This window comes from Gracilibacillus sp. HCP3S3_G5_2 (assembly GCF_052063305.1).
Lineage (GTDB): Bacteria > Bacillota > Bacilli > Bacillales > Amphibacillaceae > Gracilibacillus.
The window spans coordinates 115,344-173,014 of the sequence record NZ_JBQHXU010000010.1; the positions used below are offsets into that span (position 1 = coordinate 115,344).

Here is a 57,671-nt window from a genome sequence, read left to right on the forward strand (position 1 = left end):
TTTTTTCTATCACTTGTCGAATAAAAGGAATTACATAGTAATCTAATCCAAGTTTACCTGCATTAAAACCAGCAGCTAACAAAAATGCGGTTAATAAAATCATTTGTGGATTAGTGCTTACTGTTCCACTGAATACAAAGGCAAAATTCATTACAATGCCCATTAATGCGGCAAAATTGGTGAAAATTCCCAGGATAAGTGCTAATCCTACTAGCAACTCGCCCCACATTACTAAAAAACTAAATACATTTGCTCCCGGAATTGCCACATTTTCAAGAAATGCTGCCCACCAACCTTGTACTGCTGGATGATCACCACTTGCTTTGGCAACTGCTCCATGTAAATAACCAGATGCATCAAACCCTCCTGTTATTTTACCCCAACCAGATGTCAACCAAGTATATCCTAAATAAATACGAATAATAGCTAGAAAACCTGCGACATACCGATTTGTTCTTAAAAATTCTACAAACATCATTATTCACTCCTTTTTATTTGCTCAATAATTCACAATTAATTTTAGCTATATTTGATCTTTATTACACTTATATCATATCATTATTTCTAACTATTTCAACAATATTGTTCAACACTTCACATTTTATTCAATTATTTGTGTCTATTTTGTGACATACCCCCCTTTTTCGGTTATGCTAATAATACATGCTTTCCATTTCAAAGGATAAACTAAACCTTATGGATAGAAAAGAAATGAGGTGCAAAAGAATGAAATATCGCAGACTCGGAAAAACCAATTTAGATGTTTCTGTTGTAGGTATCGGTACTTGGCAATTTGGCGGTGAATGGGGGAAAAACTTTACTCAGGTAGAAGTGGATCAAATTCTCGAACAAGCTAAACAAGAAGGCATCAATTTAATTGATACTGCTGAATGCTATGGTGATCATCTATCCGAACAATTTATTGGAGATTATTTAAGCCGAGAAAATCGTGAGGCTTGGGTATTGGCAACGAAATTCGGCCACCATTTCCATCGGAATTTTGAACGTACACGTCACTGGTCAGCTGATGAAGTGCTCCAACAATTAGATGAGTCCTTGAAATCGTTAAAAACAGATTATATCGATGTATATCAAGCACATTCTTGTACAGATGAAGAATTTAACAATGATGACTTATGGACAATGCTGGATAAACAAAAACAAGCAGGTAAGATTCGTCACTTGGCAATTTCATTAGCCGGTAATGAAGAAAGCTATCAGACGGATAAAGCAAGTGAAGTGGGGGCTGAAGCAATTCAAGTAGTATATAACCGCCTTGAACGTGCTCCCGAAGAAAAAATATATCCTTCAGCCATTAAACAAGAGCTAGGTGTGATGGCTAGAGTTCCTTTAGCTAGCGGTTATTTAAGTGGAAAATATAAACCAGGCTCGACGTTTCAAGCTAATGATGTACGTTCAAGGCACGAACGTGAAAAAACGGATCGAATGCTAAGGTTGGTAGAAGAAATTGCTCGATATGAAGTTCCTGATGGAATTAATATGGCAACCTGGTCACTTGCCTGGTGTCTACAACACGATGCAGTAACAACAGTTATTCCGGGCTGCAAAAATCCGGATCAAGTGATTTCTAACGCGCGAGCTGCTAATTTAGATCTTGTTTCGACTGATCATCCACAGGCGAGACCATTTTGATTCTTAAAACCAACAGCTTCCATTTGTGAAGTTTGTTGGTTCTATCCTATGTTATTCTTCTGCTATATACATCTACTTCTGCCGCCTCTTACCTGAATATTCCATCTAAATTATTTCTAATGAACTAACCTATACCAATAATATGGTAAGCGCTCATGCAATGTTATAATATCTAATCCTTTCATCATTCCCCCAATACAACTAATTACAGCTATCCTTTGAAGGTACGATTCTAAAAAAAGAGGAGCGCATCTCAAGTAAGATACACTCCTTCTTTTGTCTCTATCTATTTTATACATGCTTTGCAAAACTTTGCTTTACTTCTTGCACGACGTCATTCCCATCCCGATCCCACAAAGATTGATTAATGATCTCTACCTCAATCGGGCCATTGTAACCTGCTGCTTCTACTGCCTTTCTCATTCTATTAATTTCGATCACACCATCACCCATCATGAACCTGCCTTTAAACATATCATCCATCGGTACGTTCCAATCAGACACATGAAATCCTAATATTCTTCCTTTTGCCCGTTCGATTTCTATATAGAGGTTTGGATCCCACCAAACATGGTAAACATCGACAATGACCCCTACTTCACTTGGATCATATTTTTCGGCGATCGTTGATGCTTGCTCCATTGTATTAATCACCGATCTGTCAGCTGCAAACATGGGATGTAATGGTTCAATGGCTAGCTTCACACCATAATCTTTTGCAAAGGGAACAAGCTGATCAATTCCTTCTGCAACCTGTGCTCTTGCTGTATCAATATCCTTATCAGCACTTGGACCACAAACCAATACTAAAGTATCTGTACCTAATTCAGCTGCTTCTTCTACTGCCCGCTTATTATCATCGATTCTTTCTGCTCTTTCTTTTGCAGTAGCTGCTGGAAACATGCCTCCACGGCAAACACTAGATACTTGTAAACCCGCATCCTGGATTAGCTGCTTTGATTTTTTTAAGCCGATTTCCGCTATTTTGTGACGCCAAACCGAGATCCATGGCACATCATGACGGACACAACCTTCTACGGCTTCCTGAAGATTCCATTGCTCGGTTGTGATTTGATTTAAACTAAGACGACTCATTAATTGCTCATCTGTCATCGTGTACCCTCCTGCTTCACGCCAGCCAACTCTAATGTCAGCCGCATTCTTTCTGTTGCTAATTCTGGATTTCGGAACAACCCTGCTTTATCGGCCATCACAAATAGATCAGACAAATGTACGATTGAGCGTGCACTTTCTTTTCCACCAATCATGCGGAAATGATCCTGATGTCCGTTAAGGTATGCCATAAAGACAACACCTGTTTTATAGGAAAAGGTTGGCGTTTGAAAAATATGGCGTGATAATGGTACGGTTTTTTCCAATAATTGATCGTATTTTTCCAGATCACCTGCGTCCAAAGCGTGCATCGCTCCTGCTGCTGCAGGGGCAATCGCATCAAAGATTCCTAACAAGGCATGACTGTATCCTTGTTCATCCCCTTTAATTAACGCTGGATAGTTAAAATCATCACCAGTATACATTCTGACACTGTCAGGTAGCAGACGACGCATTTTTATTTCCTTTTGATCGTCCAAAAGGGAAATTTTAATACCATCCACTTTTGTTTCATTGTCTCTAATGATTTGCAGACATATTTCCATTGCTTCATCTAAATCTTCATGTCCCCAGTAGCCTTTTAATGCCGGATCAAACATATCACCAAGCCAGTGTAATATAACAGGCTGAGAAACATTTTGTAAGATTTTATTATAAACTCGCTGGTAATCCTCTGGCCCTTTTGCACAGGCAGCAAGTGCTCGACTTGCCATTAGAATTATTTTCCCGCCTTCACCTTCAACAAAAGAGATCTGTTCTTCATATGCTCTTTCAACGTCTTCTAATGTCACAGATGGAGTAGCTTCTAAATGATCTGTTCCTACCCCGCTTGCCATATTGCCACCAACAGATTTTGCTTCTTTAATCGAGCGTGAAATTAATTCCTTTGCACCTTCCCAGCTTAATCCCATTCCACGTTGTGCGGTATCCATCGCTTCAGCTACTGACAATCCGAGTGACCATAAATAATGACGATATTCCATCGTTTTATCCCAATCAATTTGAGAATCAAGTGTAGGATCAGTATCCGCTAATGGATCGGCTACCACATGGGCAGCCGAGAATGCAATCCTTTTTTCAAAAGGTTTGTCGGTCGGTATATCAAAGGGTGTATAATTACTAGCTTCATGGGTATATAGTTGACGGTCCTTATTCGGCAAAATGAGCTTCTTCATTTTGTGTACCTCCTTACAATTTAATTTCCGGTACCTCTACCCAGCGTCTTTCTTCCCATGATTGTAAACCAAGGTCTGAAAGCTGCGTTCCTTTCGCTCCTTCAAGAAGATCCCAAGGGAATTCCTCATCCGCAAAAACGTGCTTTAAGAATAACTCCCATTGTACTTTGAATCCATTGTCATAAACTTCATTTGTCGGTACTTCCTGCCATTGCGACTGGAAATCAAATGGATTTTCAATATCTGGATTCCAGGTTGGTTTTGGTGTATTCACACGATGCTGTACTTTACAATCACGAAGTCCTGCAACCGCACTCCCTTCGGTACCATCAACTTGAATCGTTAATAAGTCATCACGGTTTACTCTCACTGCCCAAGATGAATTCGCCTGTACAATGACACCATTATCTAACTCAAACGTTCCATACGCCGCATCATCTGCTGTTGCCTTATATCTTTCACCATTTTCATCGACACGCTCTGGAATATGAGTAGCACCTAAACATGATACTGCCTTTACATTGCCAAAAAGATTATCAATGACATAACGCCAGTGAGCAAACATATCGACAATTATACCGCCACCATCTTCTTTTCGATAATTCCAGGATGGACGTTGTGCTTCTTGCCAATCTCCTTCAAATACCCAGTAACCAAATTCCATTCTTACCGATAACATTTTTCCGAAGAAACCGGAGTCGATTAGGCGCTTTAATTTTAAGAGACCAGGTAAAAAAAGTTTATCTTGGACTACCCCATTTTTTACTCCCGCTTCTTTTGCTAATCTCGCTAATTCGATGGACCCTTCCAAATTAGTAGCAGTTGGTTTCTCGCAATAGATATGCTTTCCCGCTGCGATTGCTTGCTTAATGCTATCAGCACGTCTAACTGTTGTTTGGGAGTCAAAATAGATCTGATTATAGTCATCTGCGAGCGCTGCTTCTAAGTCCGTTGAATAGCGTTCAATGCCATGCACTTCTGCCAACGCTTTCAATTTCTTTTCATTTCTTCCTACTAAAATTGGGTCAGGCATTAATGTATCTTCATTTTTTAACAACACGCCACCTTGTTCTCTAATTGCTTTGATAGAACGAATTAAGTGTTGGTTCGTTCCCATTCTTCCTGTTACCCCATTCATAATAATTCCGATTTTATGTTCTGCCATTATTTTTTCCCCTTTCAGTTGCTATGTTGTGTATAGTTTAGCGTAATATAAAAAATTCGTCTTATTAATCTAAGAACGAATTTCTTAAAATCGGAAATGATTTGGAAGATTACTAGCATTTATAGTCGAATACTGGGGGCTTCTCTGGTTAATTTACTGGCGACTTCCCATGGTTTACTGGCAACTCCCGCTAGTTTACTGGCAACTCCCGCTAGTTTTCTGGCAACTTTCCATGGTTTACTGGCTACCCCACTTTTGATAATTTTGTTGTGTAGTGCGGTATTTATTTGGAGAAAGCGAGGTATTATTTTTAAACGAACGATAAAAAGTAGATATCGACTCAAAACCTACCTCGAAACAGATAGAAGCAATATCTTTATCCGTTTCTGCTAGCATCTTTTTAGCCAGCCCTACGCGCACCTCTGTTAAGTATTGCATCGGTGTCGTTTTGTATGTATCTTTGAAAATCGTATTCATATGTCTCGTACTCATTCCCAGTCGTGATGCTAAGTCTTCTGCATGGACCCCCTCGAAGTAATGAGAATCAATATACTCCTTTAATCGCTCGGCTCTTAATGAGTTTGCATCGACTTGTTCATTACTTTTCTCCCCTCGTGCGATTAATAGGAGTAACTGTGATAAATAAGTTCGTAACGCCATCTCTTGATGAAGGGTTTGATGGGCCTGTTCATACAACATGGTACGTAACAGCTGACGAATTTCACTACTATTAAATGAATTTAACCCGATAAATTTAGATTCATATAATGTTTGTTCAAATAATGCTTGATTCGTACTATCTATAATTCTGCTGTCAAAGGCAAGTACTAAGACTGTTAATTTATGATCAGAAAAAATAGCATGCGATGTTAGCGGTGTAATAAAAGTTACATGGTCCTGCTCAAGTAGATACTCAGCTCCATCCAAGATGATTTTACCTGTTCCTTCAAGGACATATAGAAGCTGATAAATTTGATGATGATGCTCTTCGATACGTTCTCCTGCATGATGTTTGCTTTCATATAGCTGTATACCGAATGGTTCAATCCGAATATCCTTTAACATGAAACTTCCTCCACTTTTCAGATTATTTGGTTTATTTTTCAGTAATTTTTATTCATTCACTGCGAAAATCGGGAAGTTATGATATATTGCTATTATATAGTAAGAATTTTAAAAAAAGCAAAAAAGCGAGGAGATTTTCCCATGGGTAACGAAGTTTCCATTGTGTTAGTTGGAATTGGAGGGTACGGTAACATATACGTAAAAAACCTTTTTCAAGGTAATTATGAAAACGTATTCGTGAAAGGAGTAGTGGATGTTGCACCAGAACGTTCTGATTTCTACCAGGAAATAAAAGATCGTCATATACCAGTCTATGATTCTTTAGATCAGTTCTACCAAGAGCATCAAGCAGATCTGGCTATTATTTCGACGCCTATTCATTTACATAAAGCACAAGCATGTCTTGCAATGGAAAAAGGAAGCCATGTACTTTGTGAAAAGCCGGCAACAGCTAATCGAGAACATTTACAGGAAATGATTGAAACAAGAGACCGTAAGAATAAAAAATTAGCGATCGGCTTCAACTGGTCATTCACTGATTCTGTGCAATCTTTAAAGCAGGATATTTTAGCTGGTCAATTTGGCCGACCACTAAGAATGAAAAGCCTTGTTCTCTGGCCGAGAAATGCTGATTATTTCAACAGATCTGGATGGGCAGGGAAAAAATACAGTTCGGATGGACAAATGATTTTTGATAGTGTAGCAAATAATGCTACTGCTCATTTTCTCCATCACCTGCTTTATTTATCTGGTGATTCGGTTGAAACAAGTGCAGAAATTGATCAGATTTCTGCTGAATTATATAAGGCAAATCCAATTGAAACATTTGATACCTGTGCGATTCATTTACAGACAAAAAATAAGGTAGAGATGATGTTTCTTGCTTCACATGCTGTTGCAAAAGAACATCGTCCAAAATACACATTAGAATTTGAAGAGGCGACAATCACCTACCATCCTGAAGGGGAGCGTAGTGAAATTGTGGCAAAATGGCATGATGGTAGAGAAAAATCCTATGAGGATCCGGAAAATAATCATATAGCAAAACTGGGTGTGATGATTGAAGCAGTACGTGATCAGAATAGAAGTATTTTATGCGGACCTGAAGCTGCCAGTGCACATGTCCATGCAATATACGGAATACATCAGTCTGTACAGGACATTCCAAAATTCCCTAAGCATTGGATTGCTTATGATGAAGATAGAAAATTGACTACTGTTCAAGGGTTAAGTGAGACGTTAAAACAATGCTACCAACAGTTTTGTCTACCAAACGATTTAGGTGTCGAATGGAGCCAATCAGGAAAGATCGTCAAATTATAGTTAGATGGATAAAAAAAGTCTAAGGAACTCTTGAAAAAATGATGTGAAAATTGAAACTTATCAAGGTGTTAGCGTCCGTTATCCGCACTTAGCTTCCTTGATTAACTTGAAGCTTAAGTCAGGTTTGACGGACGATTAGCACCATGATCAAACTATGCAGCCACTATAGATACGTAGCAGTGTAATACACTCTGACTACAAATTTTCGATCTTCATCTTCTCCAAGCTGTCCATTATCTCTTCTAAAGATTTCCCGATATTTGATTCAACAGCTGCAACATATGCACCTTCTACAAGCGGGACCCCCTCAGCTATACGTAAATGAGGAGTGTCTGCCAATTCTATCGCCATTTCCGCGTTCATTCTTGCACTACCTAAATCGTAAAAGATAATAGCCCCGCTGTTACCTGCAGCTTGCTCGATGGCTTTTTGCATTTTTTCTATACTTGTGCCAATTTCATTGTCAAGAGTACCACAAGCAAGTGAAAGCGGTACATTGTCAATAACTTGGTCAATTAATTTCTTGATCCCTTCACCAATTTGAAAGCTATGAGACACAATAATAATTCCTACCTTTTGTGACATACTTATTCCTCCAAATCAAGTATTTCTGTTAATGCTTCAAAAATATAAAATGACGACATAGAACCGGGATCAACATGGCCCTTAGAACGGTCCTTAAGATAGGATGCACGTCCTTTGGTTGCGGTCAATTCTCGTGTGTCTTCAATCGTAGCCTGACAAACTTCCAGTAGTCCATGCCATTCTGAAACGTCTTCTTCTTCTAAAAAATCCGCCACTTGCTTCCATACATCATACATCGTTTTTTCACCAAAATCTGCTTTACCACGAGATTGGAGACCATCTACTGCATCATTTATCGCCTGCTTAAAAACCTCTTCATTTACTTCTTTTCCTTGCATTGCGATGGACATTTTCAAAAATGCAGTTCCATATAATGGCCCTGATGCTCCACCAACTTTTGCCATTAATGTCATAGCTGCACTTTTAAGCACGTCTGCAACCGAATCATAGGTGGTATGATTGATTTTCGCTACCACTTCATGGAATCCACGCGCCATATTAATACCGTGATCACCATCTCCAATCGCTTGGTCAAGTTCTGTTAACTGATCTTTATGATCAAACATTCTTTTTTGGATTTCTTTCATCCATTCTTTTGTTTTATCAACTGTTAATATAATCATATCATTCTCCTTTTAGACTTGAAATGCAATTGTCTTAACATCTTTTACTAAAAGCTCCTTTAATTCATCATCCAATTTTAACAAGGTTATGGAGAAACCTGCCATTTCCAAAGATGTCATATATTCTCCTACCCAAGTTTTATACAGCTTAATCCCTTTTTCATCCAGTATTTGAGTGACCTTTCTATTCACAATATGTAATTCCATTTCTGGTGTAGATCCGAGGCCATTTACCATTACCGCAACTTCTTGCTTCTCATCCATCTCTGACAGGATTTTATTAACGAGAATGGTTGTAATGGCGTCTGCTTCTTGCAATGGTATCCGTTCGATACCTGGCTCTCCATGAATACCAATTCCTATTTCCATCTCGTTATCTGCTAAAGTGAAGCTAGGCTTCCCAGCTGCAGGAACAGTACATGATGATAAAGCGACACCCATTGATCGTACATTTGCAATTGTTTTTTCAGCAACGGCTTTTACTTCTTCCAATGATGCCCCAGTATCAGCCTTTGCTCCTGCAATCTTATGAACAAAAACAGTACCAGCTATTCCTCTTCGCCCAATAGTGAATGTACTGTCTTCAACTGCCACATCATCATTGACTATCACCTTATCAACTTTTATCCCTTCCATCTCTGCCATTTCTTGTGCCATTTCAAAATTCATTACGTCACCTGTATAATTTTTGATAATTAGGAGAACTCCATTACCACTGTCAACAGCCTTAATCGCTTCTACAATTTGATCGGGAGTGGGTGATGTAAATACTTCCCCTGCTACAGCCGCATCCAACATACCTTTGCCTACATATCCTGCGTGTGCCGGTTCGTGTCCACTTCCACCACCACTTATGATAGCTACTTTATCCTGAATTGGTGCATCACGTCTTGTAACGACAGTCGTTCCTGGAAGCCTTTTCAAAACATCCCGATATGCAGCTACTAATCCGTCTAACATTTCATCCACTACATGATTGGCATTGTTTATTACTTTTTTCATCCTGCTATCACCTCAATCATATTTATTTTCATACTACCGAATATCAGTTCATTTTTCCACTTTTATTGTACATACTTATCGTTCTTTTTTCCCCTTATGTAGCATACACTTATAGAAAAATGTATTGGTTTTATACGATTTCAAGTGAGTTTTCTCTCAGGCGGGGGTTAGGGACGATTAGTACGATGAAAAAAATGAGCCCAGTTGTATGTAAAACTGAGCCCATAGTTTGATTGAAAATTTAATGGTTGTCAGTCGTTGGATGGACAGCTTCATAAAGTAATTGTTCAAGCTCTTGCGTATACACTTCTTTTGTTTGATCAGACCAACCAAATACTTGCTGCATCTCGTTAATAACTGCTTCCATTTCTTTTTTAACCCAATTAATATTAAAGAATAGAGCTCCTGTTCTGCGAATAAAAAAGTCAACCGGTTTACATGTCGCTTCATGTTCAATACCGTAGTAAAGCATGGCAGCCGTTACAGGTGATAAACCATTTTCTTTCTCCAGTGCTTGCTGATAGTAATCATAAACAATCGGGATATTAGAGCCGTAACGCTGTACGAGAATGTCTGCCACTTCTTCCGTTAAACCTAACTCTACCCCTTTTGTAACTTGTTCTTTCTTATATTCTTTAAATCCTTTCGAGCCACCAACATCACCACCAGATATTGGTAAATGCTTTGTGTCACTTGGATAAAAGACTTTATTCTCTGCCTTGACCATCTTGTCACGTATCACATTCACTACATGTTCGGCCATTTTACGGTATCCTGTCAATTTACCACCGGCAATCGAAATAAGTCCTGAATCTGATTCAAAAATTTCGTCCTTTCGGGAAATTTCTGAAGGGTCCTTACCCTCTTCATGGATTAACGGCCGTAAGCCAGCCCAGCTCGACTCGACATCATCTGCTGAAAGCTTCTGACTAGGAAACATAAAATTAATCGCTTCTAGCACATAATCACGATCCGATTCCGTCATTGTTGGGTGTGCGATATCTCCATGATAGACAGTATCTGTTGTACCTACATATGTTTTACCCTCTCGTGGAATCGCAAAGACCATTCGACCATCAGGTGTATCAAAATAGATCGCTTGTTTTAAGGGAAAACGAGATTGATCAAAGACAAGGTGAATTCCTTTCGTTAATTGCAGTGTTTTTCCTCTTTTTGAATTATCTTTCTCACGGATGGTATCTACCCATGGTCCGGCAGCATTCACCACATATTTAGCCTTTATTTCATGAACTTCATTTGTTAATTGATCGACTACTTCTATCCCTTTTACACGTCCGTTTTCGTATAGCAGATCGGAAACCTTTGCATAGTTTAATGCAAGAGCGCCTTTTGTGACAGCTTTTTTCATTACTTCCATTGTTAATCGTGCATCATCTGTACGGTATTCTACATAATAACCTGCACCTTTTAACCCTTCATCTTTTAATAATGGCTCACGTCTTATAGCTTCATCGCGATTAAGCATTTTCCGACGTTCCGATTTCTTTACTCCTGCCAAGAAATCATAGACTCGTAACCCGATATTAGTGGTGAAAGGTCCGAAAGTACCATCTTGATAAAACGGGAGCATCATCCATTCAGGCGTAGTCACATGAGGACCATTTTCATACACTATTTCTCTTTCCTTCCCTACCTCAGCGACCATTTTTACTTCAAATTGCTTTAAGTAACGTAAGCCACCATGGACAAGCTTAGTGGATCTGCTTGATGTACCTGCTGCAAAATCCTGCATTTCCACAACGGCAACTTTAATACCTCTTAAGGCAGCATCAAGGGCAATACCTGCCCCTGTAATGCCACCACCGATTACAATTAAATCAAGTTGATCTGTTTTCATTTGTTGGTATGTCTCTGTACGTTTTTTACTCGAGAATGCCATTGATTTGTCCCCCTATAACCATAACGTTGTTTTTTTATTTACTTAGATGTTTATTCGAAGCACCTAGAAGCTAGGCGACTCACAAAATCATCTTACAAGCGATCGATTAGTGATGCACCTACACATCGCTATCATCCAAAACAGGCGCACAAAGCTTTTCTCATTTAAATACTCTTGTTGCTTCTACTGCTTTTTTCCAGCCATCATATAAAGCGGTTCGTTGTCTGTCGTCCATTTCACTTTCAAAACGTTTATTTACTTTCCACTGGTTCGTGATCTCTTCCCTGCTATCCCAAAATCCTACCGCTAAGCCAGCCAAATATGCTGCTCCTGAGGCTGTTGTTTCAATTACTTCCGGCCTTTCGAAAGGTACATTCAAAAGATCACTTTGGAATTGCATTAATAAGTTATTAGCTACAGCACCGCCATCCACTCTTAGTGACTTTACCTCGATTCCTGAATCTTCTACCATAGCACCAAGTACATCTTTCGTCTGATAAGCGATCGATTCCAAAGTAGCACGGATGAAATGCTCTTTTGTTGTTCCACGTGTTAATCCAAATACAGCTCCTCGCACATCACTATCCCAGTAGGGTGTGCCTAAACCGACAAATGCAGGAACTAAATATACACCGTCTGCAGATTCCACTCTAGACGCATATTCCTCTGATTGATTGGCTTGATTAAACATTCGTAAACCGTCTCGCAGCCACTGTACTGCAGAACCGGCAACGAAAATACTTCCCTCTAACGCATACTCGACTTTTCCATCGACCCCACAGGCTAATGTCGTAAGCAGCCCATGATCAGATTGAACAGGTTCCTCACCTGTATGCATCAACATAAAGCATCCAGTTCCATACGTATTTTTTACCATTCCTTTTTCGAAACATGCCTGCCCGAATAAGGCTGATTGCTGGTCTCCAGCTGCTCCGGCAATTGGGACATTTTGACCGAAGAAATGATAATCAACTGTTTTACCATATACTTCAGATGATGACTTTACTTCTGGTAGCATATTCTTCGGTACGCCTAAAATATCTAACAGCTCTTCATCCCACTTTAAATCATAAATGTTATACATGAGTGTTCGTGATGCATTTGAATAGTCTGTTACATGTACTTTACCACCTGTTAGTTTATAAATTAGCCATGTATCAATCGTACCGAATAAAAGTTTGCCTTGATCAGCTTTTTCTCTTGCTCCTTCCACATTATCTAAAATCCATTTTACTTTTGTACCTGAGAAATAGGCATCTATTAACAGGCCCGTTTTACTTCGAAACGTATCTTGATATCCTGCTTCTCTTAATTCCCGGCAAATATTTTCCGTTTGTCTTGACTGCCAAACAATTGCTTTATAAATCGGTTTTCCTGTTTCTTTGTCCCATACAACTGCGGTTTCGCGTTGGTTAGTAATACCGATTCCAGCAATTTGCGATGCTTCAATATCTGCCTTTCTAAGAACTTCTGCTATACAGGATAAAACAGAAGTCCAAATTTCATTTGCATCATGTTCCACCCAGCCAGGTTTAGGAAAAAACTGTTCAAATTCTCGTTGTGCTACCTCAACAATTTCTCCTTTCTGATTAAAAATAATAGCTCGTGAGCTAGTTGTACCTTGATCAATTGATAAAATAAATTTTTCCATTATACTTCCTCCCCATCATACTTTTCGTTTTAGACTACTTTATTTTCAGAAGCGCGATTGGTGGAATTAATTGCACCATTATGTTTTTTTAATTCTGTCGTTAACGCTACCACTAATATTACTGCTACCACAACAGACATCATCCAAAACAAGCCAGTTACGTCACCAATGAACATTGCCTTATAGAACACCGCTCCATATATACCACCGATTATTGGCCCTAATACTGGTATCCATGCATACCCCCAATTCGAATCCCCTTTGCCAATAATAGGTAAGACAGCATGAGCAATTCGAGGTCCTAAGTCTCTCGCTGGATTAATGGCATAACCTGTTGTCCCTCCGAGTGACACCCCGATCGCTACAATTAATAATCCTACAATAATCGGGTTTAAGCCTTCTGTAAATTCATTAGCACCAATAAATAAAAGTCCCATTACTAATACAAAAGTCCCGATCATTTCACTTACTAAATTGGATGGTAGACTTTTCACAGCAGGATCTGTAGAAAACACAGACAATTTTGCCCCTTTATCTTCTGTTTCCTTCCAATGTGGTAAATATTGAAAAAAGACAATAACCGCTCCGATAAATGCTCCAATCATTTGAGCAGTAATATACGTCGGTACCTTCGCCCAAGGAAATTCTCCAATGGAAGCAAAACCTAAGGTTACAGCTGGATTAATATGGGCATCAGAAATATTCCCTACTGCATAAACCCCCATCGCCACAGCTAACCCCCAACCAATTGTGATAACGATCCAACCAGCACCTTCTGCTTTCGATTTTTTCAAAGCAACGCCACCGACAACACCGCCTCCAAAAATAATCAGGATCATTGTTCCTATTAACTCAGCTAAAAATTCAGTCACTATGCTTCACCCCTTATCAAATAATGTGTACTATCTTCAACAAGAGATGCACGCGTGCAGTGTAAAAACAAAAATCCACACAGCACTATTACATACCCTTTCCTAGGAAGGTACGCAACTAGCTGTGTGGACTCCTTGTCTCCGACACTTTTGTTAACTTGTTATCTATAACGATACACGGTATGTAAAGCGCTGTCAACGATTTTTATCTATACTTTTTCACCAAAGTTCTACATTTGAAGTCGTAATTGCTATTGCTCCTTGTTGTAACGCATTGTCAATATCTTGTTGGGACTTGATTAGTCCTCCTGCAATCACTGGTAGTCCCGTTTTATTTGCTACTTCTTCAAGCACAGTTGGGATAATTCCCGGTAATACCTCAATATAATCTGGTTGTGTTTTTACTACTAGCTCTATATTTTTTTCAATTGCTGAACTATCAATCGCAAATAACCGTTGGATAGCGACTATATTACTCTTCTTTGCCATTGAAATCACATTTGCTCTAGTAGAAATGATACCATCTACTTTTACTTGTCTTATTAAATATTCCATTCCATATTGATCTACTTTTAATCCATTTATTAAATCAGCATGGACGAGAACTTTTTTATTATGCTTTTTAGCGTGTTGAATGATTTGCGATAACTGGGCAATTCTTGTTTCCAATATAATAAAAAGTTGATGATCACTCTTTAAAATAATTTCAAAATCTTTCATTTTTCGCACAGCTGGTAGAACTCCTTTAAGTTCCATTGTATCCCCTCCTTCTTCTATCAGGATTTGCGATTCTCTTCCATTTAGCATAAACTTAATATATAAATAGACTCAACTATTATACATAAGACAAATAACGAGAGACAGTTTAGCAACGTAGTGACTGGAGTTAGACATCAATAGTTAACTTTACTAAAAAAGGGAGATATCGTAAGGGTTTGCGAACCTTATCAGGGTATTCCATCACCTTATCCCCTCTTGGCTTCATCGTTTTACTTGAACTTGACGTTGGGTTTTTTACGGAATATTAGTTCCGAGATAAATAGATAGATGTCAGATAATTACGACAATATAAGCGAAAATAATATTCAATTTGATCAAATCGTGTTATTATAATAGATGTGTCTATTTTATGTCACTTTTTCATTTTTATCATAACGATTCAAGGGCAGTATGGAATCGTTTGTCCAGTTTACGTCCTCTAACCAATTCCAGCCAACTATCTATTGCAAGTTATTCAAAGCAAGACACTATTACATGCATACTAAAATTCAAAACACCTTATTTGGATTAAAATCTTGAAAGGAAGTGGGACAATATGGTTACGACATCAGAGGAGAAATCAAATGTTTCATTATTGAAAGATGCTGAATACTTAACTAAAATCCTAGATGATGTATTGCTGCATGAAGGTGGCGATATACTACTAAATACAGTTAAAGAGATTCGGGTTTTATCCACAGAATTCAGAGAGACACAAGAAGCATCAACTCAAGATAAAATTAAACAAAAAATAAATGAACTGGAGCCTGAATTGAGAAAAAAAGTTATTCGTGCTTTCTCTATTCACCTTCACTTATTAAACATTGCAGAGCAAAACTACCGTACAAGGAGACGTCGTGAATACCAAGCACAGGATGCGAACATCATCCAGCCTGGATCATTAGAAGCGGGCGTAAAAACATTAATTGATAACAATATCACTCCAGAGCAGATTACTGACTTACTAGGGAAACTGTCACTGGAATTGATTATGACTGCACACCCGACAGAGGCAACAAGAAGAACGATTTTACAAATTCATAAAAGAATTGCACGTTTATTAACTAGTTGGGATTATTCTTATACAAGATATGAGAAAAAAATGATTAAAGAACGAATTGCAAACGAAATAACGTTCTTATGGCAAACTGAAGAAATAAGACAGAAAAAACCTTCGGTTATGAAAGAAGTATCAAATGGATTATACTACTTTGACCGGGTGTTATTTGATGTCTTACCAAAAATACACGATGACCTAGAAGATTTATTATATGAGAAATATAATCAACGTTGGAACATCCCTTCTTTCCTGCGCTTTGGTTCATGGATCGGTGGTGACCGTGACGGTAACCCGAATGTTAAAGCAACAACCACATTCGAAACATTAAAACGTCACCGTGAATTAGTACTAAGAAAATATAAAGACGCACTTAGTACGTTAAAAGATCGCCTTAGTCATTCTGATACTAAAATAAAGGTTAGCGAAGCATTAAGAGAATCGATTCAAAATGATCGTAAAAAATTAGCATATAATGGTTGGCATAAAGATGATGAAGTATATCGCGTTAAACTGTCACTAATGCTTAAAAAGCTTGAATATACTGAAAAGGATGACAATCGTGGCTATGCTAAAGCGGAAGATTTACTTGCAGATTTAAACCTTATTCGCGACAGTATGAAGCTACATCACCCACTGCATAATCCAGTCAAGCTATTACGCAAGGTAATTCGCCAAGTTGATCTATTCGGATTCCACCTTGCTTCTTTGGATATTCGAAACCATAGTGGGGAGCATGAATCAGCTCTCAGTGAGGTTTTCCATAAAGTCGGGATCGTTGAGGAATATACATCTCTAAATGAAGAAGAAAAAGTAAAAACACTTATTTCTGTTTTAGAGAATCCCCGCCCATTAATTTCTATTTACGATGAGTTCAGTCCTGAGACCTTGGAAGTAATTGATACGTTCCGAATGATCAAACGAGCACAAGATACATTCGGCTTACGTGCAATTGAAGTTTACTTAATTAGTATGACAGACAATGTAAGTGACCTGTTGGAAGTATTAGTATTAGCGAAAGAAGCAGGACTATATCGAGTTTATCCAAATGGAAAAGTAGTTAGTCGAATTCATGTTGCCCCGCTTCTTGAAACAATTGATGACTTAAAGAATGGGCCTGACATGATTAAAAGATTATTTGATATTCCTTTATATCGTAAACATCTTGAAGCACGTGGTGACTTACAGGAAGTAATGCTGGGATACTCTGACAGTAGTAAAGATGGTGGAAATATCACAGCTAATTGGGAATTATACAAGGCACAACAAGACATTCATGACATTGCCTCAAGTTATGGAGTCAAACTAAAATATTTCCATGGACGTGGTGGTTCACTAGGCCGTGGTGGCGGGCCACTCTATTCCAGTTTATTATCACAACCTGCTGTAACCTTAGGTGATGGTGTAAAAATAACGGAGCAAGGTGAAGTATTATCTTCTCGTTATCTATTAGAAGGGATTGCTTATCGTAGTCTGGAACAAGCTACTTCTACCCTGCTGACAGGTATTATGGGATTAAATGATGACAATACGAATATGAAGCCTTCTCAAGAAGAAGTAAATGCGATGAGCGTCATTTCCGAATTCGCATTAAAAAAATATCAATCATTGGTTTTTGAAGATCCAGGCTTTCTCAAATATTTTAATCAAGCAACTCCACTACATGAATTAGGTGACTTAAATATTGGTTCTCGACCAATGAAGCGTAAGGGCAGTGACCGATTTGAGGATCTCCGGGCTATCCCTTGGGTATTTGCTTGGACGCAAAGTCGTCAATTATTGCCAGCTTGGTATGCAGCAGGCACCGGCTTTAAGCAATACCTTGATCAAACCGGAAATCTGGCACTATTACAAAAAATGTATCAAAATTGGCCATTCTTTAATGCTACCATTAATAATCTGCAAATGGCCTTGACAAAAGCAGATATTCAAACTGCACAGGAATATGCCAATATGATGCAAGATGATGAAATCAGTACTCGAATCTTTCATGCTATTAAAGAAGAATATGCGCTAACGAAGGAAATCGTCTTGCAAATTACCGGTCAGGAAGAACTACTTGATAACCGACAAAATATTAAGGATTCTGTAAGGTTAAGAAATCCTTTAGTTGATCCTTTAAATTTATTACAAGTTCAACTCGTTTCTAAATTACGCAACCAAGACGAAAATAGCTCTGAATATACTGAGCTGCTAATGGAAGCCCTGCTTACCATTAATGGTGTTGCAGCTGGTCTTCGAAATACCGGTTGATCATGCATTCCCCACCAAAAAAGCCTTTAAGCGAAAGCTTAAAGGCTTTTTTGCATTTTATGGATGTTTAAAATAACATTCAAAATGGTATACGTAAAATAAGAAGATAGTTAATTTTGAATAGCGTTGCCTTATACGCATCTAAAGTTCAAATTTTATCCGAAAAAATGTGTCTAAAACGTGAACTATTTGTTACAAAAATTTGAACGTTATGTTATACTATACTTGAAAACACTTACAAATAACTTTTACCATTTGAGGTGATCAAGATGGATATATTATTAATTTTCTTGTTGATTTTTAGTTTCACCCCATTTATCCTTTGGGGCGATAATTGGAAAAAAACTGCAATCGGGCAAATTCCTTTTGTTATAGGCGCTTGGTTTACCTTTATAAAATATATCACTGTCGGTATCGGGCAAGGAGAAGAATATTTATGGATTTTATTTATTGCCAATCTCCTATACGGGCATGTTGCCTTTACGATCGTATTACTTGAAATGCGAAAATCGATGAAGTTTCGTCAACTGATGGTTGAACAAAATAATTAATGCAAAGGATGATGTCACCATGCATCATCTTTTTTATTGATTGAATGTAAACGGTACCTCTTTTATAATTTACTCAAGGCACATTGATTATTGGGGGAAATAGTATGAAAATTGTAATCGCACCTGATTCCTATAAAGGAAGTCTATCCGCTACAGATGTAGCAAATACGATAAAGACAGCAATTCAATTAAGTGGAAATCACGAAATTATCACAAAACCAATGGCTGATGGTGGTGAAGGTACAATCGAAGCAATATTGTCCGCTACTTCAGGAGAAAGGATCCAGATATCTACTCTCGGACCATTAGGAAAAACGATCGAGACAAGCTATGCCATTATCAATCAGAATACTGCAGTGATTGAAACAGCCATGCATGCTGGTTTGTATCAAGTCCCTGCTGAAAAGCGTAACCCAGATTTGACTACAACCTACGGGATAGGTCAAGCAATTCTCGATGCCTTAGATAAAGGTTGTCAGGAAATAATAGTTGGCCTTGGTGGTAGTGCTACAAATGACGGTGGTTTAGGCATGTTGCAAGCTCTTGGTTTACAAGCATTTGATAAAAACGGTAATCAATTAGATAAATTCGGTAAAGACCTACTGCAAGTCGCTTCTGTTCAGTTGGATGGTTTAGATGCTCGTTTACAACAAGTTGATTTTCGAATCGCTTGTGATGTCGACAATCCCCTCTGTGGTAAATTCGGCGCAAGTGCGATATATGGTCCGCAAAAAGGGGCAACTTCTGGTCAAATCCATCAATATGATACAGCTTTACATAAATTTGCTAGTCTGATTGAAGCAAAACTTCATGATAATTGGCAGCAAACACCTGGAGCTGGTGCCGCTGGTGGTCTTGGATTTACCTTTCTTGCATTAGGAGGAAAGTTGGAATCGGGCGCCTCTTTAATTGCAGACGTAATCAATCTTGAGCAGCATATTGCAACGGCTCACCTTATTTTTACTGGTGAGGGTCAAAGTGATGAGCAAACCTTATATGGGAAAGCACCTGGTTTTGTTGCTGAAATGGCTCACAAATATAACATACCGACAATATTATTATCTGGCAGTTTGAGCGGTGATACTGCCAAATTAAGAGACCACTTTGCGGGATGCTTTTCAATTGTAAACAAGCCATTAACTCTGACTGAATGTATGAATAATACCTCAACACTTTTAAAAGAACAGACAATACAAATTATGTCATTAATTCAAGCAATAAAGGAAGAGAGATAACTTGTTTCGCATGTCACTTTTTGGGATAATAAAATAGGACTTTCATCAGTCGGGTTATATCGTAGTAAAAACATACAATAATTAGGAGGTCTTTTGCTTGAATGCAACAACATACAATAATACCAAATTGAAAGTTTTTTCTTTAAACTCCAACCTACCTCTTGCTGAAGAAATTGCCTATCATATTGGTATTGATTTAGGTAAGTCTTCCGTTAAAACTTTCAGTGACGGAGAAATTCAAATTAATATAGAGGAAAGTATTAGAGGGTGTGATGTCTTTGTCATTCAATCTACATATGATCCAGTAGAAGACCATATGATGGAACTGCTCATTATGGTAGATGCCTTAAAAAGAGCTTCTGCAAGATCGATCAACGTGGTAATACCATATTATGGATATGCACGACAGGATCGAAAATCTCGTGCCCGTGAACCGATTACTGCCAAATTAATTGCAGATCTTATCCAAAAAGCTGGAGCGACTCGGATTATTTCGATTGATTTACATGCACCACAGGCACAGGGTTTTTTTAATATTCCTGTAGATCCTATCACAGCTGTTCCGATTATCGGTAGCTATTTGGATGCAAAAAAATTAGAAGATATTGTAGTAGTAGCACCTGACCATAGTAGTGTTTCACGCGCAAGGCATTTGGCTGACCAGTTAAAAGCGCCAATTGCTATTGTTGATCGCCGTGGCCCGCGAGATGATGCCTCGATCATTAATATTGTCGGTGAAGTGGCTAACAAAACAGCTATTATCATTGATGATATTATTGATACTGGTCGCCGTATTACATCAAGTGCAGAAGCATTAAAAAATCATGGTACGAAACTGGTATATGCATGCACTACCCATCCTGTACTTTCAGGGATTGCTGTCAATAAAATTGCTGAATCCGATATAAAAGAATTAATTGTTACTAATACCGTTCCATTAACAAAAGAAAAACAAATCGATAAAATTACTCAATTAACTGTTGCTCCGGTCGTCGCTGAAGCCATTATTCGCCTCTATGAGCAACAATCTATCAGCTCGTTATATGTTTAATTAAAGCAAGACATACCATCATTACCTTGAACTGCACCTGGAATATAGAACCTCTATATTCTAGGTGCTATCATTTTGCCCTCCTACATTACCCCCTATGAGTAACTTGTTTACCTACACTGCTAATCAGTACGATCATTTTTTTTATTCATTAAGATCGACATATTGAGAATCTCCCTCCCCCTGACTAGTCAGTTTATCTCACATTGTTTTTTTGCACACCTGCTGGGCGAATACATATGATAGCCATATAAAGAGGAGGAAGAGATGTTATGCGAAAAAAAATATCTATTCCACAATTGATTACCATCTCCTCCCCATTATGCTTGCTACTCCTATGGGAATTTTGTTCTCAATTCGAAATATTAGATCCGCGTTTCTTTCCAGCACCAACTTTAATCATCCAAACACTAGTGCAAATGGGAGAGTCTGGGGAGCTTTTCACCCATATTACCGTTAGTTTAAATCGAATTATATTTGGTTTTTTACTAGGAGTAATTCCAGCAATTTGTATCGGACTGTTAATGGGAATGTATCGGTATTTCAAACATTTTTTCTCACCTATCATTATGATTTTTATGCCAATTCCAACATTAGCAATGCTTCCTATTATCCTTATTTTATTTGGCATTGGAGAATTTTCCAAAATGATTACGATAGCCATAAGTGTCTTTTTTCCAGTAGCTATTAATACAGCTGCAGGTGTTGCTAATATCGATAAAATCTACTTAGACGTGGCGAAAAATTATCAAGCCAATGCGAAGGATTTCTTTTTCAAGATTGCCCTTCCTGGTTCATTGCCTGTTATGTTGGAAGGTATCCAAATGGGGCAGGCGATTGCATTACTGACAATAGTAGCAGCTGAAATGATTGGTGCAAACTCAGGTATTGGCTACTTAATTTGGATGAATTATAAAGCTTTCTTACTGCCACAAATGTATGTAGGTTTGTTACTTATTTCGTTTTTTGGTTACTTTTTCTCCTTATTACTTAGAGGAATAGAAAAGAAATTATTGCCCTGGAAATAATGCAGAAAAGAGGGATAAAGTTGGCTAAAATAAAACTTAACCAATTATCAAAACGATTTATTAAACGAGATAAGTTCATCGATGCTTTACAAGATATTACATTATCGATTCAACAAGGTGAATTCGTTTGTTTATTAGGACCAAGTGGCTGCGGGAAGACTACTTTACTTAGAATTTTAGCTAATTTAGAAAAACCGAGTACTGGAGAAGTATTCATTCACCAAATTGATAAACAAAATCCATTACAATCAATGGTGTTTCAAGAAAATGGTGTCATTCCTTGGCTAACTGTCGAAGAAAATGTTGCATTTGGATTAAAAATGAGACACTTACCAACAGATCAAGTTAAAGAACGCACAGCGTATTATTTACACAAAGTTGGCTTAACCAATTTTAAACGTTTGTATCCTAAAGAGCTTTCAGGAGGGATGAAACAGCGTGTCAGTATTGCCCGTGCTTTCGCAAATGATCCGGAGATTCTCTTAATGGATGAACCTTTCGCTGCACTGGATGAACAAAACAAATTTATTTTACAGGAAGAACTACTTTCGATCTGGCAGGAAACGAAAAAAACCGTCTTATTTATTACTCATAGTATTGATGAAGCGTTGCTGCTAAGTGATCGGATATTACTAATGAGCTCGCAACCGGGAAAAATTATTAAGGACATTCCTATTAATATGGAACGACCACGCTCCATTGAAAAAGTACGATCAGATTCAACGATGACAGATATTTTCTTAGATGTATGGGAGCATCTACAACATGAAGTAAAGCAAGCGAGGTTAAGTTGAGTAATTCTTATGGAGGAATAACTATGAAAAAGATTCTATTTTTAATGTCGATTGTTGCATTTTTAGTTGTAAGTGGTTGTCAATCATCTGATTCCGGTTCACAGCAAGATAGTGAGAATAGTGATCCATTATCCCCACTTGATGAAACGGCACATGTCGTCATTGCTGAAGATGGTTCTGCCTCTGGTGCAGGTTTTTACATTGCAAAGGATAAGGGGTATTTTGAAGAGTATAACATTGAGGTAGAATTTGCTACATTTGGTAATAGTGATGAAATGCTACCTGCTGTGGCTGCAGGAGAAGTCGATGTAGCTGGTGGAATATCTTCTGCTTCTTTCTTTAATTCAATCGCACAAGGTATTGATGTACGTTTTATTGCCGATAAAGGACATAATAATGAGGGTAGCTCATATTTCACCTTTGTTGTACGAGAGGATTTAAAGGATGAAATTACAGACTACTCTGATGTGAAAGGTAAAAAAATAGCAGTATCAACTGAAAATGGTGTGGATCATTATATTTACAATGAAATGCTGAAGCATGCAGGAGTTTCCGAGGATGAGGTGGAGTTTGTGCTAATGAGTGATTTCGGTAATATGATGGCAGCAATGGGGAATAACCAAATTGATCTCGCTTTACAGATTGAGCCTCTTATTACCCAAGGAGAAAATCAAGATATTCACCAACGCTTCCATGATGCCACTGATTATGCTCCAGAGGCACAAATTGCCATGGTTTTAGGCTCCCCACATTTTTTAACAGACCGTCGTGATGTGGCAATTCGTTTTATGGCAGCATATTTAAGAGGCGTGCGGGATTATCATGATTTCTTCGTGAAGGGGATTGATGACCAAGGAGAAGTTGTCTCGATTATGGCCAATCACACAGCTTTAAAAGACGAAGATTTGTGGCTAGAAGTTGGTGTTACAGGTTTAAATCCTAATGGCTACCTGTATGAAGAAGATGTAGAAAAACAATATCAATTCTATGAAGAGAATGGTGCCATCCATGGTGACTTAGACTTTGATCAGATTATTGATATGTCACTGGTTGAAGAAGTACTAGATTTAATTGGAACTTATGAAGAATAGGCCTAGAACTTCACGATATTTACTAGAAGCGGGGTTACCCCCGCTTCTCAATTAAATCAGCTAATTTCCACTCTTTATCTTCCAGATAAATAATTCCGTTCTCTAATCGTGGCAATTGTGCTTCCACTTGAATCGGTGATCCGTAGAAGGCATGCACAAATAAATGCGTTCCTTTGTTTAATGATTTCGTTAGTGTCGGGATTACAGTCCGTTTCCGCATTAAATTTGTATTGGCATTTGGAAAAATATGCTTATATTGAGCATCTCCAGTAAGAGCTAGAGCGGATACTTTTCCATACACAGTTGTCGCTATATTTTCGTCTAGATCATTTCCGGAATCTGATAATCCAAGTGCGAAGCCTCCATCCGCTATGTCGAGTGGTCGTTTGGAAGTAATTTCATGAATGCGTATGTGCCACGGTAATCCAGGTATTATCCAAGTATAGATGATAACATCTTGCCAAGGCGCCCACTTCAAATAAATATAATCATTCTCCACCTTTTTTTCGAGAACTTGCCTTTTTACACGGTACAATTGATCCTGTTCGCTAAGCGCCAATATATTATCAAACGCCCCCTGATCTAGTCCTTGCTCTCCTCTCGGTACACTAAAACCAAAATAATTCGAGTAAGCAAACTTTTCATATTTGGCGGTTGTATGAGTATGAGCATTGGTATGTTTATAACCAGGAGTAAAAGCTACAACATGTTCATTATTACGCTTCATTAAAAATTGAGCTTTCGCAAGTAGTTTTGTCTCAGACAATGTAGGCAATGGCTGCTCTTCTACCTGCCAAAAAGGATGATCCTCAGGCAATGCGAGAATAAGAAATGTTTTAAATGCCCAATACGGTGAGCCTGGCGCATTGTAGTTTTCCGCCATTAATAGATTGGGATATTCATAGCCAATGGATAATGTACTATCCGGCAGAAAAATATCTTGCTTAGACCAATAGCGAAGGTGGCTGAGAATGATTCCTTTACTCGTACCAAAAGGAATGTCATTAAGTCCTGCATAGACATAAGCACTCCAGAACGAACATTGGGCAAAACGATAAGTAAGACTGCGCCCGTATGGAAGTGCACGACCATCGTCACTAAACCAATAAAGAAAATCTCTGGCAAATAAAGTGGCTCTTTCTTTATATATTTTCGAACGCTCAGGATCATCTTCTTCCATAACAGCAGCATAGAACAGCCCATAGTAATGAAGGGCAAATGGGGTATAGTAATCGACATGGGCTACATCGCCATCCTTATACCACCCATCTCCTAAGTAAAAATCCTCAATCCTATTTAAGTTTTTTTCTATTGTTTCTTGATCAAATCGGGTTCCGACCTTCTTCAAACCTATATTGACAATCACGGCAAAAAATAACCAGTTACAATCATGTGCAGGATGCTCATTTATTTGTGATAACCAGTTTACTAGATTTTCTTTTTGTTCGGATGAAAGTGGTTCCCAAACATGTTCAGGAGCTAAACATAAACTGTATCCGAAAGCCGCCATTTCTACTATTCGTTGATCATAGTCCCAAATTTCGCCCCAGTAACCTTTGCTTGTCGGATCTGTGCCGTTGATAATTCCTTGCAAATGTTTCGTCCATAAATCTGTCCTGCCATTAGCTACAAGCAGTGGTGCCGCCCCCCATAATACTCGGGAGAAACATTCAAGTCCGGCAACATCCTCAGAATATGCCGCACCTGTCTGTCCTAGCCGGATCCGTGAATTTGTTTCATCATAGTATGGTGTCAGCGGATTCCACATATCTATTAATAGTTTCTCCACATCTTTTTTCGTCCGTAACGGATTCTGCTTCATCCTATCCCTCCAAGAAATTAAAATCAAACCTTACCGAGATATTTTTATCTAACTCTAACACTTTAAACAAAATATGCAAGTAGCTTTCGAGCTCACCTTGATGGTTTCGAAAGCTTTTTCTTTTCACTTTAGGAAGTACTTTTGTTTTTTCATAGGAAATTTCCAGTGTTTCCTTATCTCCTTTTAAGTAAATGTTATTGTCTTGTATATCAAAAGGAAGGTCTGTTGCAATAAAAGACTCTATCAATGAAGATGGTGACTGATCAAAGTCAAAATGATCACTTACCACCAGCCTCCGCTTATCGGTTTTATACCAATAAAGCTGACGGATAAACGTCATTTGCTCAGCATATGCATTGCTTAAATCCAATTGGATATCATCCCGATGATTGCTTTCTTTAACCTGTGTGATAGCACCGGAAAACTGTGCACCTGCTTGCTGATAAGACCCATTAATAACAGGCACAGAATGCCCTTCTGCACTATTACAAATAAACTGGTATCTCTTATCATTAAAATAATCTTGATGATACTCACCAGATCCTAAATCACGTAAAAACACATTCCCGCGTCCGTAAAGGATCAATTGACCGATATCATTATGGTTGTGTGGTTCATCATTATGCCCTGCTTTTACAGCAAAAGCATATTGATTAGTACGAGTTAAATAAATAGACGAATTCTCCATCAAGTAGCTCTCTTCTGGCCATTCACTTCCTTTGAACTCTTCATCATACCACCACCATTCACGTATAGCTGGAGCCCACCTTCCACAGTGATCAACAAGGTTTGTCGTTGCGATTAACTCTTTCGGCAGATGTACTTCAGGAAATTCCCTATGCAAATAATGAGTTAAGCCAAGCATTGGAGTAGCGGTTGGCTCAGCATCAGAGAAATTGACGACGTTATTACCTACCAAGAAAATTTTTTGTTGGAACAAAGCAATTGCTTTCACCTTGGTATCCTCGAATAAATTAATATGGCGGTAGCGTTGCAGGAGATCAGCAAAATAAATGAAATAACCAAAGCCATATTGCCAATAACCATACCCTTCTGTGCATGCTCCATCTGGTTCAAAACCTTGTAAATAGCATTTCATCGTTTGGATCACTCTGTTAATAATGGGAGTTTGTCTATTATCTCCAGTTAGTAAATATAATGCTGCCGCTCCGATTGATCCTCCACAAACTGATGCCCAATTATGTGTTGCCTTTTCCCAATGAAAAGTACGTTCTACAAAGGGAGTAAAAACGCGACGGTCGATTTCAATTTTCATTTTTTCCACAAGAAAATCATCAAGTTGTTCACCAAATAGATGGATGAATTCTGCCAAAGTAAATGCTGTCTCCGCTGCAAAAAGGTCGATACTATATTGTAGTTGATTGGTTTGTTTAAATGATCTATAGTTTTGCTCCTCATATGTTGTATCCAAGTGTGCTGGTAGACACCATGTAAATTCATTACATACCTGCCATATTTCATTTTCTAATGATTCTGTATACGCTTTCCTTTCTGGATAAAGGTATTGGAGTAAACCAAAAGTCGTTAGCCTTTTTCGTCGTAAGAAATAGAGAGTCTCATAGTTTTGGCGATCACCGGTAACCATATATTGCCTGTAGGTAGTAAAATCAATCGTACTAGTAGGCGCGTTTAGAAAATGTTCCGCATCATGCTCAAGTTGGGCGATAACGTTACTTCTCCAGTCTTTTTTCATTTAACATTAACTCCATTCCCTTTTCTTCCTCTATATTCAAGCGGTGTGCATCCTACTAGCTTTTTAAATACTTTGATAAAATAACTTTGATTATCATAACCGAGCTGTGCACATATCTGGCCAACCGAGTCGTTCGTTAATTCTAGCAATTCTTTTGCCCGTTCTACTTTTCTTTGTTTCACATATTCGACAAACGTAATCTGCATCTCCTTTTTAAAAAGTCTGCTAAAATAACTAGCATTTAAATATAAATAATCTGCTACTTCATCTAAAGATAGTTTCTTCTCTATATTATCTGCAACATAATAGCATGCGCTTACAACATCTTTATGATAATTATTTTTCAATTGCTGTGTCGTTTCTTTTAAGCATTTCTCTGCATAGTTATTAAGCCAATCACGCATTTCATAAATGGTATTTAACAGAAAAAACTCTTCCTGTATCGATTCCACATGATAATTAGATTGAAAATAAGGGATTGTTCGTAATCGCATATTCAGATCGAAAATCATCCGAAGGAACCATTCTTTTACAACCGTCGGCTCATATTGCTTCGTTATACAAAAATCGATCCATTCGGATAGTTTTGCTTTAAATAATCGAAGATCACGTTGAAACATAGCTTTTTTTAGATCATTTGTTACATCCTGATAATAATCAAAAATCTCCTGACCATGGTAGGTGGAAGAAGTAACTTTTAGATGAGCAATCGAACTATTACGGGTGAAAAAGATCTGTTGATCACTATTTATTAGTGAGATTATTTCCGATTTTATTCTGTTCTTATCACATTTATGACCAATCAGAAAGCTAACCTGTATATGTAAATATTGGTTCAATGCATGCTGTAATTCGATTAATATACCGCGTAATTCTCCAAAAATGTCATATTTAATGGTTACATGATCAGGATAAAAGAGAAATCCTTTATGTTGATCGTAATGGATACACAACACCTTGTTCCGAAGCCTTTTATCAATTATCTCTCTCATAATATTATAAATGGCGAATTGTAAGGTATCATCAGAAATAAAGTTTTTCTTTACTTGATAATAGTCATTGATATAAAAATGAACAGGAATATAACCTTCGCTTTGATTCAATCTATCCAATAATTTATTGGAAGATCCTTGGACTAATTGTCGCAAAAGCTTTTGATTTTCCAAATCAGCGTTCATTTTTACTTTATGGCGTAACTGTTTCACTTCTACTACTTTGGAAGTATCACTATCTAATCGTCTTTTACAGGTAATTAAAATATCTTCAATGTCTTCTGGGTTAAGGGATTCCTTTAAAATATAATCGTTGACATCTAACTTAATTGCTTGCTGGGCATAGGAAAATTCGTTATGACAGGAAATAATCGCTACTTGTAAATCCTTCCTCCATTTTTTTAATACTTTGATAAGCTCGATCCCGTCCATTTTAGGCATGCCTATATCAGTGATTAATATGTCTGGCATCTTTTTTTTCGCATGTTGAAAGGCCTGTAATCCATTCTCGTGTGTACTCAATAACTCCAAACCTAGTCGCTCCCAATCAATCGTTTTAGATAAAAACTCAATCGTCGGATAATCATCATCAACTAACATGACTTTGTACATAACCTTCACCACCTAAAGGAATCTTTATCGTAATGGTTGTACCTACATGTAACTTACTTTCTATTATCATTTCAGGGCGAACTCGATAAGAAAGGTCCAATCGTTCGTAGACATTTGCCATACCAATACTCGAAAATCCTTTGTTCGAACGTTTTGTTGTTTTGGATGAACATAATGCTTCATTCAACTTATTTAATTGCTCTTCGCTAATCCCTTCACCATTATCTCGTATGCTAAGCTGAAATACCTCATTATTTACGTCAGCATCTATCATAATTTTACCTGGCCCCTGGTTTAGCCCATGAATAATCGAATTCTCAATTAAAGGCTGTAATAAAAATCTCGGTACTAATTGCTGATAAGCTTCTGCTGAAACATTCACTTCTAAAAATACTTCATTTTTTTGTCTCATATTCATTAAATGAACGTAATCCTGCATTAAATTAATTTCATCATATAAAGTAATTTGGTCTTCTTTATGATCGATCGTCCAACGCAATAATTTAGAAAGGGACTGAATCATACTGGCACTTTCCCTATCTCCATACGTAAAGACTTTCATGCGAATCGAATTCAGTACATTAAATAAGAAATGTGGGTTAATCTGTGCTTGAAGCATCGCTAATTCTGCTTTTCTTTTTCTTTTATGTGTTTGATTTACTTCAGCAATCATTATGTTTACCCGATCAAGCATATGATTAAGTGACTGAGAGAATTGTCCAATTTCATCCTTACTATCTATTTTTGCTCGAACACTTAAATCACCAGTTTGTACCTTCTTCACCACTTTGTCCAAATGTTTCAACGGTTTTGTAATTCTATTCATTAAATAAGCTAAGATGACAAAAAATATTGCAAAAGAAACAGTTAATAATAAAAACACTTCGGAAAATATCGCACTAATATTGGAAGTCGCTGCTTTATAAGGGATAATAGATACCAATTTCCAATCATTAAACGTTAATGCCTTATTCGTCATCACGTATTTTTGCCCATCCCATTCCACAATTTGAGAACTATTGCTTAAATTATTGTCCACCAAAATGGCTGCCTCTTCCCCAATCAATTCAGGGTCTTGATGTGATAATATTTTTTTTTGGTCGTCGACTAGCATGATTTCTTCTGATGGATTTTGGTTATCTAAAATATTTCGGATCTTCGTTTCCAGTAAGGTGACAATAACATACCCATAAATCCCTCCATTGCTATCACGTAAAGTTCTTGCAACAGACATCTGATAAGGGCTCTGGCTTCGTTCATACGTCAGCATTGTTGGTTCCACACTGGACCAGTAGGATTCAAAACCATTTAAAGCATTTAACTCCTTTAACCATTGCTGTTGATAAAATGAGTTAGGATCAAATTGACCAGTTGAATAATTCGTATAATACTGGCCATTTTTCAGCAATATCGTGACATAGGATTTTTCGCCTAACAATGTAATATTTTCAATCGTTTTCCTGACTTGACGGTCTTCTAAATATTGTGAATAACTTTGATTATCCATTTCGTTTAGTGTCAGGTTCGATTTATTTTTTAGTATTGTATTTAATTCCGAATCGATCTGAACAAAATTAGACGCATTTATCACATCATCTATTACTCTGGACACATTTTCTTCTGTCAAGTCAAGCTCTTTCCTTGCATTTTGCATCGCTTGCTCTTCTACCGCATCCCTTGTTAAATAGCTGTATATCGATAATGTCAATAATACTGGGATGCCAATACATACAAAAGATGCTAGAAACACTTTAGAACGAAAAGAAGGAGACGTTAATCTCCGATATTTAGTCCACATAATCATCCTCCTTATTTATAAGAAAAGCACAAAGCGCCTAGTTTATGGCGCTTATGGCTAGATTCCTCCGTTTAAACTTTCTTATAGATCAAGAATGTTAGGGGACAACGGTATTAACGTCCCTTACTGTAATTGTAAACGCTTTATTATAATTAATTCAAGATTTATTGATTATTTGCGATAATTTCTTGGGCTTGCTCATGCATTGCTTCAATGGTTTCATCAATATTTTGCTCTTCATAAATCAGTTTCTCATATTCATCATTCACCATTTGATATATTTCTGCCTGATATGGTGCTGGAGGAATTAATTTAGATGCTTTCGAGTTTTGTAATACGGAAATTAATGCTTCCTTATCTACTTTTTCTGGGCTATTGGTATCTGCTAAAATAGTATCCACGATCGTCTCTAGTTCGTCTTCGCCAACACCATTCCAAGAAGGAATATTTTTACCTTGCACAACTTGACCTTCTGTTGTATACCAACGAATGAACTTATAAGCTGCTTCTTTATGTTCAGAATTAGAAGCGATTGACATGTAATCAGTGGTTACAGGTGTATATCCTTCTTCATCCTCTGGGTTGTTCTTCGGATATGGCGCTATTCCAACATTAAAATCTAACGGGAATTGATCAGTACCACCAAGTTCTGTGTTCATCCAACTTCCAATTAACACTAGGCTTGCATCTTGATTAAAGAAAGTATCACGATAATGTAACTGTTGTGACATTATGTCCGTATATGGTGTGGCTGAAAGGTCTTCTTTCTCCATTTGCCAACGGAGTTCTAACGTCTTTTTAAACATTGGATCTTCAAAATTAGAGCTTCCATCGGCATTTAATAATTCCGTTTCGTCTGGTTTGCTCGCTAATGCTAATTTTAAGTATTCCATCCAACCACCATTTTGCGGTCCATGGAAGAATGTTCCATAATGATCATCTGTTGTTAATTGATTGGCATAGTCAGCAAATTCATCCCATGTCCAGTCTTCAGGTGTTTCTAATCCAGCTTCCTCTAAGTGATCTTGATTAACAAGTACATACCATGGATTAAATTTACCAGGAAGTGCGAAAAACTGTTCTCCCAATTGTGTATTAACCTTGTACTCCTCTACTACTTCATATCCTTCTTCTTCAATAAATTCATCAATTGGTGCTACCATTCCTAAATCTACACGTTGCGCGTATGAAGCAGGATCACTAAACATTAACACATCTAATTGTTCACCAGATGAGGCGGCAAGATCTAATTTCTGCAAAGCTTCATTTGTATCCCCGCTTTCACTAAGAATAACCAATTCCACTTCAATATCTGGATGTGCCTCCTCAAATGCTGGAATTGTTTCAGACCAGTTATATGATGCTTCATTCCCATGTGTATGAAACATGATTTTTACTGGTTCATCAGAGCTGGCTTCTTCGTCATTTTCTTGTTGATCGGTATTTGCTTCTTCTGAATCAGAACTAGCTGTTGGTTCGTCATTATTGCTGCTGCAAGCTGTCACAATGCCAAGGAATAATACCATACTTAATAATAAGAGCAACCACTTATTTTTCATTTTCCTACCCCCTAATATAATTGAAAACCCTTACAACTATGATGCTAACAAATTAATACCTACAAAACATGCCACTATTTTTACCTTTGACAACACTTTTTTTACTTTATCCTTTAACACCTCCTAATGCAATACCATCGATAACATGTTTTTGACCTAATATAAAGACAATCAATAAGGGAAGTATCGCCGATACCGCTGCAGCCATAATTAACGTATAAAAACTGCCATTAATGGTTGTAAATTTTTGCATTGCTAATTGAATAGTATACAGAGCGTCTGTCCGTAAGAAAATTAACGGATTTTGATAATCGTTCCATGTCCAGATAAAACGAAGGATAGCATATGTTGCGACTGCAGGTCGTACAATCGGCAGGGCAATTCGCCAAAAGATCCGCCAATGTCCCGCACCATCTATTTTTGCAGCATCAATAAAGTCATTATGGATACCTATGAAAAATTGACGGAGCATAAATGTCCCAAGCACACTAAAACTCCCTAATAAAATTAAACCAATATGGGTATCAAACAATCCTAAATAGCGATACAATATAAATTGTGGTACCAAGCTAGCTTGTGGTGGTACCATATACGTTGCCAACACAATAAGAAATAACCAAGCACCTGCCGGAAATCGGACCTTGGAGAAGCCATAAGCTGCTAAAGAAGAAACGACGACAGAAATAAACGTAGTACTTACAGCAACTTTAATCGAATTCCAGTAATATAAATAAAAAGGATGGTCCCCAAACCATACTTCCTGATAGTTACTAACAGCATTCCATCTTGTCGGAATCCATTCAATTGGATATTTAAAAACATCTGCTTCAATTTTTAGTGATGTTGAAATCATCCAGATAAAAGGAAGCAAAAATGCAATACTACAAAAAAATAAGATTATCGTACTGAGGATTTTTTTTACATTCCATTTTCTTTGTTTGTGCAACAAAATCACATCCTTCCACTTAGTAATTCACCCATTTTTTCTGTCCAATCCATTGGATAATCGTAATCGAAAACACGAATAAGAACAATACGACCGCTATTGCCGATGCATAACCTACATCAAGATTCAAAAACGCCCTTTCATATAAATGCCAAACGAGCATCGTCGTTGAGTTTAATGGTCCACCCTCTGTTAATACTGCGATTAAATCAAATACTTTAAATGAGGCGATAACCCCTGTTATTAATAGAAAGAAGGAGGTTGGCGATATCAATGGAAATGTTATATTTCTAAATTTATACCAACTATTGGCACCATCAATATCAGCGGCTTCATATAATTCTTTCGGTATTGACTGTAACCCTGCAATGTAAACAATTAAACTAAAGCCGATTGATATCCAAATATGAATGATCATTAACGAAATTAATGCAAAATCGGGATCAGAAATCCATGTTGGCGGATTTTCAATTCCAAGTGTCATTAATACTTGATTAATCGGTCCCTGAGATGGATGAAAAAGCACTTGCCATACAACAGCGATTGCGACAACACTTGAAATGTACGGCATAAAAAAGGCTACTTTAAAATAACTTTTTAAATAGACATTTTTATCAATGATAATTGCTAATAAAAGAGCAACCATCATCGTAATCGGTACAGTAAATATAAAGATTGCATTATTAATCACAGATTTAATGAATTTTTCATCGTTTGTTAAAGCGAGAAAATTATCAAAGCCGATCCATTTTAACTGATCAATACCGGTAACAAATTTCCAGTCTGCAAACGCGAGAATAAATGTGGCAATAATCGGGAACAGGACAATCACGGAAATTCCTAATAACATAGGAGAAACAAATAATAACCCAACAAAATTCTCGCTTTTTTCGATTTTTGATTTTCTTGTTTTTTTCGATTGCTGTAATTCCTCTGTCGTAGAAACAGAATTACTCGCCATGAAGAACACCTCTTTCTTCTAAGATTCTCTTATTGGATGGTTGCGTTTTGAAATAATCTAGTCTTTGTAGCGCAAAATTGCTAAAATACATAGCAATAAAGGTTAAACCGCTACCTAAAAACAAGAAAGACAAGCCTGGTATCACCCAACAAATAAAAAGAAAACTAACTAATGATAATCCCATCCAGATCGTTTGTTTTGGAAATAGTGTACTCAGTTGGATAGCTCTTCTCATTTGTTTGATCAAGCCTAATTCCGGAAATGTAATCATGAAACTAAACACATATAATAAAACAATAACGCTTAAAATTAATACCGTTGAACTGCTACTTAGAATTAAATAATATAGTATTCCACTAAAGTTCTGAACTAGCGCAAAATCAATGTATAAGACTATCGCAGTGACTATTATAAGGCCTCCAAGTAAATTGCTTTTCACAAAGTGCTTCTTATATGCTTTCCAGAATTCTTTGATGACAGGAAACTCTTCGGCTTGAATCCATTTATTATTTAATGCGAACATAGCGGTGATTGCCGGGAACAATCCGAGTACAATACCACCTAGCAAGCTAAACCCGATTGCTATTACATTGAGTGACGCAAGACGATAGAGCCATTCACAAATTTTGAATAAACCACTTGATGTGTCAAACTGCATATGGCCTCCTCCTTTCCTTACTCAAATTATAAACGCTTTCATTTTGGTAAAAATAGCACTATTTTTACTTTTATCGATAGATATTTGACTTCTATGATTCCTGTGCTCGTAGTATGTAAGAGTTAACCTTGCTTGAATTGTAGGTGGTAACAGAAATAGAGCTAGCTGAACACACTGTTAGCTAGCTCTATTATTGGTTATGGTTTTCATGATAAACTATAATTAGTGATTCTAATAATGTTTGGGGCTTCCATCTGTTTGGTAATTAATTTACTAGGTATACATCACTACTATCTATTCTTTTTACCTTTACCTTTTTCTTTATCCTTCTTTTTCTCAGCTGGACTAGCACCTGTTATAATATCAATTCCATCCAACACATAGTTACCAGCTTTCACTACTATTTTTGCTGTGTGCTTCTGCTTTTTTAATCCTCGAATATGATAAGAAGTTTGCCTGTCTCCCATTGAATAAACCCGATAGTCCTCATCAACTAACTGATCATCGATATATACATCAATCAACGCATCTGCTGTTGCACCAAATAAATTGAAGCCACTTCCCTTAAAATCGAAGATAATCATATGTTCACTCTCAGTCGGTGTGCTGTAAATATTAACACCGCGATAATCCATATATTGTTCTTTTGCTTCATTATCACCTAAAGAAACTTTTAATGTGTGGGGTTTATCCTCTAAGCCTCTGACAGAGTATCTTATCCCATCATCCTCCACATCAAAATCACCGACGCTTTCCCCGTCTAATTCCACATGATAGGTTGTTTCATTTTCTACTCCTGCAAGATAATCAATTCCCGTACCTGTGAAGTTGATGAAGATATAAGGATTATCATTAAAGTCAGCCCAAGCATTTGTGCTATTTGCTCCCCAGGTGTTGCCATTCTCACGGTATGCATACACTGTATTTTCCTCATTTCCAATTTCTGAATCATCCGCAATTGCAGTAAATTCATTAGGAGCTAATGTGGTCACAGCTTCGAAATCAACCGGATCATCTGTTTCTATTTCTGCTCGAACAAAGCTAGTATATCCTTCTTTGGCAATCACTTTCAATGTGTGTTCTTTTTCTTCCAGATCGGTTGCTTCCCAAACCATTTTTACTATGGAGCTATTATTCAAATAATTAGCTTCACCGACAAGTTCACCATCTAAATAAATATCTGCCGTTCCATTAGATGGATTTGCTTCCCCATACAAACGGATAGCATTTCCCTTAAAGGTAATCTCAAAGGAGCCACCCTCACTCCCCCAGGTATTTCCACTATTGGAACTCCAATCTCCAGAATAAAATACTTTGTTTAATGTGCCTTGCTCATTCGTCGTATCCGTATGATCTACAGTTATGCCATTCCAAACAGGATAGTCACTTGAAACGCTCATTTGTGTGCGATTATAATGTGCATAGCCTGCCTGAATATATTCCCAGTCTCCTATATATCCAATCGGATTCCACTCATCCTCATTAGCTAATGCTTCTTCTTCTGTCTCATAAATTTTACCTTGCGCATTATCTAGTTTCAGTGATTCATATGAGTAACCTTTTATTGGCTCAATTTTCAAATTATCAATAAGTGTTTCGTAATAACCTGAACCTATCGACACTCTACCGGCCATGACAGTTGAGTCCTCATCCGTATAGGAGGCAATTTCCTCCTTATCCAGATAAAGAGTAAAGATATTACCTTTTGCTTCAAATGCTAAATTGTGCCAAACGGTATTATCAAATCCTTCTATTTTTCCCTCTTCTACTACATCATCAAGCTTAAGAATTTCGTACTTTCCATCCTTGTAAATCTTGGCATTATAAGGTGCCTGTGAATCAGACCAATCAGACTTAACTTGGCGAACACCGATTAAAGCATAATTTTCTCTGCCTTCAACCTCTGGAGTATGGGTATCTAATAAAAAGTCATACGATACTTTGTAATTCACCCAGCGGAAATCTCCGATATTGGTATTAGGATTAACATTCGCTTCAGATCCGTCTGTTCCACCCCAAACAGCCCATTCTGCTCCGATAATATCTGGTGTGATTTTTTGTTGTAGCATGTTTCCGTGCTTTTTTGCGTCCGGGATGTCTCGTTTTATTCTGTCTGAGCTTCCGTTTGAAGCTGGCTTTGTTGCCTCTTTTACAACCTCAAAGGCACCGATTTGATCTGTTGTATATCTTGGTGTACCTCCACGTCGTTCTACATAGTCTCTACCTTTGTCGTCCACGGGATATTCATTATACTCAAAATCATCTGTATAAGGTAAAGGCATAATCGTATCTTCTGATAAATCTACCGGATCTGATTGATATGCAAAATCATCGATTTCCGTTTCTTTATCTAACGTAGAAATGGTCACGATCGAATAAGGTTTTACCTCAATCTCATACGTTCCATCTTCCGGTTGAATGGTTTCTATATGTTGAAACCAATTTTCATCATAATCTTGTCCTTCTTCAGGCCCACGAGTCTCCCAAACAAATACTTCCGCATCCTCTTTTCCATCCAAGTTTTCTAACTCAATCGTATATTTACGTGTGTCTTTCGTATTGTTAGCGAAAATAGTTGTGTAATCGTCTGTTTCTGGATCTTTCAATGTCATATAATTATGTGTACTGGTATCTACGTCTACTCCTCCATCAAAGAAATTACCATCACTGTAAGTAGCATTCTTTATATATTGCCATCTTTCATTTTCAGTTGTAGATGGATCATCATAGCCAACAAAATTCATGACATGTCTGACACCTTGAAGACCACCATCTACCTCATAAAAACCTGACCAAGGATCAAATGCACTAATTAAATGCTTTGGGTTGTATTGTGCACCTTGGTAGAAAGCAGCAACAGATGGTTGAAAATCAAATGAAACAGCATTTAATGGCAGATTGCCTGCTCCTTCCCACGAATAGACAGAAATGATCCGTGATGTCACATCAATAATACCGCCACGTCCACCAAGGCCATTGTAATGTGGTTCCATGTTCTCACGGTACCTAGCATTAATCATTGGTGCAATGCCTTCTGAAACCCAAATCTCTTTTGGTTGCTTCCCTTCTTCGATTAATTTGTCTTGTAACTCTGATAATTCATTTGAACCTGTCAGACCATAATGAGAACTAATCACATCAATTTCGTCAATCAAATTTGGATGGTCTAATAATGTACGACTAATTGTCTCTGTATCTCGATAGCCATCAGCAGCAACTAGCTTTATATCTTGATAATCTTCTTCATAATTAGGTTCTTCTTTTATTCTAGAAGTAAAATACTCAAGCCATTCCACTTCATTTCTACCATTGCCATGCTGTGCTCTCTCATTTTGAGATATGCCGATATAATCCAATTGGAAGCCATACTCTTCTTTAACAGCATCCATTGTTTGTTTATACCATTGGTAACGATTTTCATATTCTTTGTCACTAGCACCGTTCCAAGTCCAACGAGGTTCCCCCCATCGTAAGATTTCTGTTGTGATAGCAGGATTAATAGATTTTGCATCTGCAGCAAACTGAAAGCCAGCACCTCTTAAGACATTGGCAGGCTCATCTGCATAACGCATTGTTGCTGGTTCTGTTCCGGACGACGAGTTAATATCACCGCCTAATTCTACTTTCACGTGCGCTAATCCTGCTCCGGTGTCTTTATTAAATAAGTGATTCATAATTTCCCAGTATTTTTCCGGATGCTCTTCTTTATAATCGAGTAACAACCGTGAGGTATTATTGCCTGATACAGTACCAAAACCTTTAAAACGATTGTGTTCGTCCACATCATTACCATCGATCGTAATCGTCTTAGTTAGTTCTTCTGCTTGTGACTGATTGCTTCCGATAAGTGTTCCAACTCCTAATAAAATTAGTGTTATAGCTAAAAATCCGATAATTAGTTTAAAATAGTTCCCTCTCCCGGTCATGTTCCACCATTCCTTTCAAAGGTATTTAGTCCCGTCACATTCCTCTCATCCATCATCACCTTTGTATTGTCATGCTGAGAAAGATACAATGCCTCCTCTCACAAAATGGATACGCTTACATTATTTCATATAAGCTTGTGACTTTTTGATAATATTTTTACTCGTTTTATTGTTAATTTGACATTTTAAAAATAACTACTTCAATTAACATGGTCATCGCACTGATTTTATACTTTTTTCCTTTTAAAAAAGGACCTCCATTGTCGGAAGCCCTTACCCTTTTACTTCTCAAACCAATTATTTGCAATGGTTTGCTTATACCAATAAAAACTGTCTTTCTTCGTACGTTCTAATGTCCGATAGTTGACGTGTACAATACCGAAACGCATGGTATAACCTTCCGCCCATTCGAAGTTATCCATGAGTGACCAGGTAATATAACCTTTAATATTAACGCCTGATGCGATTGCACGACTCAATGCAGTTAAATGTTGCTCGAGATAATTTATACGTCCAGCATCTTTTACACTCCCATTCTCTGGTTCATCATTATAACAAGAACCATTTTCCGTAATATAAATAGGAATGTCACCATAGCTATTCTTAATACGCATCAACACTTGATAAAAACCTTCAGGGAAGATTGGCCAGCCGATATCGGTACGGTCATAATTCATTTCGACCATCTCCCAATCAAGTAACCCTTCATTCTCTTTATAACGCGCAATATGACCCGTGTAATAGTTAATACCAAGGAAATCTACTGGTTGATTAATTGTTTCCATATCGCCATCCTCTATTTCTAATTCCACACCTTTTTTCTTAAACCAATCGATCATAAAGCTTGGATAGCTTCCTTTAAATACCGGATCCATAAACCATTCAATATACCAGCCAATTTCACGATTACATGCATCAATATCTTCTTGACGATTACTATAAGGCTCTAGCCAGGTCGTATTTGGAGCAAAACCAATTTCACCATCCACTCCAAGCTCTCGGAACTTTTGTACGGATTTCCCATGAGCTACCAGCAAGTGGTGTGAAATTTGCGTTGCTAATTGCAGGTCTCGATTTCCTGGTGCATGGACACCGATATAGTTAGATAAAAAGGAGATACACCACGGTTCATTTAATGTTAGCCACTTTTTAATTTTGCCAGAAAACTCTTTAAACATTAGCTCCGCATAATCTACAAATGCATGGATGGTTTCACGGTTACCCCAACCACCTTTATCCTGTAATGCTTGTGGCAGGTCCCAGTGATAGAGTGTACACATCGGCTCAATGCCATTTTCTAATAATTTATCAACTAAACGGTGATAATAATCCAATCCTTCTTGGTTCACTTCACCAGTACCATTAGGAAAAATTCTCGGCCATGCTACTGAAAAACGATACACATCAATGCCAAGGTCCTTCATTAACTCCACGTCTTCTTCATAACGGTGATAGCTGTCACAAGCTACATCTCCATTATCCCCATTTACGACATTACCTGGTGTTTTCGAAAATGTATCCCAAATCGAAACACCTCGACCACCTTCACTTGCAGCCCCTTCAATTTGATAAGATGCTGTAGCTGTCCCCCATTGCATATCTTTCGGAAATTGAATTATTGCCATTGTTATACCCCTCCAATAAATCTATAATCTAGTTAAAAATTGTTGAAAAGCTTGATCAGCATGATGTGGCAAATGTTCATGCCCATACTCATGGTAGAGTATTATCTCTTTTTCAGAACGAATCTTGTTATATGCCGCAAACTGCGTAGATGGCGGACAAATGTGATCCCTCATAGCTGTTATCCATTGCACAGATGCTTGAACTCGATCTGCTAGATGTTGAATATCGATATATCCTAATTTCGTGAAAATTTCTTGATGTCGCTGGTGTGTCGGATCAAAACACCGGAAAAAATAAGCTATTTCCTCATAAGCACTGTTTTGCACATCCATCTTCCATACTCTTTCATAATCAGATAGGAAAGGATAAACTGCATATAAATGTTTAACAGTCGGCTCTAGTGCTGCACAAGCAGTAGCCAATGCCCCACCTTGTGATTGACCATAGACACCGATGCGATTTTTATCTACTCCTTCTATCGATTGTAATATTCTAACCGTCTGGACGGTATCAAGAAATACGTTTCGATAATAGAGATGATCAAGATTATTATCTTCGAGTCCTCTAATAATATGACCTCTTAATGTTGATCCTTTTATTTGGAGTGTATCCTCTGATAAACCTCCCTGTCCTCGACAATCTAATGCTAGGACAGTAATTCCTTGCGCTGCATAGGCTAATTTATCGAGCCAATCACCACTATCTACTGAATAACCATGAAAAATAGCAATTGCTTGACCTGTTGGATGCTTAGGTTGAACCAATTTAGCGTGAACTCGTGCACCACCGACCCCTGTAAAATACAAATGATAACAGTTTGCAAAACGAGGCGTGATATCCGCTTCCTCTAATTCATATGCCAATGAATACTGATCTAATTCTGCTAAAGCCCGCTCCCAGTAAGCATCAAAATCTTCCGGTTTCGGGTTGGTACCACGATAGTTTTCTAACTCCTCGAGTGGCATATCTACGTGCATCTGTGTTCCCCCCCTTTTGCTAAGATAAAATACTGTCAATCGCTTGTACTTCCTCATGTGTGAATGATAGATTTTCTACTGTTTCCCTATTTTCAATGAGTTGTTCAACATTTCGAACACCAATTAACGCTGAAGAAACCGATTTCCTTTTTAGCACCCAAGCGATAGCCAATTGAGGAACAGATTGACCTCTGTTATCTGCTATTTCTTTTAATTGTTGGACTTTTGCTATTCGATCTGGGGTAATCTGGTCACTAGAAATGGAGTCCACGTTTTGCGCAATTCGAGAACCTTCCGGAATCCCATCTTGATATTTTGTACTTAACAATCCCTGAAATAACGGTTGATAAACAATTGCTCCAAGTCCTTCCTTCTCTAATAAAGGAAATAATTGATCCTCCGGTTCTCTCAAAAACATTGAATATTGAGTTTGATGAACAACAAAAGGTGTTTGGTATTGCTTAAATAAAGGGATGACCTCCTCCATAATATCAGCTGGATAATTGGAAACACCTGCATATAAGGCTTTACCTTGTTTAACTGCAGTATCTAATGCCGAAATCGTTTCCTCTAATGGAGTGTCCTGATCATAACGATGCGAGTAGTAAATATCTACATAATCTATGCCTAATCTTTGTAAGCTCTGGTCTAGGCTAGCCAGTAAATATTTACGTGAACCACCATCACCATAAGGTCCCGGCCACATCTCATAACCTGCTTTTGTCGCGATAATCAGTTCATCACGATAAGCTGATAATTCAGTACTTACAATTTGACCGAATAATGATTCAGCACTTCCATTTGACTCTCCATAATTATTCGCTAAATCAAAATGAGTAATACCATTATCAAAAGCAGTTAAGATAATTTCTTTTGCTTGATCATATGGAGTATCTTCACCAAAATTTCGATACAAACCTAATGATATGGCTGGAAGTAGTAAGCCACTATCACCACAACGATTATAAGTCATTTGCTGATATCTTTCTTGATTTGCTATGTATGGCATAAACGCCCTCCTCTAATTAGGTTACCGTTTTCATTATACCACACAATTAAGTTATCGTTAACTTAAAAACATAAGGAAGCTATCAATATTATTATTATATAATTATCTGAAATTTGCAATCGTTTTCGAAAAGAATAATCTAATTTTCATTACTATTAATTTTGTTAGATAATAGTTTTCCTGTGATAAGCATATTCTTAAACCCACTCTTTTCCATACCTTTCTTCCGTCTATCTAAAAAAATTTTTAATTGCTTCGAAGCGTATTCTATGACTACAATCTTCACAACAAAATATTTTACTCTTTCTTTCCTTGAACTGTTTATACTTCAAGGTTCCTTCATAAACTTTGAATGTTCTTTTACAACTAGAGCAAAGCACTTCATAGTAAATCATTCTATATCCTCCTAAGATTTACTTGCTGGTTGACTTATCAAAGATTAAATTATTCTTGAATGGTACAGGGACTGCAAAAAGACGGATTTTTGTACCCAATTTTGAATTCCACCGTTTTTTCGAAACATGACATATCTTTTACGCTAATTGTTTTATCTATATTATTCATGTTTATATTTAATACGATCGTACAAATAATGTAAACAAAAGTCCAATTATTATAATAAAACGCGATCAGATTCAGACAATACCAAAAAAAGTAGTCCATTTCGGAACACAAATTATTGCTTGCACTCCAAAATAGAACTACTTCATTTAGTACAAATGTAGTTATGTTACTGCTTCTATCCACGTTTTTGCCATCAGCATATTGCCAACACTATTCATGTGAACACCATCTATTGTAAGTCCGTATCCACTGTTTGTCTCTAAGTACTGGACAAAGGCTTTATGTGTAGGGACTAACAATGCCTGGTATTCACTGGCTAATTGATTGACAATCTCCACATACTTTTTTAGCAGTTGGTTACCCTTTGCATGTAAATTCTCATCAATCACAGTTGGTTCCATTAAAATCAATTGACATGATGTTACTTGCTCTAACAATTGACGATAGGTCGTTTCAAATGCTTCTGGTGAAACTTGTTCCATTTCCGGCTGATCTAACTGACGCCAAACATCATTGATCCCAATCGATATCGAAACAACGTCAGGTGCTAAATCGATAACATCCTGTTGCCACCGTTGTTTTAAATTAAAAATGCGATCACCACCAACACCCTTGTTAAAAATCTCAAACTTCTTTTGAGGTTCCGCTACATGTAAATAATCATGAAGAAGTCGTACATAACCCGTTCCTATTCCTTCTGGATCCTCATGTTTTCCCCATTCCGTAATACTGTCACCGATCAAAACTATTCGCTTTCCTAGTTCCATCACCATTCTCCTTACGGTTTACTAACGAGTGTTTTCTCTATCACGATACTAATCGTCGGTAAGACCCCATTCCAAGCTTCTAGTAACACAAGGTTTTAGTAGAAGGCTAACAACTTGATAAGTTTCACTAATGATCCGGGTATTCATGATCATAGTCGCTCTTTATTATACCAGTGCTGCACAACATGCTCTGCCTTTTTACCGTAGATATCAAAATCGTGATTATTTTTAGCATCTTCTAAAGGATATAATTCCGCTTTCCAGTCCCACCAAAAAAATCCGGCAAACCAAGGTTTATCCCAAAATACTTGAAACACAGACTCATAAAAGTTTGCCTGTTCATCCTCATTAAAAGGCAAACTAGTATGTTCAAAGTCCCACGGCATTGTAGCACAACCTAATGCACTGCGACAGCCAATTTCCATAAAAATGATCTGCTTGTTGTATTGTTGAGAAAGGTTTTCTAACTTAACACTTATCTTCATCCAATTTTTCACCATGTTTTCTACTGAATCACCTGGCTTTTCTGCTACTGGATAATAAGCACTTGTACCGATAAAATCAACGGCATCAAACCATTCAACACCTTCCTCTTTGCCATGGTTGGCATTGTAAATGATTGGGCCATTATACAGATGACGAACCTGTTTAATAACAAGTCGCCATCTGTTTACCTGAGATTCAGTATTTATCATTTCACAACCAATACAGAACATCTCACAATCAAGTTCTTCTGCTAGTTCAGCATAATGTAATAAGAAATTGGTATAGGACTGGAACCACCTATTCCAGTCATTCTCAGCTTCTTCTGGAAAACCGATGCGTGCTCGCCAAATACCATCGCGACAGTTCACAACAGGCTTCAGGCAAACTTTTAAACCTAATGATTTAGCCTGCTTTACAGCAAAAATAATATCCCTGTCTGTCATCGTATGCCCATAATCAAAATGAATGTCAGTTGAATGGTAGGTGTCTTGTAAGGCAAAGAACGATAAAGCAATCCATTCACTACCTGTATCTTTTAATTTTTTCAATGAATCGACAGCGGCGTCTGTCTGATAAGCTCCTCTTGTTGTATTCCATCCATACGTTATACCTTTTACGAAAAGTTCCTGCATGCTATTTCATCCTTAATGTGTAATATGGTAAACACTTCTTACCTTGAGTGCCTTTTCTAGATCTGTTTTTGTTAATTCTTTCGTCAAACTGCTTTTGTCTACTGTGACGATCTTTCGCTCATTTGCTGATAAATCAAAGAAATTATCTGATAAAATCAAGTCCTGATCAGCTTGAATTTCTACATATTTCGTATATGCTTTTGCACTTACACTTATTATCCATTGTTGATCATTTTCATCCACTGTGACTTGTAATTGTGGATTTAAAAATTCAAAATGCTTCGGTTTGGTGAAAATAACCGTTGTACTACTATAAACTTGATCATCAATATAGAGAATTGCTTCCAAGTATGTTTGGTACTTCGACTCCTTCTGAAGGTCATCCTTAAAATCTAAGTATTGGCAAGATTTTGCTGTTAAAGCATCTACCTCTATATCGAGCTCGCCCTGTCGTATGATTGTTGATTGATTATCGCGTAATTTCCATTCAATTCGACCAGTAACGGCTTCTAGATGATCATTGGTGACATAGATAGAAGCATCATGTTTCCCTTCTTCTATCGATAATAGAATAGGATCATAGAATTTTCTTGCGTAATAGTGCAATGCTTTCCAGCGGCCGTAATAGTCAACACTTGACCATGAAGCGACCGGCCAGCAATCATTTAACTGCCAATAAAGTGATCCCATACATCTGCCTAAGTTTCGTCTCCAATGCTCTACACCGTATTTAATCGCTTCTGCTTGTAGCAATTGTGAAGTGTAAAGAAGTGCATCAAAGTTTTTCGGGTAAAGAAAGTTCTCAGACAAATAGTAAAGAATCATCCCATTTGCAGCATCATTCTTCTGATGTTTCTCCATTACCCTTGAGAAAATATTACGATCTTCCGGTTTCGTAAAGCTCTCAATAGTTTTCATAGATGGGAATGACTGAAAACCAAATTCAGAGCAAAAGCGGAAATAATAGTTACGATAATCAGTAAAGGGCTTTTGACCATGCCATACTTCCCAATAATGGACATCCCCAACATTCGGATCACGCGGATTATCAAACCCTCCACCTGATGAAGGAGAAGAGGACCAATAGAAGGTTTGTGGATCATATTCGGCAACAATATCAGGCAAAATGATTTCAAATAATTTGATATAATCTCTACGCCAATCCGCTCTTTTTGGCCACCCCCAATGCTCCATTGCCTCTTCTACCTCATTATTGCCACACCAGATACCAAGACAAGCATGATGACGAATTCGTTTAATCTGATCGATTGCTTCTTGACGTACACTTTGCTCGAACTGTTCTGTTAAGCGGTAAATACTACACGCAAACATAAAATCCTGCCAAACAATAATGCCGTACTCGTCACATAAATCATAGAAGTAATTCTCCGGGTAATGTCCACCACCCCAGACACGGATCATGTTAAAATTGGCAGCCACTGCATCTTGAATCAAGCGTTCTGTGCGCTCCCTCGATGTCCTCGGCAGTATATTATCTTCTGGAATATAGTTTGCACCTTTCATAAAGATGGGATAGCCATTCACGATAAACGCAAATGATTTTCCCCACTCATCAGGTTCATGCTTTACTTCAATCGTTCTTAGACCGATTCTTTTAGTCAGTCTATCAATTAGCTCCCCATCCTTCTTAAGTGAAACCTCTATCGTATATAGTGATTGCTCACCATAACCGACAGGCCACCAAAGATGTGGATTTTCCACCTCAAAAATTAACGGTTCCTTTTGGCGACGATCTATAATAGACTGGCTAATCATATTTCCTTCAGGGTCTTTTAACAAAACGGTTATTTCACTTTGGTCACCTTCATTTTCTACAGCTACATTGAACATAACCTTAACTCGATTAGCCTCATGAATTTGGCGGACATGTATTTCCTCTAATCGATTGGTATTCCAGGCTTTCAATTCTACATCTCGCCATATACCTAAATCAGGTATTTTCGGACCCCAATCCCAACCATACATACTGTGTGCTTTCCGTATATGCTGATAACCGTCTACAGCATGATCAACACCAGCTAAACGGTCATTTTTTTGTTTTTCTTCAATGTATTTTAATGGAGAGAATAACATGACATTCAACACATTTTCTCCCTTAACTAAAAATGGTTGAATGTTCCATTCATAAATACGATGCATATTTTCCGTTGTCGCTAGTTTATGACCGTTGATGGAAATTTCTGCTATGGTGTCGATCCCATGAAAAGTAATCGTAACTTTTTCATGTGCAAGTATTTTCTGATCTACTTCAAATCTCTTAGAAAACAGATAGTCTTTACTTGCCACTTCTAAGGCTAGATCTTCATTATCTCTATAAAAAGGATCTTCTATTTCATTCGCATCCAATAAAGCACTCATAACCGAAGCAGGCAATCTAATCTCAAACTCTTTCTCTGTCTGTAAATCTTTTATCATCCAATTATCGTTAAAATTTATCTTGAGCATAATCCCCCACCTAATTAGAATCTTCTTATAGTAGAAGCCGTACTAATCGATAGAACGACTCCTATTGTTTTACATCGATTGATAAAAAGCTTTTATCACTTTTTCTGCCGATTTTCCATAGACAGCATAATCTGAGTCCTGATCCGCTTTGGATTCTGGATAGAGAATTGCCTTCCAATCCCAAAGTCCGAAGCCTCTTACCCAATCACGTTTTGCTGTTTTTGCAAACATGTCTTGATAAAAAGTAGCTTGTTCCTCTTGATTAATCGCACCTTCCCATCCCCAGTCGTTTGGAATTTGCCCTGAACCAGCTCTGCTCGGACAACCCGCTTCCGCAAAGAAAAAAGGTTTATGATATGGCTCGATAATCTTTTCAATTCTATCCAATTGATTGTCCCAGTCTCCTAACGGATAATAACCACTGGATGAAATAACGTCTACTTCATCCCACCAGGTTACATTTGCTTCCTGATATTTATCTGTGTTATACGTAATTAACCCGGAGTAAACTTCACGGACATCTTTTACTAGCCTACGCCACTCTTTTTCACGCCGCTCTGTTTGTACCATTTCGCAGCCAACAATCAACATTTCTACCTCTTTCTCTTCTGCTATTTTGGCATAGTGTAATTGATAATCTGTATAGCTTTTAAACCAATCTTTCCACTGTGGTTCACACGGAACATCCAAATCAAAGAAATTAATATGTGCCCGCCAAATTCCATCAGCAGGATTAACTGTAGGTTTGATCATTACCTTTAACTCAAGGCTTCGTGCATAATCAATCATTTCTTTTAGCTCTTCATCTGTCACCATGTGCTCACCTTTATAGATAACCTCCGTAGAAAATGCTGTTTGTTGTGTAGCTGCCAAAGCAAAAATAACATAATTACTTGCTGTTCTTTCTTTCATTAATCGTAAAGATTCTTTTGCTTCTTGTTTGGTAAAATCCCCACGTTTAGCTCCCCAGCCAAACGTAAATCCCTTAATATACTCCATAAGATACCTCCGTTATTTCACTGATCCTGATGTTAAGCCATTATAAATATGTTTTTGTAATGAGATAAATGCAATAAATGTTGGAATAATGGCAAGCATAATTCCGGCACAGATAACCTCCCACTCAGATCCATAAGGCCCTTGGAATTTAAAAAGTGCTGTCGAAATAACATGCAAATCTGTTTTAGGCATATAGAGGAATGGTGTGTAGAAATCGTTATATACTGCAATCCCTCTTACAATAATGACCGTAACAATTGCTGGTTTTAATAACGGCAAAATAATTTTTGCATAAATAGTAAAATAGGATGCCCCATCCAACATCGCTGATTCATCTAACGATACCGAAATTGAATTCATAAATTGCAAGAAAATATAGATAGCAATAATATCTGTGCCCAAGTAAAGGATGATCGCTGCCCACATTGTATTAAATAACCCAAGGCTATTAACGATTTGAAAGGTTGCTACTTGCGTTGTTACACCCGGTATTAATGTCGCAAGAAGAAAAGCACCTAAAATTAACTTACTTCCTCTAAATTTGAAACGATTTAATACAAAGGCAACCATCGAACCGATTAAAGTTGTACCAATTATGGAAATGACTAGTATAATCACTGTGTTTTTAAAACCATTTAACATATTCCCTTCCACAAAAGCACGTTTATAATTATCAAAATTTGTCCAATCACTCGGAGGTGTTAAAGGACCTGTCGTAGTATATTCTGTACCTGTTTTAAAAGAGGCAAAAAACACAACTAATATGGGTAATAAAGCAGCAATAACCCCTAAAATTAATGATCCATACTTCAAAATGCCTCCAGCTGCATACTTTGCTTTCATCTTAATCCTCCTCCGAAAAGAATCGTTTTTGCAGTACCGTTACAATGATCACAATAAACAACAGAATAACCGCCATCGCTGATGCAAGACCAATTTTTCCATATTTAAATGCTGTGTCTACTGTTTGAATAACAAATGTTGCACTTCCATTTGCTCCACCTGTCATAATATAAGGAATTTCAAAAGCACTTAAAGCACCGCTAATTGCTAATACAAGATTTAAAGAAATAATAATGCGAATACTCGGCAAAATAATGTAACGGAACTGTTGCCAACGGTTGGCACCATCTATTTCTGCAGCCTCATAAACTTCACTAGATATGGATGATATCGCACCCAAAAAGATAATGAAGTTAAATCCCATATATCTCCATACCGAAGTACCGGCTAATGAAATATTGATAATATCTGGATTACCAAGCCAATGCATGGTAAAATCACCGAGACCAATCATTTGCAATACCGTGTCTAATGCGCCATCTGGACGGAAGAAAAATAAAAACATAAAACCGATCGCTACACCGTTAAGTAAATACGGAAAGAAAATTACACCTTTGAAGAAATTAGTAAATCTGACTTTAAAGCTGAGAATTGTTGCAAAGTAGAGGGCAAGCCCCATTTGAACAAATGTCGCAAAGAAATAATATAAACTGACACCAAACACACGGAAATACTCTGGATCAGTAAATACAGTAATATAATTTTCTAGTCCAACAAATTCTTTATCACTATATCCGTTCCAATCTGTAACACTATACCAAAACATATTTGCAACAGGCAGAAAGGAAAAAGTAGCCAGTAATGTCAATGGCACAATTAAAAAAGTAACAATAATAATGTTTCGTTGCGTTTTATAAGAAAATTTGGAAAACATCTGATTGTCGCACCTCCTGTAAAAACTAAATGAAACTGGAAGCAAGCTACTTCCACCATTTCATTTAATTTTCACTTTCTCTATTAAACTATTATTTGTAGAGAGACTCTTACTATCTGCCTTAATGACAGTAAAAATAGATAGATGTGAAAAGGCACACTATTCACCACAATTTGGTGAATAGTGTAGATTACACATTATTATTCATTTACAATTTTTTCATAAGCGGCAGACCAATCTTCATTCCATTTATTCATTAAATCATCAAATGAATCGTCACGATTACCAATTGCAGCTTCGATAAGAATTTGTTTTCTCGGTTCTAACCAGAGTCCTACTTCTGATTCTTTATCGATTTCATCTAATAAACCTTTCTTATCGTCTGGGGAAGGTGTTAACATCGAGAATTCCCAACCTTCTTCTTCACCAGCTGCTAACGCCTCTGGTAATGGAACATCTTGTGATGCACTAATACCACCAGCTTGTTCTACAGAGTATCCTGATTCATGAATAAACCAGTCAACCCAAGCAAAAGCTGCTTCTTTATTTTCACTATGTTTATTAATTGAAATATTTAAATCGGCACCCAATGAGAAAATGGTAGATTCCGCATCAGTAGGAAATGGCATAATCGCAATATCATCCGGATTGTCACCAGCACCTTGAACTTGTTCCAGTGCCCATGAACCTAACACCATTGTGGCAATTTCACCATTGTTCATTCTTACTTTAGACGATTCCCAATCTGTTGTTAGTGGATCATCCTCAATCAAACCTTGTTCAGCGAGATCATACATTAATTTATAATGTTTATAGTGTGGATCCCCTTCATCAAATGGAGTTGGATCATCCAGCATGTCCACATTATAGTAATCTACATCACCAGCTGTTGTCGTTACAGCACCTTCCCATTGTGTTAACGGCCAACCATCTCCATAGTTTGTATAAAGTGGAATTGCATCTGTGTTCTCTTTAATTTTTTGCATAGCATCCATAAACTCTTCTTGAGTTGCTGGAATCCCTTCCACACCAGCTTCTTCAAATACAGCTTTGTTATAAATAACACCAGTGTAAGTAACAGCAATTGGAATACCATAGACAGTGTTGTCTACCGCTCGTTCTTCTACACCTAAATAACTTTCTTCCATTTCATCTAATTTACCCATCGGTTCAAAGAAGTTTGGAATATCTGCTATTGGTACTTCTACTGGTAAATATTGTACATCCCCATAATCTTGCGTGTTCATACGGGGCATGATTTCCCCACCGTAATCAGTTAGTGCTTCAAATTCCACGTTTACATTTGGATACTTTTCATTAAATTGCTCTCTATAATCTTGATAGACAGAATCTACAATATCCGTTCTGTGTGTGATGACAGTAAGGTCTCCTTCAATTTCTTCTGGATCTTTGTCATTCCAAGTTTCATAAAGTGGTGCGTCAGATCCTGTGTCATCACTATTGTTATTGCTACCATCTTCACTATCGGATGAACATCCAGCAATAATACCTACAACGATTAACATGCTTGCAAAAAACACTATTATTTTTTTACTCATGCTTTTTGACCCCTTCCTTAAATTCATTAAGTTAACGTTAAGTTAATAACAACTTAATAATAACCTGAAAACGCTTGCTAGTCAATAACTTTTTTTGCTTTTTTATCAGTGATTTTAATCATATTTAACCACTCTTTTTATTCCATTACGATCACACCAACCTATATTAGGTTGCTTTTGATCTATAATAATAGATAAAGGTGATTAATTTAGCGTTAAAGTTATTATGGTATACTAAAGATTTAAATAATCTTCAATCTAATTCATTATACTTTCTTTCCGAACGAGCAAAAAACCCTTGAGAAAAAACTCAAGGGTTTAATCTTTCTCTCATCCTATTTTTCTAAAAACGGAGGCGAAAATTTGATAAAACTAGTGGTAATACCACATCCATATATACAAGGAGCCAGTGCGACAAATGCAACAAGGTTCCAGGTAAGTAAAACGTATAAAACAGCTACAATAAACAAGATATATAAGGATCTTAACGGATATTTAATGGAAGAAACGAAGGCGAACGCCAACAAATTTCTCCACTCTTTCTTACCCTTAGTCAGATAATACAGTCCAAAAGTAAAGTTAATCACAAACAATACCATAAAATAAATAATAACAATAATCATAGCTAGGCTAAATGAATGGTCAGATCGGTTTACAAAAAACAAGGCGGTGTAGCTTAAAATAACAAACATTACACTTAAAAAGGAAGCGAAATAGTATGAATGATATCTTTGATAATTTTCCTTGAACAATAAACGGATATCTTCTGGATTATCCTTGATTAAGAATTGCTCACACGTTTTTAGCAATGATGCTGTTGCCGGTATAAAACTATATATAATCAAACCTTTTAGAAGGTACAACCAATAATAAAAACTTATTAAAAATAGTTTATAACAGAACTGAAATACTTTTTGAATCGAATCACTCATTACTCATCATCCTTTGTCTACATTCCAACAGAAAACCCTGCATTACTGCGATTCTTATTCGCACGGGATAAAATTGCGAATTAAACCAAAATTATCTTTAGTATAACTTTCTGTCTTTTCAAATAAAACCAAGGCAATCACCCTGGTTTTGTTTGTTTATTTTATCGCTTTTACGGAATCACGATGGATAATTTTACCTTTTACTGCCAATCTGCCAAATTTCGTTTCTGGATTATCCATCTTTTCACAAATAAATTTAACCGTGTTTTTTGCCATCTCTTCAATGTCCACTTCTACCGTTGTGAGATGAGGCGTAGTGAGTGTTGCATAGATATCATTGTCAAATCCGACAACAGAGCAGTCTTCAGGCACATTATATCCTTCTTTATTTAGCCTTTCTATAAGCAAATGTGCTACCTGATCACAATTACAAACAAAAGCAGTCGGCATTTTTTCAGGTAAATCCATCTCAATAAATGCTCCTCTGTCATCTCTATCACTAATTACATACTCTTGTTTTAGATGAATTTTATGTTCTAATAACGATTTGTAGTATCCTAGAAAACGGTCTTGAATACTACTGGTAGAAAATAAATTACCGACATAAGCTATTTCTTCATGGCCACGTTGAATGAGTGAATTGGTTATTTCATAAGCACCATAAAAGTTATCGGTAATTACTGCATCGACGTTATCATTTTCATCATAGAAATCTAAAAAAACTAAAGGCATTTCAACACTCTGCATTAATTCAATATATTCTTTGCTCGGTTGTCCAAGCATAATAAAACCATCCACTCTTCGCTCATGATAAATACGTGGTAATTTTAGGCAATCCTCGTCTTCACTTGGTAATATATGGATGATTCCATAATAACCACGATCTTCTAAAATCTGCGCAATCGCTTGATACACTTTTAAATAAAAAGATTGCGTCATTCCAGTATAACGTTCAGGAATGATTACACAGACATTGTAGGATTTGCCATCTTTCATTGATTTTGCCATCGTATTATAGCGATATCCCATTTTATCCGCTAACGCTTTAATCTTTTCCTTTAGTTCTTCACTGACACCCTCTTTATCGTTTAGTGCTTTCGATACAGTAACACTGCTCACATTCAGTTTTTCTGCAATGTCTTTCATCGTGACATTTGACTTCAATTTGTTCACCCCACACTATTTCTTCCAATATATTCATCATAACATTCTTAAAGCTAAATTACTTAATATTTTAGCTTAATTTTTGTTTATTTTCCTTAAAATATTATTAGTTTCTAAGTTGATAGAGAAAAGGGTGAACTATGGATGTCACCCTTTTAATAATACCTCATTCTTCTCAATTAATTCTTTACGTTGTTGTGCATTCTTCAACGAACGATATGGATCCTCCGGTGTATGAAAGGTATAATCAACTAATCGATCTATCGTTGTTTTTGCCACATGAATCCTTGTATCACTAGAAGCATAATAAATAAACACTTCGTTGTCTTCATTTACAACCGCACCATTACAGAAAATAACGTTAGAAACATCACCTGTACGCTCATCATCATATGGTGCAACAAAATGTCCGCCTGGTAACTTAATTAGGTTCGTAGGGTCTTCCAAACTAGTGGCAAAAGTGTAAAGTACATATCGTAAACCTGCAGCAGTATTCCGGACACCATGAGCAATATGAATCCAGCCTTTATCTGTTTTAATTGGAGCAGGTCCTTGGCCATTTTTCACTTCATAAATAGTATGATATCTTTTACCATGGATAACCTGTTCCTCTTTTATTACCGGATTTGTGATATCTTCTACTAAGCCAAAAGCAATTCCACCACCAGAGCCAGTTGAAATAAATCCGTCTTGCGGTCGAGTGTAAAAGGCATATTTTCCTTCAACAAATTCAGGGTGTAATACGACGTTACGCTGTTGTGGGGATGACGTTTGGATATTCGGCAAACGCTCCCAGCTCTTAAGATCCTGAGTTCGAACCAGACCTGCTTGGGCTACTGCACTAGACGTATCAAATCCTTCTGCATCTGGGTCTTTACTTTCTGAACAATAAATACCATAAATCCAGCCATCTTCATGTTTCACTAAACGCATATCATACATATTTGTTTCTTCTTGATCAATATCTTCCCAAACGAGTGGAGTATCAATAAATCGGAATTGATCTACACCATTGTTACTTACTGCTAATGCAAAAATCGATTTACGGTCCAATCCTTCTAAACGTACAATCATGTAATATTTCCCTTCATGATAGATTGCTCCAGGATTAAATGTCGCATTAACACCTAAACGTTCCATAAAGTATGGATTTGTTTCCTTATTCAAATCAAAACGCCAATGAAGTGGCACATGATGTCTCGTTATGGCCGGATATTGATATTTTGTATAGACACCATTATAAAATTGCTTGTTTTCTCGATTTTTACGTTGAATTAATTTTTCTTGTTCTTCCAAAAGCTGATAGTACTTTTCATGGATCATGACTGCTTCACCCTTTCGATAAATTCTAAACAAAATCTGCTATTATGATAAGATGTCTTCCACGGTTCCCCAATTGCTTTTTCAGTAGGCTTTCCATCAGGCTCTATGGACCAATACCATTCTCCGTTTATACGTTTATCCACTATATGCTTTTTAATATAACTCCAAAGGTTTTCGATTAATTGTTTAAATTTCGGATCTTTTGTACGTTCAAATGCATTTAAATAGCCGACCATTGCTTCTGCCTGTACCCACCAAATTCTCGTTTCATCATAATGGTCATCAACCTGTTCATTAATTAATGAACCATCCGCCTGCATCGCATATTCGGCAATGTTATAAGCAATATCCACCACCATTTGATCAAATCTTTTATCGCTTAAACCGATTGTTTTAATTGTTTCATCCATCAACCAGCTCGCTTCAATGTCATGACCGAATGATTTCATATTGACTAATGAATTCCATTGCTTATCGAAAAAAACACCTAAAAATCTGGTATCTTTGTTATAAATCTTCTCATAATGAACTTCTAATAAATCTAGTAATCTTTGTTTTAATGCATCCGTTGGGTTTGCTTTATACAAATTGGTATACGCTTCCAATACATGAATATGCGTATTCATTGTAATTTCTGCAACAACGTCATTTTCACTTAACATTTCGTTTGATACCGGATTCCAAAATTGATCGAATTCTTCACAATAAGCACGATTATCCTTGTCATAGCCTTTCTCTTCAATTAAATGATAGATTTCATTTGCCAAAGCTAATGCTTCCCCTGATTTCGTGACTCGATAATATTCACTTAACGCATAAACCGCAAAAGATTGGGCGTATACATGTTTTCTCGTATCTTTCGGTTGCCCTTTATAATCTACTAACCAATAAATGCCTAGATGTTCCTCATCGTATAGTTTGTCACGCAGAAAGTGATAAAGGTGATGTGCATGTGCTAAGTATTCTTCTTTACCAGTAACACGATATGCCGCTGAAAAAGTCCAAAGGAATCTTGCTGTCGCAACCCCTCCTTTATCTGCCTGCTTATCAATTTCTAAATGATAGTCTACTTTCCCATAAAAACCACCATGTTGTTCGTCCCTCAACTGCATCCAAAACGGGAGGATTTTTTGCTCTAAATGTAGTTGAATTTCGCTTGTCAGCTCTTTCATGAACGGAACCCCCTCTTCGAGTTTATCGATAACTTAATAAGATAATAATAATTAACTTATTAACCTTTGTCAATTACTTGCTTCAGGATTGATTCCAATCAAAACCCCCCTTCCTTACCACTTGTTAGAAAAGGAGGGGGTTAGAGTTTAAACGATTACTTATTCAGTTCAAGTTCATGTGAAAAATCTTCTATCAATTTTCCATTATAATGTACTAGTTTCCTATTCTGATACAGTCCGTAATAGTATACTAATTCACATTTTCCCTTACTTTTTTCCTTGTGAAAACTAAACTCCCTATTCCTAACACAAGGACAATAAAACCCAGTAATAACCAATTATATGTGAATGAAGCAGTGTCCGGAAGATTGCTTTTAGCTTTTGGATTTTTTATTGTATGCTCCTTTGTTTTGTTATTATTTAAATTCTCGTCACTGCTTATAGTTTGTTCACTTATTGGTTGCTCTTCTTGTTTATTTGTATCCTTATTCTCTTGATTTTCTTTATCTATCCCCATATTACCAATATCAAATACTGAAAAAATGGTAAAATGGTCCGTTCGGACAGTTATCCAGTTATCTTCGATAGTTCCTCCAATTTTTTCCCATATCGACTCTTGAACATCCCAATAATAGATTTTTTGATTTTCGTTAGGCTTCTTTACTAAGAAGGACAGTTGAATGCCTGAAGAAAATTGAGAGATTGCCTGACTATTTTGTTTAAATGTCAAATCATATAATTTTGTAGCTGCAAGATCACCCTTTTCTAGCTCTGATGCTTTTATTTTAGCTATTCTTAATGTTAGTGGTGAACCTGTTTCAAAAGATAGCAAATCAAAATTTATTTTCAGATCCTTCTTCACTATCTGGATTTCAGTATTTTTCTCCAGTAAAATTTCTAATTGCTCAGGGTAAAACACAACTTCAATATCATTCTTGTCATTCGGTACCGATAATTCAAGCAAACCATCTTCTGCTAGATTATTTATTTCACCTTCTGGTATCACAAAATGATTCTTTTCTTGTATAAGGTCTGTAGAAATAAAGCTTGCCAACCTTTTCACATGCAGCAAATAAATCGACTTCGTTCCGTCTTCTGCTGTAACTTCGACATTTATAACGTTATCTCCTAAGCTGAGTTTAATAGCACTTGTCAAATCCTCATTTCCATTTATAGTGATGGTTGCACCGTCTGAGTTAGCTACTGGTGTAAGTGTTAATTCTTCTACGGTCTCGGTTACCTCTAAATAATACTCTTTCACATCCTTAGAAAAGGCAGGGGTAAGCACACCTTTATTAACTGTTAAAGCTTGGAGGCTAGCATCTGAACTTTTCTCTACCCCAT

At 37.1% G+C, this 57,671-nt stretch carries 46 protein-coding genes (2 of these 46 cut by a window edge); 9 read left to right on the forward strand and 37 right to left on the reverse strand.

Going from position 1 to position 57,671, the window contains the following annotated elements:
• Positions 1 to 475, reverse strand: partial view of a DoxX family protein gene (locus ACTNEP_RS15425; protein WP_441162911.1) — the 5' portion only. Its footprint begins 41 nt before the window's first position; 475 of the gene's 516 nt are visible here — the first part of the coding sequence; its start codon is at positions 473 to 475; the stop codon falls past the left edge of the window.
• 251 nt (positions 476 to 726) lie between these two features.
• On the opposite strand from ACTNEP_RS15425, the gene ACTNEP_RS15430 reads away from it, so the two are divergent.
• Positions 727 to 1,653, forward strand: coding sequence for an aldo/keto reductase (locus tag ACTNEP_RS15430; protein WP_441162912.1), 927 nt, complete (start codon positions 727 to 729; stop codon positions 1,651 to 1,653).
• Between the two features lie 291 nt (positions 1,654 to 1,944).
• Here the strand turns inward: ACTNEP_RS15430 and ACTNEP_RS15435 are convergent, their stop codons facing one another.
• The 4 genes from ACTNEP_RS15435 to ACTNEP_RS15450 all read right to left on the reverse strand — a co-directional run bounded on the left by ACTNEP_RS15435 (position 1,945) and on the right by ACTNEP_RS15450 (position 6,171).
• Entirely contained in the window at positions 1,945 to 2,766 is an 822-nt protein-coding gene (locus ACTNEP_RS15435) for a sugar phosphate isomerase/epimerase family protein (RefSeq protein WP_441162913.1), read from the reverse strand.
• Positions 2,763 to 3,941: a dihydrodipicolinate synthase family protein gene (locus tag ACTNEP_RS15440; protein WP_441162914.1), complete on the reverse strand. Its 1,179-nt coding sequence runs from the start codon at positions 3,939 to 3,941 to the stop codon at positions 2,763 to 2,765. Before ACTNEP_RS15440 ends, ACTNEP_RS15435 begins: the two co-directional genes overlap by 4 nt.
• Before the next feature lie 13 nt (positions 3,942 to 3,954).
• The gene (locus ACTNEP_RS15445; protein WP_441162915.1) at positions 3,955 to 5,106 is read right to left on the reverse strand and encodes a Gfo/Idh/MocA family protein; all 1,152 of its coding nucleotides are present in this window, start codon (positions 5,104 to 5,106) and stop codon (positions 3,955 to 3,957) included.
• Positions 5,107 to 5,343: 237 nt separating this feature from the next.
• The gene (locus tag ACTNEP_RS15450; protein WP_441162916.1) at positions 5,344 to 6,171 is read right to left on the reverse strand and encodes an AraC family transcriptional regulator; all 828 of its coding nucleotides are present in this window, start codon (positions 6,169 to 6,171) and stop codon (positions 5,344 to 5,346) included.
• 141 nt (positions 6,172 to 6,312) lie between these two features.
• Between ACTNEP_RS15450 and ACTNEP_RS15455 the strand changes: the two genes are divergently transcribed.
• Entirely contained in the window at positions 6,313 to 7,494 is a 1,182-nt protein-coding gene (locus tag ACTNEP_RS15455) for a Gfo/Idh/MocA family protein (protein WP_441162917.1), read from the forward strand.
• Positions 7,495 to 7,689: 195 nt separating this feature from the next.
• Here ACTNEP_RS15455 and dhaM read toward each other — a convergent pair whose 3' ends face one another.
• The 7 genes from dhaM to ACTNEP_RS15490 all read right to left on the reverse strand — a co-directional run bounded on the left by dhaM (position 7,690) and on the right by ACTNEP_RS15490 (position 14,883).
• Positions 7,690 to 8,079, reverse strand: coding sequence for a dihydroxyacetone kinase phosphoryl donor subunit DhaM (gene dhaM, locus ACTNEP_RS15460; protein ID WP_441162918.1), 390 nt, complete (start codon positions 8,077 to 8,079; stop codon positions 7,690 to 7,692).
• A gap of 2 nt (positions 8,080 to 8,081) precedes the next feature.
• Positions 8,082 to 8,702, reverse strand: coding sequence for a dihydroxyacetone kinase subunit DhaL (dhaL, locus tag ACTNEP_RS15465; protein ID WP_441162919.1), 621 nt, complete (start codon positions 8,700 to 8,702; stop codon positions 8,082 to 8,084).
• Between the two features lie 12 nt (positions 8,703 to 8,714).
• On the reverse strand, positions 8,715 to 9,704 hold the full coding sequence (gene dhaK, locus ACTNEP_RS15470) for a dihydroxyacetone kinase subunit DhaK (RefSeq protein ID WP_441162920.1): 990 nt from the start codon (positions 9,702 to 9,704) through the stop codon (positions 8,715 to 8,717).
• Between the two features lie 241 nt (positions 9,705 to 9,945).
• Positions 9,946 to 11,604: a glycerol-3-phosphate dehydrogenase/oxidase gene (locus tag ACTNEP_RS15475; RefSeq protein WP_441162921.1), complete on the reverse strand. Its 1,659-nt coding sequence runs from the start codon at positions 11,602 to 11,604 to the stop codon at positions 9,946 to 9,948.
• A gap of 160 nt (positions 11,605 to 11,764) precedes the next feature.
• On the reverse strand, positions 11,765 to 13,255 hold the full coding sequence (gene glpK / locus ACTNEP_RS15480) for a glycerol kinase GlpK (RefSeq protein WP_441162922.1): 1,491 nt from the start codon (positions 13,253 to 13,255) through the stop codon (positions 11,765 to 11,767).
• A gap of 29 nt (positions 13,256 to 13,284) precedes the next feature.
• Positions 13,285 to 14,127, reverse strand: a complete 843-nt coding sequence (locus ACTNEP_RS15485; RefSeq protein WP_441162923.1) for an MIP/aquaporin family protein — start codon at positions 14,125 to 14,127, stop codon at positions 13,285 to 13,287.
• Between the two features lie 219 nt (positions 14,128 to 14,346).
• Complete coding sequence (locus tag ACTNEP_RS15490; RefSeq protein ID WP_441162924.1) at positions 14,347 to 14,883, reverse strand: glycerol-3-phosphate responsive antiterminator; 537 nt, start codon at positions 14,881 to 14,883, stop codon at positions 14,347 to 14,349.
• A 559-nt stretch (positions 14,884 to 15,442) separates the two neighbouring features.
• Here ACTNEP_RS15490 and ppc point away from each other — a divergent pair.
• The 7 genes from ppc to ACTNEP_RS15525 all read left to right on the forward strand — a co-directional run bounded on the left by ppc (position 15,443) and on the right by ACTNEP_RS15525 (position 23,946).
• A complete protein-coding gene (ppc, locus tag ACTNEP_RS15495; protein WP_441162925.1) occupies positions 15,443 to 18,196 on the forward strand; it encodes a phosphoenolpyruvate carboxylase in 2,754 nt (917 codons plus the stop codon).
• A 269-nt stretch (positions 18,197 to 18,465) separates the two neighbouring features.
• Positions 18,466 to 18,747 (forward strand): spore morphogenesis/germination protein YwcE, encoded by a 282-nt coding sequence (locus ACTNEP_RS15500; RefSeq protein WP_441162926.1) that lies wholly within the window; start codon positions 18,466 to 18,468, stop codon positions 18,745 to 18,747.
• A gap of 104 nt (positions 18,748 to 18,851) precedes the next feature.
• Entirely contained in the window at positions 18,852 to 19,982 is a 1,131-nt protein-coding gene (locus ACTNEP_RS15505) for a glycerate kinase (RefSeq protein WP_441162927.1), read from the forward strand.
• 97 nt (positions 19,983 to 20,079) lie between these two features.
• Positions 20,080 to 21,033, forward strand: a complete 954-nt coding sequence (locus tag ACTNEP_RS15510; protein ID WP_441162928.1) for a ribose-phosphate diphosphokinase — start codon at positions 20,080 to 20,082, stop codon at positions 21,031 to 21,033.
• A 272-nt stretch (positions 21,034 to 21,305) separates the two neighbouring features.
• On the forward strand, positions 21,306 to 22,061 hold the full coding sequence (locus ACTNEP_RS15515) for an ABC transporter permease (RefSeq protein ID WP_441162929.1): 756 nt from the start codon (positions 21,306 to 21,308) through the stop codon (positions 22,059 to 22,061).
• Positions 22,061 to 22,855 carry an ABC transporter ATP-binding protein gene (locus ACTNEP_RS15520; protein ID WP_441162930.1) on the forward strand — a complete coding sequence of 265 codons (795 nt, stop codon included), beginning with the start codon at positions 22,061 to 22,063 and terminating at the stop codon, positions 22,853 to 22,855. Before ACTNEP_RS15515 ends, ACTNEP_RS15520 begins: the two co-directional genes overlap by 1 nt.
• Before the next feature lie 23 nt (positions 22,856 to 22,878).
• Positions 22,879 to 23,946, forward strand: a complete 1,068-nt coding sequence (locus tag ACTNEP_RS15525; protein WP_441162931.1) for an ABC transporter substrate-binding protein — start codon at positions 22,879 to 22,881, stop codon at positions 23,944 to 23,946.
• Between the two features lie 34 nt (positions 23,947 to 23,980).
• Here the strand turns inward: ACTNEP_RS15525 and ACTNEP_RS15530 are convergent, their stop codons facing one another.
• The 25 genes from ACTNEP_RS15530 to ACTNEP_RS15650 all read right to left on the reverse strand — a co-directional run.
• On the reverse strand, positions 23,981 to 25,768 hold the full coding sequence (locus tag ACTNEP_RS15530) for a DUF2264 domain-containing protein (RefSeq protein ID WP_441162932.1): 1,788 nt from the start codon (positions 25,766 to 25,768) through the stop codon (positions 23,981 to 23,983).
• A 1-nt stretch (position 25,769) separates the two neighbouring features.
• Entirely contained in the window at positions 25,770 to 27,482 is a 1,713-nt protein-coding gene (locus tag ACTNEP_RS15535) for a heparinase II/III domain-containing protein (protein WP_441162933.1), read from the reverse strand.
• Positions 27,479 to 29,086 (reverse strand): response regulator transcription factor, encoded by a 1,608-nt coding sequence (locus ACTNEP_RS15540; protein WP_441162934.1) that lies wholly within the window; start codon positions 29,084 to 29,086, stop codon positions 27,479 to 27,481. The genes ACTNEP_RS15535 and ACTNEP_RS15540 overlap by 4 nt, the downstream gene beginning before the upstream one ends.
• Positions 29,064 to 30,884 carry a sensor histidine kinase gene (locus tag ACTNEP_RS15545; protein WP_441162935.1) on the reverse strand — a complete coding sequence of 607 codons (1,821 nt, stop codon included), beginning with the start codon at positions 30,882 to 30,884 and terminating at the stop codon, positions 29,064 to 29,066. Before ACTNEP_RS15545 ends, ACTNEP_RS15540 begins: the two co-directional genes overlap by 23 nt.
• A gap of 164 nt (positions 30,885 to 31,048) precedes the next feature.
• Positions 31,049 to 32,443 carry an ABC transporter substrate-binding protein gene (locus ACTNEP_RS15550; protein ID WP_441162936.1) on the reverse strand — a complete coding sequence of 465 codons (1,395 nt, stop codon included), beginning with the start codon at positions 32,441 to 32,443 and terminating at the stop codon, positions 31,049 to 31,051.
• A gap of 106 nt (positions 32,444 to 32,549) precedes the next feature.
• A complete protein-coding gene (locus ACTNEP_RS15555; RefSeq protein ID WP_441162937.1) occupies positions 32,550 to 33,389 on the reverse strand; it encodes a carbohydrate ABC transporter permease in 840 nt (279 codons plus the stop codon).
• 19 nt (positions 33,390 to 33,408) lie between these two features.
• Positions 33,409 to 34,350 carry a carbohydrate ABC transporter permease gene (locus ACTNEP_RS15560; RefSeq protein ID WP_441162938.1) on the reverse strand — a complete coding sequence of 314 codons (942 nt, stop codon included), beginning with the start codon at positions 34,348 to 34,350 and terminating at the stop codon, positions 33,409 to 33,411.
• The gene (locus ACTNEP_RS15565) at positions 34,340 to 35,008 is read right to left on the reverse strand and encodes a YesL family protein (RefSeq protein WP_441162939.1); all 669 of its coding nucleotides are present in this window, start codon (positions 35,006 to 35,008) and stop codon (positions 34,340 to 34,342) included. The genes ACTNEP_RS15560 and ACTNEP_RS15565 overlap by 11 nt, the downstream gene beginning before the upstream one ends.
• 290 nt (positions 35,009 to 35,298) lie before the next feature.
• Positions 35,299 to 38,934: an S-layer protein gene (locus ACTNEP_RS15570; protein WP_441162940.1), complete on the reverse strand. Its 3,636-nt coding sequence runs from the start codon at positions 38,932 to 38,934 to the stop codon at positions 35,299 to 35,301.
• Positions 38,935 to 39,215: 281 nt separating this feature from the next.
• On the reverse strand, positions 39,216 to 40,559 hold the full coding sequence (locus tag ACTNEP_RS15575; RefSeq protein WP_441162941.1) for a GH1 family beta-glucosidase: 1,344 nt from the start codon (positions 40,557 to 40,559) through the stop codon (positions 39,216 to 39,218).
• A 21-nt stretch (positions 40,560 to 40,580) separates the two neighbouring features.
• A complete protein-coding gene (locus ACTNEP_RS15580) occupies positions 40,581 to 41,537 on the reverse strand; it encodes an acetylxylan esterase (protein ID WP_441162942.1) in 957 nt (318 codons plus the stop codon).
• A gap of 19 nt (positions 41,538 to 41,556) precedes the next feature.
• Positions 41,557 to 42,546, reverse strand: a complete 990-nt coding sequence (locus ACTNEP_RS15585; RefSeq protein WP_441162943.1) for an aldo/keto reductase — start codon at positions 42,544 to 42,546, stop codon at positions 41,557 to 41,559.
• Between the two features lie 230 nt (positions 42,547 to 42,776).
• Entirely contained in the window at positions 42,777 to 42,941 is a 165-nt protein-coding gene (locus tag ACTNEP_RS15590; RefSeq protein ID WP_441162944.1) for a DUF2197 domain-containing protein, read from the reverse strand.
• 330 nt (positions 42,942 to 43,271) lie between these two features.
• Entirely contained in the window at positions 43,272 to 43,877 is a 606-nt protein-coding gene (locus ACTNEP_RS15595; protein WP_441162945.1) for an SGNH/GDSL hydrolase family protein, read from the reverse strand.
• A 149-nt stretch (positions 43,878 to 44,026) separates the two neighbouring features.
• Positions 44,027 to 44,995 carry a glycoside hydrolase family 113 gene (locus ACTNEP_RS15600; protein ID WP_441162946.1) on the reverse strand — a complete coding sequence of 323 codons (969 nt, stop codon included), beginning with the start codon at positions 44,993 to 44,995 and terminating at the stop codon, positions 44,027 to 44,029.
• 12 nt (positions 44,996 to 45,007) lie between these two features.
• Positions 45,008 to 47,461 (reverse strand): beta-mannosidase, encoded by a 2,454-nt coding sequence (locus tag ACTNEP_RS15605; RefSeq protein ID WP_441162947.1) that lies wholly within the window; start codon positions 47,459 to 47,461, stop codon positions 45,008 to 45,010.
• Positions 47,462 to 47,530: 69 nt separating this feature from the next.
• On the reverse strand, positions 47,531 to 48,460 hold the full coding sequence (locus tag ACTNEP_RS15610; protein WP_441162948.1) for a glycoside hydrolase family 113: 930 nt from the start codon (positions 48,458 to 48,460) through the stop codon (positions 47,531 to 47,533).
• A gap of 12 nt (positions 48,461 to 48,472) precedes the next feature.
• The gene (locus ACTNEP_RS15615) at positions 48,473 to 49,303 is read right to left on the reverse strand and encodes a carbohydrate ABC transporter permease (RefSeq protein ID WP_441162949.1); all 831 of its coding nucleotides are present in this window, start codon (positions 49,301 to 49,303) and stop codon (positions 48,473 to 48,475) included.
• Between the two features lies 1 nt (position 49,304).
• On the reverse strand, positions 49,305 to 50,177 hold the full coding sequence (locus ACTNEP_RS15620) for a carbohydrate ABC transporter permease (RefSeq protein WP_441162950.1): 873 nt from the start codon (positions 50,175 to 50,177) through the stop codon (positions 49,305 to 49,307).
• 200 nt (positions 50,178 to 50,377) lie between these two features.
• The gene (locus ACTNEP_RS15625) at positions 50,378 to 51,736 is read right to left on the reverse strand and encodes an ABC transporter substrate-binding protein (RefSeq protein WP_441162951.1); all 1,359 of its coding nucleotides are present in this window, start codon (positions 51,734 to 51,736) and stop codon (positions 50,378 to 50,380) included.
• A 335-nt stretch (positions 51,737 to 52,071) separates the two neighbouring features.
• Positions 52,072 to 52,668, reverse strand: a complete 597-nt coding sequence (locus tag ACTNEP_RS15630) for a hypothetical protein (RefSeq protein WP_441162952.1) — start codon at positions 52,666 to 52,668, stop codon at positions 52,072 to 52,074.
• A 156-nt stretch (positions 52,669 to 52,824) separates the two neighbouring features.
• On the reverse strand, positions 52,825 to 53,832 hold the full coding sequence (locus ACTNEP_RS15635) for a substrate-binding domain-containing protein (RefSeq protein ID WP_441162953.1): 1,008 nt from the start codon (positions 53,830 to 53,832) through the stop codon (positions 52,825 to 52,827).
• Between the two features lie 147 nt (positions 53,833 to 53,979).
• Positions 53,980 to 55,155: a glycoside hydrolase family 130 protein gene (locus tag ACTNEP_RS15640; protein ID WP_441162954.1), complete on the reverse strand. Its 1,176-nt coding sequence runs from the start codon at positions 55,153 to 55,155 to the stop codon at positions 53,980 to 53,982.
• Complete coding sequence (locus ACTNEP_RS15645; protein WP_441162955.1) at positions 55,152 to 56,327, reverse strand: AGE family epimerase/isomerase; 1,176 nt, start codon at positions 56,325 to 56,327, stop codon at positions 55,152 to 55,154. Before ACTNEP_RS15645 ends, ACTNEP_RS15640 begins: the two co-directional genes overlap by 4 nt.
• A 250-nt stretch (positions 56,328 to 56,577) precedes the next feature.
• Positions 56,578 to 57,671, reverse strand: partial view of a glycosyl hydrolase gene (locus tag ACTNEP_RS15650; RefSeq protein ID WP_441162956.1) — the end only. The gene runs 1,450 nt beyond the window's last position; only the last 1,094 of its 2,544 coding nucleotides appear in the window; its start codon lies off the right edge, out of view; the stop codon is at positions 56,578 to 56,580.

Coding starts and splice junctions, on each gene's coding strand:
- ACTNEP_RS15430 (WP_441162912.1), top strand. CDS start 727: ATGAAATATCGCAGACTCGGAAAAACCAATTTAGATGTTTCTGTTGTA.
- ACTNEP_RS15435 (WP_441162913.1), bottom strand. CDS start 2,766: ATGACAGATGAGCAATTAATGAGTCGTCTTAGTTTAAATCAAATCACA.
- ACTNEP_RS15440 (WP_441162914.1), bottom strand. CDS start 3,941: ATGAAGAAGCTCATTTTGCCGAATAAGGACCGTCAACTATATACCCAT.
- ACTNEP_RS15445 (WP_441162915.1), bottom strand. CDS start 5,106: ATGGCAGAACATAAAATCGGAATTATTATGAATGGGGTAACAGGAAGA.
- ACTNEP_RS15450 (WP_441162916.1), bottom strand. CDS start 6,171: ATGTTAAAGGATATTCGGATTGAACCATTCGGTATACAGCTATATGAA.
- ACTNEP_RS15455 (WP_441162917.1), top strand. CDS start 6,313: ATGGGTAACGAAGTTTCCATTGTGTTAGTTGGAATTGGAGGGTACGGT.
- dhaM (WP_441162918.1), bottom strand. CDS start 8,079: ATGTCACAAAAGGTAGGAATTATTATTGTGTCTCATAGCTTTCAAATT.
- dhaL (WP_441162919.1), bottom strand. CDS start 8,702: ATGATTATATTAACAGTTGATAAAACAAAAGAATGGATGAAAGAAATC.
- dhaK (WP_441162920.1), bottom strand. CDS start 9,704: ATGAAAAAAGTAATAAACAATGCCAATCATGTAGTGGATGAAATGTTA.
- ACTNEP_RS15475 (WP_441162921.1), bottom strand. CDS start 11,604: ATGGCATTCTCGAGTAAAAAACGTACAGAGACATACCAACAAATGAAA.
- glpK (WP_441162922.1), bottom strand. CDS start 13,255: ATGGAAAAATTTATTTTATCAATTGATCAAGGTACAACTAGCTCACGA.
- ACTNEP_RS15490 (WP_441162924.1), bottom strand. CDS start 14,883: ATGGAACTTAAAGGAGTTCTACCAGCTGTGCGAAAAATGAAAGATTTT.
- ppc (WP_441162925.1), top strand. CDS start 15,443: ATGGTTACGACATCAGAGGAGAAATCAAATGTTTCATTATTGAAAGAT.
- ACTNEP_RS15500 (WP_441162926.1), top strand. CDS start 18,466: ATGGATATATTATTAATTTTCTTGTTGATTTTTAGTTTCACCCCATTT.
- ACTNEP_RS15505 (WP_441162927.1), top strand. CDS start 18,852: ATGAAAATTGTAATCGCACCTGATTCCTATAAAGGAAGTCTATCCGCT.
- ACTNEP_RS15515 (WP_441162929.1), top strand. CDS start 21,306: ATGCGAAAAAAAATATCTATTCCACAATTGATTACCATCTCCTCCCCA.
- ACTNEP_RS15520 (WP_441162930.1), top strand. CDS start 22,061: ATGCAGAAAAGAGGGATAAAGTTGGCTAAAATAAAACTTAACCAATTA.
- ACTNEP_RS15525 (WP_441162931.1), top strand. CDS start 22,879: ATGAAAAAGATTCTATTTTTAATGTCGATTGTTGCATTTTTAGTTGTA.
- ACTNEP_RS15530 (WP_441162932.1), bottom strand. CDS start 25,768: ATGAAGCAGAATCCGTTACGGACGAAAAAAGATGTGGAGAAACTATTA.
- ACTNEP_RS15535 (WP_441162933.1), bottom strand. CDS start 27,482: ATGAAAAAAGACTGGAGAAGTAACGTTATCGCCCAACTTGAGCATGAT.
- ACTNEP_RS15540 (WP_441162934.1), bottom strand. CDS start 29,086: ATGTACAAAGTCATGTTAGTTGATGATGATTATCCGACGATTGAGTTT.
- ACTNEP_RS15545 (WP_441162935.1), bottom strand. CDS start 30,884: ATGTGGACTAAATATCGGAGATTAACGTCTCCTTCTTTTCGTTCTAAA.
- ACTNEP_RS15550 (WP_441162936.1), bottom strand. CDS start 32,443: ATGAAAAATAAGTGGTTGCTCTTATTATTAAGTATGGTATTATTCCTT.
- ACTNEP_RS15560 (WP_441162938.1), bottom strand. CDS start 34,350: ATGGCGAGTAATTCTGTTTCTACGACAGAGGAATTACAGCAATCGAAA.
- ACTNEP_RS15565 (WP_441162939.1), bottom strand. CDS start 35,008: ATGCAGTTTGACACATCAAGTGGTTTATTCAAAATTTGTGAATGGCTC.
- ACTNEP_RS15570 (WP_441162940.1), bottom strand. CDS start 38,934: ATGACCGGGAGAGGGAACTATTTTAAACTAATTATCGGATTTTTAGCT.
- ACTNEP_RS15575 (WP_441162941.1), bottom strand. CDS start 40,559: ATGGCAATAATTCAATTTCCGAAAGATATGCAATGGGGGACAGCTACA.
- ACTNEP_RS15580 (WP_441162942.1), bottom strand. CDS start 41,537: ATGCACGTAGATATGCCACTCGAGGAGTTAGAAAACTATCGTGGTACC.
- ACTNEP_RS15585 (WP_441162943.1), bottom strand. CDS start 42,546: ATGCCATACATAGCAAATCAAGAAAGATATCAGCAAATGACTTATAAT.
- ACTNEP_RS15590 (WP_441162944.1), bottom strand. CDS start 42,941: ATGATTTACTATGAAGTGCTTTGCTCTAGTTGTAAAAGAACATTCAAA.
- ACTNEP_RS15595 (WP_441162945.1), bottom strand. CDS start 43,877: ATGGAACTAGGAAAGCGAATAGTTTTGATCGGTGACAGTATTACGGAA.
- ACTNEP_RS15600 (WP_441162946.1), bottom strand. CDS start 44,995: ATGCAGGAACTTTTCGTAAAAGGTATAACGTATGGATGGAATACAACA.
- ACTNEP_RS15605 (WP_441162947.1), bottom strand. CDS start 47,461: ATGCTCAAGATAAATTTTAACGATAATTGGATGATAAAAGATTTACAG.
- ACTNEP_RS15610 (WP_441162948.1), bottom strand. CDS start 48,460: ATGGAGTATATTAAGGGATTTACGTTTGGCTGGGGAGCTAAACGTGGG.
- ACTNEP_RS15615 (WP_441162949.1), bottom strand. CDS start 49,303: ATGAAAGCAAAGTATGCAGCTGGAGGCATTTTGAAGTATGGATCATTA.
- ACTNEP_RS15620 (WP_441162950.1), bottom strand. CDS start 50,177: ATGTTTTCCAAATTTTCTTATAAAACGCAACGAAACATTATTATTGTT.
- ACTNEP_RS15625 (WP_441162951.1), bottom strand. CDS start 51,736: ATGAGTAAAAAAATAATAGTGTTTTTTGCAAGCATGTTAATCGTTGTA.
- ACTNEP_RS15630 (WP_441162952.1), bottom strand. CDS start 52,668: ATGAGTGATTCGATTCAAAAAGTATTTCAGTTCTGTTATAAACTATTT.
- ACTNEP_RS15640 (WP_441162954.1), bottom strand. CDS start 55,155: ATGATCCATGAAAAGTACTATCAGCTTTTGGAAGAACAAGAAAAATTA.
- ACTNEP_RS15645 (WP_441162955.1), bottom strand. CDS start 56,327: ATGAAAGAGCTGACAAGCGAAATTCAACTACATTTAGAGCAAAAAATC.